The 57,671-nt window shown below is 37.7% G+C and carries 45 protein-coding genes (1 of these 45 running past the window's edge); 13 read left to right on the top strand and 32 right to left on the bottom strand.

Annotation, left to right across the window (positions count from 1 at the left end; genetic code table 11):
• Both H6G59_RS12570 and H6G59_RS12565 read left to right on the top strand, forming a co-directional pair.
• Window positions 1-433: the 3' portion of a Crp/Fnr family transcriptional regulator gene (locus H6G59_RS12570; RefSeq protein WP_127055558.1), read on the top strand. It extends 155 nt beyond the left edge of the window; 433 of the gene's 588 nt are visible here — the last part of the coding sequence; its start codon lies off the left edge, out of view; it ends in the stop codon at window positions 431-433.
• Window positions 434-499: 66 nt separating this feature from the next.
• A complete protein-coding gene (locus H6G59_RS12565; RefSeq protein ID WP_127055557.1) occupies window positions 500-916 on the top strand; it encodes an ester cyclase in 417 nt (138 codons plus the stop codon).
• Here H6G59_RS12565 and H6G59_RS12560 read toward each other — a convergent pair.
• Window positions 906-1,262, bottom strand: coding sequence for a hypothetical protein (locus H6G59_RS12560; RefSeq protein WP_127055556.1), 357 nt, complete (start codon window positions 1,260-1,262; stop codon window positions 906-908). The two genes, H6G59_RS12565 and H6G59_RS12560, sit on opposite strands and share 11 nt — an antisense overlap.
• A 462-nt stretch (window positions 1,263-1,724) precedes the next feature.
• Between H6G59_RS12560 and H6G59_RS12555 the strand changes: the two genes are divergently transcribed.
• Window positions 1,725-5,735 carry a hypothetical protein gene (locus tag H6G59_RS12555; RefSeq protein WP_190714904.1) on the top strand — a complete coding sequence of 1,337 codons (4,011 nt, stop codon included), beginning with the start codon at window positions 1,725-1,727 and terminating at the stop codon, window positions 5,733-5,735.
• Window positions 5,736-6,319: 584 nt separating this feature from the next.
• Window positions 6,320-6,982, top strand: a complete 663-nt coding sequence (locus H6G59_RS12550) for a Uma2 family endonuclease (protein WP_190714902.1) — start codon at window positions 6,320-6,322, stop codon at window positions 6,980-6,982.
• Between the two features lie 59 nt (window positions 6,983-7,041).
• Here the strand turns inward: H6G59_RS12550 and H6G59_RS12545 are convergent, their stop codons facing one another.
• Both H6G59_RS12545 and H6G59_RS12540 read right to left on the bottom strand, forming a co-directional pair.
• Entirely contained in the window at window positions 7,042-7,824 is a 783-nt protein-coding gene (locus tag H6G59_RS12545) for a hypothetical protein (RefSeq protein WP_190714901.1), read from the bottom strand.
• 44 nt (window positions 7,825-7,868) lie between these two features.
• A complete protein-coding gene (locus tag H6G59_RS12540; protein ID WP_190714899.1) occupies window positions 7,869-14,399 on the bottom strand; it encodes a hypothetical protein in 6,531 nt (2,176 codons plus the stop codon).
• 51 nt (window positions 14,400-14,450) lie between these two features.
• Here H6G59_RS12540 and H6G59_RS12535 point away from each other — a divergent pair, with 51 nt between their 5' ends.
• Window positions 14,451-14,981 (top strand): hypothetical protein, encoded by a 531-nt coding sequence (locus H6G59_RS12535; protein ID WP_190714896.1) that lies wholly within the window; start codon window positions 14,451-14,453, stop codon window positions 14,979-14,981.
• 180 nt (window positions 14,982-15,161) lie between these two features.
• Here the strand turns inward: H6G59_RS12535 and H6G59_RS12530 are convergent, their stop codons facing one another.
• The gene (locus H6G59_RS12530) at window positions 15,162-16,643 is read right to left on the bottom strand and encodes a relaxase/mobilization nuclease domain-containing protein (RefSeq protein ID WP_339327957.1); all 1,482 of its coding nucleotides are present in this window, start codon (window positions 16,641-16,643) and stop codon (window positions 15,162-15,164) included.
• Window positions 16,644-16,806: 163 nt separating this feature from the next.
• Entirely contained in the window at window positions 16,807-17,211 is a 405-nt protein-coding gene (locus H6G59_RS12525; RefSeq protein ID WP_190714894.1) for a plasmid mobilization protein, read from the bottom strand.
• Window positions 17,212-17,904: 693 nt separating this feature from the next.
• Between H6G59_RS12525 and H6G59_RS12520 the strand changes: the two genes are divergently transcribed.
• On the top strand, window positions 17,905-18,429 hold the full coding sequence (locus H6G59_RS12520) for a hypothetical protein (protein ID WP_190714892.1): 525 nt from the start codon (window positions 17,905-17,907) through the stop codon (window positions 18,427-18,429).
• A 102-nt stretch (window positions 18,430-18,531) separates the two neighbouring features.
• Window positions 18,532-19,761, top strand: a complete 1,230-nt coding sequence (locus H6G59_RS12515; protein WP_190714890.1) for a ParM/StbA family protein — start codon at window positions 18,532-18,534, stop codon at window positions 19,759-19,761.
• 100 nt (window positions 19,762-19,861) lie between these two features.
• Here the strand turns inward: H6G59_RS12515 and H6G59_RS12510 are convergent, their stop codons facing one another.
• From H6G59_RS12510 to H6G59_RS12495, 4 genes are all read right to left on the bottom strand, one after another.
• Window positions 19,862-20,284, bottom strand: a complete 423-nt coding sequence (locus H6G59_RS12510; RefSeq protein ID WP_190714888.1) for a hypothetical protein — start codon at window positions 20,282-20,284, stop codon at window positions 19,862-19,864.
• Between the two features lie 433 nt (window positions 20,285-20,717).
• Complete coding sequence (locus tag H6G59_RS12505) at window positions 20,718-21,125, bottom strand: DNA-binding protein (RefSeq protein WP_190714886.1); 408 nt, start codon at window positions 21,123-21,125, stop codon at window positions 20,718-20,720.
• Between the two features lie 422 nt (window positions 21,126-21,547).
• Window positions 21,548-26,665, bottom strand: coding sequence for a DEAD/DEAH box helicase family protein (locus H6G59_RS12500; protein WP_190714884.1), 5,118 nt, complete (start codon window positions 26,663-26,665; stop codon window positions 21,548-21,550).
• A gap of 230 nt (window positions 26,666-26,895) precedes the next feature.
• The gene (locus H6G59_RS12495) at window positions 26,896-27,444 is read right to left on the bottom strand and encodes a WGR domain-containing protein (RefSeq protein ID WP_190714882.1); all 549 of its coding nucleotides are present in this window, start codon (window positions 27,442-27,444) and stop codon (window positions 26,896-26,898) included.
• A 188-nt stretch (window positions 27,445-27,632) separates the two neighbouring features.
• On the opposite strand from H6G59_RS12495, the gene H6G59_RS12490 reads away from it, so the two are divergent.
• Window positions 27,633-28,061 carry a helix-turn-helix domain-containing protein gene (locus tag H6G59_RS12490; protein ID WP_190714880.1) on the top strand — a complete coding sequence of 143 codons (429 nt, stop codon included), beginning with the start codon at window positions 27,633-27,635 and terminating at the stop codon, window positions 28,059-28,061.
• 436 nt (window positions 28,062-28,497) lie between these two features.
• Here the strand turns inward: H6G59_RS12490 and H6G59_RS12485 are convergent, their stop codons facing one another.
• From H6G59_RS12485 to H6G59_RS12450, 8 genes are all read right to left on the bottom strand, one after another.
• Window positions 28,498-30,114: an AAA family ATPase gene (locus H6G59_RS12485; RefSeq protein WP_190714878.1), complete on the bottom strand. Its 1,617-nt coding sequence runs from the start codon at window positions 30,112-30,114 to the stop codon at window positions 28,498-28,500.
• Between the two features lie 146 nt (window positions 30,115-30,260).
• Complete coding sequence (locus H6G59_RS12480; RefSeq protein ID WP_016953813.1) at window positions 30,261-30,485, bottom strand: DUF2997 domain-containing protein; 225 nt, start codon at window positions 30,483-30,485, stop codon at window positions 30,261-30,263.
• A 3-nt stretch (window positions 30,486-30,488) separates the two neighbouring features.
• A complete protein-coding gene (locus tag H6G59_RS12475; RefSeq protein ID WP_190714876.1) occupies window positions 30,489-30,935 on the bottom strand; it encodes a DUF1257 domain-containing protein in 447 nt (148 codons plus the stop codon).
• Window positions 30,936-31,109: 174 nt separating this feature from the next.
• Window positions 31,110-32,186 carry a hypothetical protein gene (locus tag H6G59_RS12470; protein WP_190714873.1) on the bottom strand — a complete coding sequence of 359 codons (1,077 nt, stop codon included), beginning with the start codon at window positions 32,184-32,186 and terminating at the stop codon, window positions 31,110-31,112.
• 343 nt (window positions 32,187-32,529) lie between these two features.
• Entirely contained in the window at window positions 32,530-32,913 is a 384-nt protein-coding gene (locus tag H6G59_RS12465) for a hypothetical protein (RefSeq protein WP_190714871.1), read from the bottom strand.
• Window positions 32,914-33,283: 370 nt separating this feature from the next.
• The gene (locus tag H6G59_RS12460; RefSeq protein ID WP_190714868.1) at window positions 33,284-33,967 is read right to left on the bottom strand and encodes a tetratricopeptide repeat protein; all 684 of its coding nucleotides are present in this window, start codon (window positions 33,965-33,967) and stop codon (window positions 33,284-33,286) included.
• Window positions 33,968-34,044: 77 nt separating this feature from the next.
• Window positions 34,045-35,367, bottom strand: coding sequence for an Nramp family divalent metal transporter (locus H6G59_RS12455; protein ID WP_190714866.1), 1,323 nt, complete (start codon window positions 35,365-35,367; stop codon window positions 34,045-34,047).
• An 86-nt stretch (window positions 35,368-35,453) separates the two neighbouring features.
• Window positions 35,454-35,858 (bottom strand): ArsR/SmtB family transcription factor, encoded by a 405-nt coding sequence (locus tag H6G59_RS12450; RefSeq protein WP_190714864.1) that lies wholly within the window; start codon window positions 35,856-35,858, stop codon window positions 35,454-35,456.
• A gap of 139 nt (window positions 35,859-35,997) precedes the next feature.
• Between H6G59_RS12450 and H6G59_RS12445 the strand changes: the two genes are divergently transcribed.
• Window positions 35,998-38,499 carry a heavy metal translocating P-type ATPase gene (locus H6G59_RS12445; protein ID WP_190714862.1) on the top strand — a complete coding sequence of 834 codons (2,502 nt, stop codon included), beginning with the start codon at window positions 35,998-36,000 and terminating at the stop codon, window positions 38,497-38,499.
• A gap of 186 nt (window positions 38,500-38,685) precedes the next feature.
• On the opposite strand, the gene H6G59_RS12440 is transcribed toward H6G59_RS12445, so the two are convergent.
• The 7 genes from H6G59_RS12440 to holA form a co-directional block, all read right to left on the bottom strand.
• Window positions 38,686-39,843: a ParB/RepB/Spo0J family partition protein gene (locus tag H6G59_RS12440; protein ID WP_190714860.1), complete on the bottom strand. Its 1,158-nt coding sequence runs from the start codon at window positions 39,841-39,843 to the stop codon at window positions 38,686-38,688.
• A 310-nt stretch (window positions 39,844-40,153) separates the two neighbouring features.
• A complete protein-coding gene (locus tag H6G59_RS12435; protein WP_127055531.1) occupies window positions 40,154-40,966 on the bottom strand; it encodes a ParA family protein in 813 nt (270 codons plus the stop codon).
• Window positions 40,967-41,288: 322 nt separating this feature from the next.
• A complete protein-coding gene (locus tag H6G59_RS12430) occupies window positions 41,289-41,735 on the bottom strand; it encodes a hypothetical protein (protein WP_127055530.1) in 447 nt (148 codons plus the stop codon).
• 107 nt (window positions 41,736-41,842) lie between these two features.
• Complete coding sequence (gene ssb, locus H6G59_RS12425; RefSeq protein WP_127055529.1) at window positions 41,843-42,226, bottom strand: single-stranded DNA-binding protein; 384 nt, start codon at window positions 42,224-42,226, stop codon at window positions 41,843-41,845.
• A gap of 221 nt (window positions 42,227-42,447) precedes the next feature.
• A complete protein-coding gene (locus H6G59_RS12420; RefSeq protein WP_190714858.1) occupies window positions 42,448-43,344 on the bottom strand; it encodes a hypothetical protein in 897 nt (298 codons plus the stop codon).
• Between the two features lie 119 nt (window positions 43,345-43,463).
• Entirely contained in the window at window positions 43,464-44,459 is a 996-nt protein-coding gene (locus H6G59_RS12415) for a DNA polymerase III subunit delta' (RefSeq protein ID WP_190714857.1), read from the bottom strand.
• A 117-nt stretch (window positions 44,460-44,576) separates the two neighbouring features.
• Entirely contained in the window at window positions 44,577-45,542 is a 966-nt protein-coding gene (gene holA, locus H6G59_RS12410; protein WP_190714855.1) for a DNA polymerase III subunit delta, read from the bottom strand.
• A gap of 143 nt (window positions 45,543-45,685) precedes the next feature.
• On the opposite strand from holA, the gene H6G59_RS12405 reads away from it, so the two are divergent.
• Genes H6G59_RS12405 through H6G59_RS12390 form a run of 4 tightly spaced genes read left to right on the top strand, consistent with a single transcriptional unit; the run spans window position 45,686 to window position 49,354 of the window.
• The gene (locus tag H6G59_RS12405; protein ID WP_190715043.1) at window positions 45,686-45,898 is read left to right on the top strand and encodes a hypothetical protein; all 213 of its coding nucleotides are present in this window, start codon (window positions 45,686-45,688) and stop codon (window positions 45,896-45,898) included.
• Window positions 45,898-47,028, top strand: coding sequence for a HesA/MoeB/ThiF family protein (locus tag H6G59_RS12400; protein WP_190714852.1), 1,131 nt, complete (start codon window positions 45,898-45,900; stop codon window positions 47,026-47,028). Before H6G59_RS12405 ends, H6G59_RS12400 begins: the two co-directional genes overlap by 1 nt.
• Window positions 47,018-48,133 carry a HesA/MoeB/ThiF family protein gene (locus H6G59_RS12395; protein WP_190714849.1) on the top strand — a complete coding sequence of 372 codons (1,116 nt, stop codon included), beginning with the start codon at window positions 47,018-47,020 and terminating at the stop codon, window positions 48,131-48,133. The genes H6G59_RS12400 and H6G59_RS12395 overlap by 11 nt, the downstream gene beginning before the upstream one ends.
• Window positions 48,134-48,139: 6 nt before the next feature.
• On the top strand, window positions 48,140-49,354 hold the full coding sequence (locus H6G59_RS12390; RefSeq protein WP_190714848.1) for an NERD domain-containing protein: 1,215 nt from the start codon (window positions 48,140-48,142) through the stop codon (window positions 49,352-49,354).
• A 123-nt stretch (window positions 49,355-49,477) separates the two neighbouring features.
• Here the strand turns inward: H6G59_RS12390 and H6G59_RS12385 are convergent, their stop codons facing one another.
• The 8 genes from H6G59_RS12385 to H6G59_RS12350 form a co-directional block, all read right to left on the bottom strand.
• Entirely contained in the window at window positions 49,478-51,283 is a 1,806-nt protein-coding gene (locus H6G59_RS12385; RefSeq protein WP_190714846.1) for a DNA polymerase domain-containing protein, read from the bottom strand.
• A gap of 12 nt (window positions 51,284-51,295) precedes the next feature.
• Window positions 51,296-51,634: a hypothetical protein gene (locus tag H6G59_RS12380; protein ID WP_190714844.1), complete on the bottom strand. Its 339-nt coding sequence runs from the start codon at window positions 51,632-51,634 to the stop codon at window positions 51,296-51,298.
• A gap of 476 nt (window positions 51,635-52,110) precedes the next feature.
• Window positions 52,111-53,415 (bottom strand): DNA polymerase III subunit gamma/tau, encoded by a 1,305-nt coding sequence (locus tag H6G59_RS12375; protein WP_190714841.1) that lies wholly within the window; start codon window positions 53,413-53,415, stop codon window positions 52,111-52,113.
• Between the two features lie 234 nt (window positions 53,416-53,649).
• Window positions 53,650-55,083 (bottom strand): DNA polymerase III subunit beta, encoded by a 1,434-nt coding sequence (gene dnaN / locus H6G59_RS12370; RefSeq protein WP_190714838.1) that lies wholly within the window; start codon window positions 55,081-55,083, stop codon window positions 53,650-53,652.
• 186 nt (window positions 55,084-55,269) lie between these two features.
• On the bottom strand, window positions 55,270-55,575 hold the full coding sequence (locus tag H6G59_RS12365) for a hypothetical protein (protein WP_190714836.1): 306 nt from the start codon (window positions 55,573-55,575) through the stop codon (window positions 55,270-55,272).
• A gap of 220 nt (window positions 55,576-55,795) precedes the next feature.
• Window positions 55,796-56,113 (bottom strand): hypothetical protein, encoded by a 318-nt coding sequence (locus H6G59_RS12360; protein WP_190714834.1) that lies wholly within the window; start codon window positions 56,111-56,113, stop codon window positions 55,796-55,798.
• A 148-nt stretch (window positions 56,114-56,261) separates the two neighbouring features.
• Window positions 56,262-57,140, bottom strand: coding sequence for a ThiF family adenylyltransferase (locus H6G59_RS12355; RefSeq protein WP_190714832.1), 879 nt, complete (start codon window positions 57,138-57,140; stop codon window positions 56,262-56,264).
• Between the two features lie 224 nt (window positions 57,141-57,364).
• On the bottom strand, window positions 57,365-57,634 hold the full coding sequence (locus H6G59_RS12350; RefSeq protein WP_242038860.1) for a hypothetical protein: 270 nt from the start codon (window positions 57,632-57,634) through the stop codon (window positions 57,365-57,367).
• Between the last annotated feature and the right edge of the window lie 37 nt (window positions 57,635-57,671).

Genomic DNA, 57,671 nt, shown 5'->3' with positions numbered 1-57,671 from the left:
GTCTGGTTGTCTGAGAACATTTTTCCTCAAAGACGCAAAAGAGCTTACTCTGTTCTTCCACGCTGAACATCAACCGCTAGGTGACTATGAAAGTTTCCGCAAGCAGCGACCCGCGTGTTTTTCCTGTCAGGCAATTGAGGACTCTGAGGTACTACTTGTTAATCATCAGGTAATTCACGCTTTTGAAGTAGCACCAGATGGTCAAAAATTTCTTCGACTCCATGCTGAAAGCCTTGCGTTTATGCTGCGCTCTAAATTGCTTTCTCTTTTCAGAGATACGCCTGAACAGCGTTATCTCAACCTGATTCAAACTGAACCTTCACTCTTGCAGCGCATTCCTCAATACTATCTAGCATCGTATCTTGGTATCGAGCCAGAATCCCTGAGTCGATTGAAACGCAGAGTCCATCGTGAAGAAGCTTTCTTAACTTAAGTCAATGCAGGCTAGGGGCTTATGAGGTAGATTCGCAACGAAACACTTCCAATACAAAAATCTGCAATGTCATTAGAACAAAATAAATCCATTGTCCTGCAAGCATACGAATCCTTTGATTTAGGAGACATCGAAAAAGGTAGAGCGTTTGTTGCCCCAGATATTACTGGCTGTGTGATGGGGAACAATAAACTCTTTGGGGCTGATGCCTTCTTTAAGTATACACTGATGATGCGTGCTGCTTTTCCAGATGGTCGCCACACGTTTTCCGATGTGATTGCTGAAAACGATCTAGTCGTCACCCGTGGGACGTTTAGTGGCACTTATTCTGGAGAAATTATGGGCATTCCCCCGACAGGAAAGCAAGTTACGTTTTCAGTTATTCATATTGATCGTGTAATGAATGGCAAAATTGTAGAGCATTGGGGACAAGGTGACACAATGGCATTAATGCAGCAGTTGGACGTAGTACCTAAATATTAATTGCTGGAATGTAGACCAAGTAATCCACAGGCGAATGATAAATTGCAAGTATGGTTTGCACCAAGATGCAATCGCTATAAGTCTGTTTGTGCCTCACCCGCAAGGGGCTTTTTTTCGGAATTGGTTTTGGTGGAGGATTGCCGCCTAATTTATCTTTTTTAGATGGTCGCAGCCCAAGGTGTTTATTCTTTTTGGGCTGTTGCTGAACTGTGGCTTTATCTTGTTTAGAGGCTTTGAGAAATTTAGGTGCAGTCTCAAGGGGTGGTGCGGTGAGTGCCGATGGCGGGCGATAAACATCTAGCTTATTGACAATAATAAAGCACAAAGTCTTTGATATTACGTTCAAAAATAATAACTACTCACCCTTATTGAGAATAAAAAAAGGGCAATTTTCGACTACTCACTAACTCCCCCTCAAGGAACTATCACCAACACCAAATTGAAAGGCGATCGCTAAATCCCCCATTTGTGATAAACATCCAGCTTATTGATAATAATAAAACTCAAAACTATTGATATTACGTTCAAGAATAAAAACTACTCACCCTTATTGAGAATTAAAAAGGGCAATTTTCGACTACTCACTAACTCCCCCCGTTGTGATAATTAACTCCCCCCCTTGTGATAATTGATTTTCATGAAACCCTTACCCAATAAAGCTTTAACCCCCTAACCACCAAAATCACCTAAAAATTGCACATTATATAGATATGGCCGAAAAAAAACTACTCAAAACCGGGTTGTATGCTAGTCAGAACATCTATTCCAGCCCTGCGGGGACTACTCACCTAGTTTTGAGTGCGCTGCCATGAAACGTCAATACACCACCAAACGCAATCCTTGTCCTGTCTGTGGCAACCGTCACGGTTGCGCTATTCGCCCAGATAATCTAATTGAGTGCCTACGGAGTTTCAGCCAACATGATGCCCCGGCTGGTTATCGCTTTATCAAGCCCCTGCGTAACGATATGGGCGGTTTATTTGTTCTAGATAACCAAAATTCCCAAAACCAGGATAAGCCTCTGTATTCGCCTCAAAAACGGGCTGACAGTAGACAAACAAACAAGGGGTTGAGTATTGAGGAGCGCGATCGCCAAAACCGATTACTTTTAAACTCCACAGTGAGTAGTTTGGGTACTCAACATTTCTCCCATCTCCAAGAACAACGACAGTTGACTACTCAAGAGATTAACTGGCTCAAAGACTTAGGCTGGGTGAGAAGCTGGGAACCTGGAGCTTATTCCCCTGCGGGTGTAACGTCGGCTCTTACGGGTATTTCACCTGAAGGTAAACTATTGGGGAGAGAAGGAATAGCGATCGCAGCCCTTGACCCCAATTTTCAAATCACAGGCTTTCAAATTGCCACCTTGCGAACTCAACCCAAATACATTTGGTTGAGTAGTGCCTACCAGGGGGGAAGCGGACCGCAATTACCAAATGGTGAACTACCTCTGTTTTGCTGGAAACATCCAAACGCCAAAAAGGTGAAAGTAGTAATTCTCTGCGAAGGCGCACTCAAATCTCTACTCACCGCCGTGTTTTTGTGGCGTTCTGGGCAAACTGATATTGCCGTCATTGGTACAGCAGTTGCCGCACGCTATGGTCACAAAACCCTCAAAGATTACCTCAAGCGGTTGCGTCCCCAAGAAATTCGCTTGATGCCTGATGCTGGTGCAATACTCAATCCCCACATTGCCAAAGCCAATGAAGATACTCTACAACAGTGCCGTAAATGGAGATATTCTCTATCTGTGGGTGACTGGGGACAACTGGAAACCAAAGAGCAATTAGACATTGACGAATTACTGTCCGTAGGTCGGCAAGATGAGATTAAACTAATTAGCACTGCTGCTTACCTGAATCGCCATCATATCCATCAGCAAATCAGAAAACTACTCAAACAAGGTTCATTCCAATTGGGGCAGGATAAGCTGATTACGCTAAAACCCGCTACCAACTCTACAGACAACATAGATTTAATTCACCAATATGCAAAAGGCGTTGAATACTGCCGTAAAGGTGGATATCAGGTGGTGGTGAGTTGGCATAATGAAACGATGCTTTCTCTTGAAAACGCTCCGCAAACGGTCAGCGCAACCATAACACCAGAAGAGTTTTTTGCTGGATGTTCAGAACAAGTACAAAAATCCCTGGCTCAGATAGACAGAGAATGGGGAATGCTCTACAAGCTGAAGCTGTGGGTTGGGCGAATGATGGAGCGTTATCGTCCCAAAAAAGGTTTTGGTCAACAAAATTCAGGAGTATCCGGTGGGTTAAATGCAGATCATGATGGTTTTAGCAGAACCACAAATAGGGGAACAGAGAATAGGGAAGACGGAAAAACAGAACTTTCCACAGATGGGGAAGTTATCAAGAATCAACCAGACTTAATACCACAAGAGGAAAGACAGCTACTTTCCCATGAGGGTGTTATCAAAAATCAATCGAACGTAATATCACAACCTGATAATAAACAACTGCTTTCGGAAGATGGGCAAAGTTTATCCTCACCCATTGCACCGTGCAAGGTGATTGAGTACAAACCTGGAAAGTTCCCCAAATATGGCACTTTACAACAACCACCGAAAATTATCTTCAAAAAAGGTCAGCGTTTGCAAGTTTACGCTGAAGCTATTGCAGCCGGGTGGAAACACATTTTAGATAAAAGTCCCACGGGTACATTTAAAAGCCATGATGCAGGAACAGCTTTACCAACCGCTTTGGGAGTAGAAAAATTATGGTATTTTACCAGTCATGCTCGCAATGTGAGTACAGAAACCATTGAGCGCAATTATGAATATCTGGATGTACGTAATTCAGGTATGGTTTGGGATACTACCCCAAACGGTAAACGTTACCTAAGATGGCCTAAGCAGGGAGAAACGCCAGATACAAAAGGTAATTGTCATCGCAGTCAAATTTTTAATGTTTTACGCAGCAAGAATTTAGACTCTATTGAAGGTGCAGAAAATCCTATTTGCGCTACTTGTCACTTACTAGAAGCTTGTCGTGGAGTTGCTGGAGCAGGTTTTGGACATCGGTATTTGAGAAAAGAGACTTTTAAGAGCGATCGCATTCGTTCCCATCCTGATAGCGCACCCCAACCAGAAGATTTCGACTGGTCAACTAGCGGTATTTTCTGGGATGAAGTTATGCAAACAGTACAACCAGTTAATACTATCACTGCCAATTTACGCGACATTGACCGAGTAATGGCAGAGTTAATGACTAATTCTCCTGAAATCAGTCTGCAATTACAACCAATGTGGGCAGTTTTAAGACAATGTATCACAGGAGATATTCAACAACCTTACTACGGTTGGAATGATGCTGGTGTCCGAGGAATGTTGGGTAAAGCACCAGAAAATTTAGATGAAATCATTACAGAAGTAATGCAGATTTTACAACCTGATTTATTACCGATTTTTAACTCTACCAGTAAGTATGGAGTAGATTTAAGTGATTTACCCAAAAAAGTACGAAAACAGTTTGGTAATCCCATCTCTGAATTAGTGGAGAAAATTCAAGTAGAGATAATAGTTAACTGGTTTATCCCGTTTTTACAAGTTTGGGGTAAACAGATTCCTGGTACAATTCACATTGAATATGGAAAGCTAAATATTACAACTCGTAACTCCCGTCATAGTACGATTAGTCAATCAACAAAATGGAATGTTTACTTAGACGCTACCACCAAACCTGAGTACATAGCTTGGTGGTTTGATATTAACCCAGAGGAAATTTTAACTGTAGAGCAAGAAATAACTAAAACTAACAATTTACAAATTATCCAAATCACCGGATTAGGACAAGTTTCTAAAAATCGTTCTTCCTACTGTCAAGAAAGAGTCAGCGCACTGCGACAAGAATTATTGTCTCGTCATAGTGATATCAAATTTATTGACTTTGTGAAATGCTGTGAAAATGAAGATGGTGGTTGGTTTAGAGACAGTCGCGGTTCTAACGATTTCCAGGAAATTACAGCTTTAGCAACTTTTGGAATTCCCTATCAGAATATCGGTCATTTAGAAACATTATATCTAACTTTAAAATCCAGTCAGGACAAAGATGATTATCAGTTAGATGATTTGGAAATAAATGCTAACAGTAGTAATAACTCGTTAGAACACTCAGAAATAAATCAAGAGTTACAAAATTTTATTGACTGGGTTACACAATCTGAAATTATCCAAGCTATCGGCAGATTAAGAGTAAATAATCGCCCAGAATCAGAACTTTATTTTTACTTCTGTGCCGATTACGATTTAAGCTTTTTAGAATATGAAGTCAAATGTGTACAAGCAGCAGAAATTACGATTGAAGCGGGTTGTAAGGATGAGAAATCTTGGTGGAAAATTGAAACCGCAGTTAAAGAACTTTGGTTACAGGGACAAAAGATTACTCAACCAGTTGTAGCCGCAGTTTCTGGTATTAGTCAGGGTTATATTTCCAAGTTAGCAACTGAGTTTAGAGGAGGTTGGAAACAATGGTTAAAAATATTCCTTTCTCTATTAAATAGTAATAATAGCAAAAGGAATAATTTGGATGATATAAGTGATTTTTTAAAAGAGGAATTGGAAATGACAGATATAGATTTTAGTCTGCAAGATTTGGAGACGAAATCTCATCAGGAAATAGTTAAAAAAGTATTTGCGATAGATAAAAATTTAGATGATGTTGATTGGCAGTATTTTTTAGATGAAATGCCAATTAAATCGCAGTCTAAAATTATCGCTGCTTTACTTTCAATCTTGCCTAAATGTTGGTTTCAGGAATTGATAGAAGTTGATTATTCGTTTTCTGGGGAGCATCCGAAATGAGTAAGTTTATTTTTATCGTAAGCATTCAACCGTCAGCCAATCGCTACGCCATTTACTGATTGCTGATAGCTAAATACTTGCATATAATTGAACCGCAAATAATGACCGCGCGTATCGCTAAAGCGTTCACGTAGTCTGCCGTAGGCATAAGCTCTGCTTTTCTTGTATGCCGCAGGCTTTACACGCAGCTTGATACAAGCTTTTGCCCATTGTTGTAAGCCTGCTGTTATGCATAGGGCTGTAGTAAACTAAGGCGAGAGAATTCCAGAGAGTTTTTGGTGTGGCTACGTTTATTTTTTCAAAATTGGGATGCTCCCGTTCTCTGTTTCCTAACCCAACAGATATAATAACTATATCTCTAACGAGTAGTGAAACTCATAAATAGAAATGATATCAGTCATTTTTTTAATTAAACGTCAACAGTTAAATATTTATAGGAATTCAGTTTGATTCCTGATAGTGTTCACGTTCGTGGAGTGTGGTGTAAGCCATAATTTTCGTGAAGACAGGAAACAAGGAATAGGGAACAGGAAAGAAGGAATCAAGATGTACCTAGTTTCGCCAAAATTAAATAGGAGTCCTATATGTTAAATTACAATACATTACATTGTTTACCTTCTTCAGCAGAATTACCAGATTCAGACGATACCCCAGTGGATAACGAACTACAAATTTTAATTCCCAACTTATTATTAGCCATCCTAGTTAATATTTGGCAAAAGCGAGATGACTGGTTTTTTGGTATTAATATGGGAGTTTATTATGCAGGAAGTAAACCTGCTATAGTCCCAGATGCGTTTTTAAGTTTGGGAGTAGAACGCTTTGTTGGTGAAAATGGACGTTCTAGTTATGTACTTTGGGAAGAAGATGGTATTCCCCCAATTTTAGCTTTAGAAATTGTTTCTCAAACTTACAATTACGAATATGAGCAAAAGAAATTAGACTATGCAGAATTAGGCATTTTATATTATGTCATTTATGCCCCTACACGCCTACGTCGGAAACGTAAACCTTTAGAAGGTTATCGCTTAGTCAATGGAGAATACATCCTTCAACCAGGGGATAAAATTTGGATGCCAGAGGTAGGTTTAGGTATTAGTAGGGAACAGGGAACTTATCAAGGTAGAACCAGGGAATGGTTATATTGGTATGACGAAAATGGTAACAGATATTCTACCCAAGAGGAAGAATTGCAAACTCTTCTAGCTAGATTACAAGCTAAGGGAATTGACCCAAATACATTGTAAGTTTTTGAAACTCTTTATTACTCAATGTTTCGGATTTATTGATTAAGTCATAAATTCTATTACTCTCCTAACTCTTGTTCCTTTTTAAGTAATTGATTACTTTGATTATACTCCATTAACGCTATCAGTTTAAACTTTTCTATTTCGGCTTTTGTTAATTGATTTGTGGTAGCTTGAAAATGAGCATAATTTGTTTTCCTAACAGCATTTAAAGCAACCTCGGTTTCATAATATAAATATTGTTTTCTTTTCAGGATTAAAATTTGCTCCTCTGTCGCTGTAACTTGTAGTGAAGCAGTAAATTCATCTGATTGATAAACCCTAATTTCTCCATGTTCACTATCTTCTACCAAACTTCCTTCGCTCATTAACCTTGCCATTATGAGAGGAATAACATATAACATAATGTCTTCCTCATATATTTCTGTTTTGTTTTCTTCTTGTTCATCTTCCAAAACTATAATCGAATCATAATTGATTTGATTTAAATTACCTTGTTCCTCCGTTATTTTATACACAGTTAAATCATCTACAAAAGTTATTGCTGATTCAGGAATAAATTCTGGATTTTCTAATTGGATATCATCTGGTTCAAATTCTATTAAAATAGATTCTTCTACTGTTCTTCCAGAATTAAGACTAGCAATAATAGATGCCAATGTTTTGATAGCATCGTTTTGTTCTTCAATACTCACTGTTTCTGTTACTGGAATAGATTCTAATTCATCGTAACCAACATATTCGAGAAGTTGGCTGAACATATAAGCAGTTTTAGCAGGGGAAATATCAGGGGATATTTTACTTGATTCTTCAGTGAGTATAGTTAAAGGATTAGTTGTCATAAATTTATGCCAATCAATTGAATAAAAACTAAATTGATTAAATATTAAACTTGAAGATACTGATTTTTGACAGATGCTAAAGATTGATTGATATTATTGTTAATTTCCTCAAATACATCAATAACTTCAGCCGATATTTGAGTCTGATTAATTTGTCCTAATTTAATATCGAGTAAAACACTTCCATCTTTTTTTATAATCGTTAAATCTTTATGAGAGTTATTGATTGAAATCAAGTATTCTTTACCTTGTACTATAAGTTCTCCGTTTTCTTGCCGACTGCCAAATACATCCCCCATTCGTTGAGAAATTTGGGTAAGACGATTGATAGAATGTAATTCTTGAAAATCATTATTCATTGCTAAAACTGCTTTCTCTGTTAATTCTACACCTGACTTAAATTGATTACCAACCTCTGCAATTCGCTGAATATATTCTGCTGACTTACCTAACTTTTGTGCAGTCAAATACCAAGTTCTTAATTTTTCTAATGTTGTTTCTTGATCCTGAATACTTTTATCAGCAACTACCTCCTTTTGAACAATGTTGGATGAGGAAATGGGTGTAGAGTTAGGCAACTTTAGCCCATGAGATGACATCACAGATGATGGCTGTGTAGGTACTGGGGAAGATACTTCTAAAGCCGATTGTGGTTGTTGGTTAGTAAGCGTAGTATCTTGTTCTAGCTTGACTGCGCGTGTGTACCCATCATTTACAGCTTCTAGCTTGTATCCCTGTGTCTCTAAATATTGTTTTACCAGTTGGTCAGTACCAGCAGCATTACCCACTACAAAGGAACTTTTGGAAGCGATCGCCTGATCAATCAGTGGTACATAATGTTTATTGAAAGTTTCCAAAATTTGTTGCTGAGTAACACCCCTCCAAGGACCAGAACCTGAAACCATAATTGTGTCATTGTCTGAGTAAACACCTGTATTTGCCCTTTCCCCCCAAGCTTGTTGATAATTACGGGTGCTAGAGGGTGTTTCAGGTGGTGCAGATGATATACCAATGAATTGAGTAGCTACTTCAGCCATTGCCACATCCTTTTGCATATGCGTTGCTACAGCAGCATTCAGGGGTTGGAGATTAGCAAGTGGGTTGGAACTTTTGGGGGAACTAATAATTTCTTGGCCAGAATCTTTGGCTTGAGGTGTGGATAAAGTCGTAGTCGTTGGTACAGGTTCTTTTGGTGGTACTTCTGACGATGCTTGGGTAATAGTCTGAGAATTTTCCAACACTTTAGAATATCCCTCAATCAAAGCGCGAATAAATGGAGATTCTTTACCCTTGCCTTCCCAGTAGTTATCTCTGGCAGAGGTGACATAGTGAGTACAGTTTTCCAGCCATTCCACACCTCCCCTTTGGGTAATAGCTGCAAACAACTTCGGGTGTTGTTCTAACTTAGCTTGAATGATTTCTGCCATTAACTGTATTCGTGGTTCTCCCAAAGGTACTGTAGTTTTGTAGTGTTGATAAGCTTGTTCAGCAGAGACAAAAGGGACTCCAGCAGGTTTATCTTGGGCATAAGTTTCTGGTCCATATTTACCGGCGGGTACTGCGGCGTTATCACGGAAAGATACAGGGTAATCCCCTTGGATTTTGCCTAACTCCTTGGCTTTAACAGTAGGATTAGTCATAGCCGCACCTAGAGGGTCAGAACTTCTCGAACCGATATTCACTGGAGAAGTAATGACAGATGCCAGGGGTATGGTTGTAGATAAAGGTGGTGGTATAGGAGGTGTAACTAATGACTGTTCAAGTTTTGCATTTGGGAAAGGTAGGATTTTACCGTTGACATAATCTCCCAGCGGTTCTGTATGCAGTCCCCACACTTCGGGTTTATCCCTAAAAGCGGACAGTTCTCGACTGCTGTGTTTTTCCATTGCTGCCCACTGTTGCTGATATGCTGGATCTGCAATCATTTCTGGGGTGATGCGGTATTGTTTGCCTACTTGAAAGGCAACTTGTTGAGAACTGGACACAGCGATCGCTATATCCCCCTCTTTAAACCCATAAGCTTTGTACGGTTCATAAGTCCTGGTTGTATGACATCTACCATATCCGCGCATAGCTTCAATAGTAGTGCTGACAGGTAAAGGATTGGGTTCACCGTGCATTTTCAGAGGAAATACCATTTGCACAGGTTTACCGGAAATCACAACATCCTTCTCTTCCAGTTTGGAGACAATGGTGCTATTAGCAGGTAATATCTCAGCTATTGCGGATATAGTTTGTAGATTTTCAGGAACTACAATTGTTTGCTGCGGTGGATTGTTATTTGATAAATTGGGTGTAACTATAACAGGTCTTGTGGTTGTAGCTAATTCCTGAACTTTAGCTAGTTTTTCCCCTATTATATGTGGTCTATTGGGAAGGGAATTAAGATATTCATTGTAAGCACTATTTTTTCCGTCAGCACTTAATGGTTCTCCAAACTTTGCCTTTAAAGCATCAAAGTCATCAGATGGAATTGTACTACTAACCAAGTAAATTACAGAAAGACCTTTTTTCGTTTCTAGTGGTACATCTTGTGGGGGTAAAACATTAAATTCAATATTTTTAGATTTAAACCAATTCTGAACTAATTCTGTTTTGTGGTTGTCCACTGCTATTCCTATTAATCCCAGTACCTTATCTTCCTGACTAGTAAACAATATTGTCGGACGTTCTTTGATCTTCTCCAGTAATAGTCCACTTTTTTCAACCATCACCTCTTGCTTTGTTACCGTATTTAATTGGGAACTATCTTGAAAAGCTTGAGATTCCTTTGTCCAAGTTTGCGGATATTGTACTGTATTGGGTTCAATATTAATAAAAGTGTGAGAAAAATTACTTTGTAATGTACAATTCACAGAACCTTGTTGACCATGTTTAAGCACTCCCAAATTTTGTAGTGCTTCCTTATCTTTTTTATAGTGAAGAACTCCTAATAATTCTCCATTGAGAAAAACAGCATCCCTATTTTTACTGGTTGGTACTTCTAAACTAACGCTTTTATATTCTTCTCCAGTAAAAACTTGACCTTTAAAATCATAAACATTAATCTTATTAATTTTTAATAAATTCCCATGAGGTGATTCAGCAATAATAAAACCACCTTCATGTTGACTATCACCAATAGATTTTAATTTAAGTTGTAGCGGATTACCATTAGCTAAATAATTTATTTTTCTTAATTCTTGAATTGAATCATTATCCAGTTCTCCTAATGTTTGACCAGCCAATTTAATTTTAGCTGTGTCAACAGGAACGGGTAAATTACCAATAGTGAGTGTAACTGGTTCACCATTAAAAGTCTTACCTGCATGAGAAAATTTGCTAATTTCTCTGATAGTAATGTTGATTGGTGGTTGCGATGGTAAATTAATAGTTGCCGTAGCTGTATAAGCTTCACCTGGTTTAATATATGCTTGTGCTTGAGTACCAATTGGTAACTGGCCTGTTCTTTGTTCCAAAACAGCAAATTCTTTGTATTCTTCATCATTATCTTTGACAAATACCAATCTAGAATTATGTCTTTCATGTCCTGGAGGATAGCGACTGGCTTGTATTTCTATCGAATATTTTTCTTGCGGATTCCATTCCCTACCAACAAAATTATCTCCTTCCTTACCAATTCCTAATACTTTGAGTTGTGAAAATTGTAACTCATCTAATCGGCTAACTATTTCCTTACCAAAAGTTGCAAATACAAAGTTAGAAACTTTCTTACGAGAGTTTAAACTTGAATTATCTCCTTGTTCTAATTCATCTTGTCGGGAAGCTGATATATTCCATGTTGCGGCTGCAACTGCTAATTTTTGGTCTTCAGGAATTAAATTATAGAAATTTTCAGCAACAGCATAAGCTTCTTGAAACAGTAACTTGATTTGACTTTCTCTCAGTTCAGGTTTAAGTTCAACTAATGTTGCTCCCTGAGTTATCATTCCTGGTTTAAGTTTATAGTCAATTACAGATTGTTGACTAACTGTTCCCAGTTTTGAATATTTAGGTTCTCCATTTTCCGTCTCTCCATCAATTTGTGCTATTGCTAATAAAGTATGGGGACGTTGCAAAGACCGATATTTTTCTGGAATTTCTTCTAAACGAATATTGAGTGTAGAACCTTTCCAAATTCCTGGATGTTCATAGCGAGTGAGATTAGTGATGGTAATTTCTGTACCATTGCTTGTTTTGACAACAGCATAAGGTCCTTGTTCAGTTTCTCGACGTTTATTTAATCTGGTGGCTACATTGAATTTATCATCAAATTCCTGTTTAGCTAAAATAGCCTGAAATTTTTGTTGAGGAATGAATTCTACACCTTTAAATAAATCTTGAAATTGGATAATAGGACGTGATTCTAAATGAGATGCTTCAAAGTATTTATTAACTTGGTTAATTAGTAACTCTACTGGTGAATAGCCAGTAGTAGTAATACCTTCATTTAAGTAAGCAGATGAAGATTTTTTATCTTTTATATAATTAACATCTCGATAAAGATAGCGTTTGTTTTCAGCTATTACCTCCATATCAGGTTTTTTGGCACTTTTAAATAAATCCACCGCAATTTGATTTTGAAAACAAGCTGCTTCAATCATTTGTCGGTACATATTGCGATTAATTGCCATTGCTTGTTCTATCACTTGAGAATTTCTATCTTGAACAGATACAAGGTTGAGAAATTCCTGCATCTGTTCTCTGTATTCTTCCCGTATGGCTTGAGGATGGTTTTGATTATTTTCTAAATTGACTAATTTTTTATAATGACTACCAACTTGGTCTAAATATTCTGTTTGTTGTTGAGAATTTCCATAAGTTATTAAAGTTTCAATTTCTGACTCTAAAGCTTCCAGTGCTGTCACATGATTATTGATAATACCAACGCTAATACCATCACTCATGTGAATAGCGATTTCTTCAAATTTAGGTTGTGTACCATCTTCTCTGTAAAAAGATTGCTTTTTCAGTTTGACTGTGGGAGCATAAGCATTTTCACGCAAGTTTCTGTATTCAGCTTCGGCGGTAAAATTTGGATATTTACTGGCTAATTCCACACCAATACAGTCACCATCAAAATCTCGACCTTGACGTTCTGATTCTGTTTCTATGGGGTCTAATTCTTCAGTTTCAATACCTTGTGCTTTTAGGGCTTCAATCCTAGCTTGAATGCGTTTATGGTCTTCATCGTTGACCACAATAATTCCTGCTAAGGGGTTGCCATCTGGGCCTAAGTAATCTTCAATGTGTTTGTTGATGGAAACACATAAACCATTAGCATTGAGGAAGGGGGAGCGAAAGTTAAGAATTTTTTCACCCTCAGCTATCCAAGGCACAGAAATCTCACCATTTTTGAGTTCTTTGGAGGGAATAATCATTCCCCGGTCAAAGGTGAGGACACGACCAAGGGCAATATCCCGCCATTCATTTTGTACAAATCGTGTAAGTTCTTGTTTAACTTTCTCAGTTTCTAATAGTTGGCTATGGCCAAGTAAGTCTGCTTTGATAATTTTGTACATTAACAAGTCATCTTGTTCAGATTCACTATCTTCTTGTAAATCATCTGGATATAAATTTTCATCTATCTTAGGGTTATCAGTAGATAATTCCACTGCTTTTTCTACAGCTTCATTTACTAATTGTTCAGTTTTTTGCTGTTCAATAAAAGTTTTGCGTTTTTCGTATTTTTCACAATATAACTGTCCTACTTTCCTTGGGTCTTTCTGGATTTCTGCAAGTTCTTGCGCTTGCTTTTCTAATTCTTCTGCAAAGTCTTTGATACCTTGGGGGAAAGAAGCTAGTAGTTGAGAAATGGCAGTTTTACCTTTTTGAGACTGTGATTTTTCACCTAACCAAATGGTTTGATTATATAAACCTGGTTTGATTTGGGGTTTTATGGGTGCAGATGGGTTATCTTTATCTGTTCCTTTGAAGCTAGATATGGGGATAATGAGGTCGATTTTTGATGTACCTTTGACCCACGGTAATTTTTCTAGTTTATAAGGACGAAGTGTACCTTTACCAAATCTGTATTTTGTGTCTTCTCCATCACTTTCTCTCCAACCAAAGCGGTGCTGTATTACAGCATAACTTTTCTCTTTTTGTTCATTTGTGTTGCTTATTTGGTTGTATAATTCACGGGAAATTTGTCCGTAGCAGTCACCTACTAATTTATATGCCACATCATTTGGTAATATGCTTCCATTTTCCCCAGTAGTATCATCAACCACTAGAATATTTAACTTTTCATGAATGGCATTTTTGCACGAACCTAGAAAAATAGAACCGTAAGCACCACGGTCTTTTCGATCTGGGCAGAGTTTTTCAATAACTTCTAAACATTCTACTGAACCGTAAAGTAGTCTAGTCTTGGATGACAACAGTAGAACATCACCATTTGGATGGTTTTTCAAGTTTTCTGCTGAGGTGTGTTCATCCATTTGACCAAAGGAAAAATCTCTCTCTGGTAAGAAGAATTCTAAGAGTGTATTATCTAGTTTTTCAGTTAAAATTGAGTTAGTATTTGTGGTATTGCCATCTACATAAATCCATTGATTTAGTCTAGTGTCAAAGTGTTTAAATTCTAATGTCATAATTTAATTTGATCATTGTTGATGATAAATGGTTTTTCAGAGGTATTTAATATGTCAAGGTTACAACGCTGGTTAAATATGTATTTTAAAAAAGTCAATTCAGACGGCTCTTTAAAAGCTGAATACATTGAGCAATTGTATTCTTATGGTTTTGACAATGATTATATTAATGAACATGGTCAAGGATTTAAATCTGAATATGAGCAACTTCAACAACTAGATAAAAAAGAACCTGAACCGTGGATAAATTACACTGCTTATGACTTTTTCACAGAAGAAGAGAAGCAGCAATTTAATGGTGATGGTTCACTGAAACCGGAGTATGTAAAATATGCTCATAGTATTGGTATTAGCGTTCAATCGCTGGAAGAAATGGAACGTCGTAAAAAAATTGAAGTTGACAATTACAATAAATTGTCTGCTCGATATGCTGAACAGGGCATCAATTTTGGTGAACAGCAGATGCAAGCAAGAATTACTGATAATAAAACCTATTTACAACGCAGGAAGCAGATGGAAATAGATTTGCGTAATTTTGAGGATGTTGATACTCTGCCCTTTGAGCAAGACACACGATATTGAAACAAAGCGAAATTAGTAACTTAGACATCACAGATAACTACTAATAGTTCCCTCAAATTAGATTCTAAAAGTTACTTCAGTGATGGTGATAGTGAAAAAAAGTAGAATTGGAGGTAGGTTTTATTTTGTGTTTTATATCATTTGATATAAATCTGAACCATTGCTGATAAAACCGTAAAATTACGCCAATTCTTTTTGATTTTCTGGTTCTTGCTGCTGATTGTGATTTAATAGCAACTCTTTGAGTCTCTCCAGTATTATTAAATCTTCGGATGTCAAACCTTTATCTTTGCTTTCAGCACCATCATGGAGGGGAATTTCTGCAATTTCTTCTCCACTTTTGCGTCGCAGTTTGAGAATATCTCTTTCTAGTTCAAGGTCGTAGTATTTTCCTGAATATGTTTCAGGTTGCCCTGCTTGCTGCCAAAACAGGCGGATAATGGGGCTGATGCTGTTAGCGTAGTTTTTTGGTTTATTACCCTGCTGGTGTGCGCTCAGGGATGGTATTACATCACCTACCCGACTGGAAGTTTGGCTATTCCCGTTTACAGAAATTGCACTGCTAGGTTCACTGTCAAGAGCATTTTTTGAAGACTTTTCTGAAGCGATTGCCTTTGGCCCTGCGCTCTGTGAAATTCCTGCGGGGCGCTTCGCTATCGCTTGATTAATGTCGTTGGTATTTGTATTAACTAATGCTATTTCGTCCTCTGGGGACAATGTTGCCATCATTGTTTTGACAGTAGTTTCTGGCATTTCAACCTGTTTTTTACCCCGACAGGAATGTATTGCAGGTAAGTCCCGTTCAGGGTTATAAGATACGCCTCGTTTTTTCTGAAGCCCTGGAAAGCTATATGCTGAACCTAATTTATAGCCACCAACTTTGACATCATTCAACTCGAAAGCGATCGCTTCTTTAAACAACCCCCCAGCATTAAATTGGGGATGAACCACAACACCTTGTTGCTGAAGTCTCTGTATCAATTGGGTAACAGTTGGTTGGTCTTTCGTAGCTGCATCAATGATGTCTGCTAACAGTTGGGTAATAGGTGGTTGATTAGAAGAGTGATGTTTCTGTTTTTGGGTTTGAGAATGGCGGTTACTAACAGTTGTTTCCACCCCACTCTCCTCTTGAACTCTTTGAGCTACTCTGTCACTGCTACAGGATACAGCCTCCAAACCATAGTCTTTCTCCAATTGTCGTAATATCACTTCACTGCGGCGATAATCCCAGGAATCTGGTACAACTGAGCCATTCATACGAATACGAGAAGCAATGATATGAATGTGTTCGTGGTTGGTGTCATGGTGACGGGCAACAATGTACTGGCTTTGATTTAATTCCTCTCCCAAGAATTTCATGGACTTGAGCCAATGCTGGGCAATTTCTGTGTATTGCTCATCCTCCAAATGTTCATGGTATTCCCCTTTGTCATGGGATACATCGCGGTGAGGAATAGAAAGAATGACATGAGCGCAAGCACGTTGGAGATTGGGGCGAAATCTTCTGGCCGCACCAAACTCTCTGGTTAGTTGTACGGGTGTAGTTCCACCCATATTGCTGTCAATCATGGTAGCTTTTTCCTTCCCCAGCACATATTCTAGGGTGGAGCGAAAGCTTTGATTCTTAAACTGCTTGCCAATCAATGGGACTCCTTTCAGCACTGTCTAAGACGGGTTGTACAGGGGAGGGGGTCACTGAATACTTTGTTGAGATAGTGATTTTGGAAAATGTGGTAATTTTTAGAGCGATTGCCTCCGGCAGTGCGCTCCGCGCAATCGCTTCCGGCGGGCGTTTCGCCATCGCCTTCATCATGTCTTTGACTAATCAAATAATCTCTTCTGGTTCATCAACTGTCACCCCACACTCTAGAAGTTGCATTTGTGTTTCCTTGATGGATGTACGCAGGGATTCTACTAAGTTTTGTAGCTGCTCAACATCAAAATTTACTGCTTTTCCTGTTTTCGATGCATTAGTTGCTGCTGTAGCTATCTGGTTAAGATTCACCCCAATAGCATTTAATTCTGTGTACAACTTCCAATTTAACTCAGGGGGAGGGGGTAATTCCACAACACGCCGTCGTAGTGCAGCGCGTCGAATAAATTCTGTAATACTGACTCTGGCTTCATTTGCTTTTTGTTTAAGTTGCTCATATTCATCAGCAGCAAAACGAATAGGAAACACAATTTTTTTAGCTACTCCATCAGTTCCCTTAGTTTTGTTGGACTTCATGACTATCTCCAAAAAACTTTATATTCAGAAAAAAGTTGTTGTGAGGCTATTTTTTAAGTATGGTACGCGTATAGAGCGTATAAACAAAACATGGCTTGCGTCTCATCGGGAATTTAGATTTTAAAACAGATGGTAGTATTTAATACTCAAGTTATAACTACCAAAACTCTTGTATAGCAGTCAATTCAGACGGATACTGATAAAATCAACAGAAAAAACAGAGTTGCCTACACTTGCCTACATTTGCCTATAATTTTTGACCAAAAAATCTGCTTTTAGTTGATTTGTACTAATATTTTGTCTGTAAATTGCCTACACTTGCCTAGCTTTGCCCACTTTTGCCTACACTTGCCCATATCCAGAAAATTGAGTAATTTTGTTGTTTGTTGTCATATATTTTATTACTTTTTGTAGTACGAGCTTGGTGAAGTGGTCTTGAAGAATTTGCTTTTATTAATTTACCCTGTTCAAGCATACTTTTACCATAATGCTTAGATTAGGTCTTACCAAAATAAAAATATATCAAAAATTATATCTCGCTTATACCATTTGTTGCTTTTCAATTTATTGCTAGTTATTGCAATCTAGTTATTATCCTTTATAAATTGGTGTCCCAATCAGCAACAAAACCTTTGTTGCTTGTACTGTTGGTTATGTAGATATTAATCCTTTATCAACAAACAGAAGCAATATATGGCAAGGCAGAAAATTTTAGATAAGAGACTGAGATTTCAATTTCGAGAAAATACCCCAGATGGAATATTGTTGAATTATTTGGCCAACCATTCCCATAAGAATATTGATGAATTAATATGGCAAGCAGTACGAATATGTTTTATGCCATTAGCTTATATCAATGTAGATGGAGTTGATAATAATTTATTAAAGGAAGTAACTTTATCATCATTGATAGATTGTTTAAATCATTGGGATTATATCCAAATAAAGTTAAATTTTAATTTACCCTTAGCTAAAATAATTCTTCAAGGGATGGACAGTTTTAGTACCGCTTTGATTACAAACGATTCTGCAATAAAACAGAATTATGCTAGTTATCAAAACCCAATAGAACAAATATTTACTAATAATACAACAGTTCCCCAATCTCCAGAAACTGAGCTACACGATGACTTTTGGGATGAAGATGTAGAGGTACAGATGGAATTAACCGATGAACAAAAGGCTATCAGAGAGGATATTCGTTCTTTATTTGGATAAACACTATAACTAAATAGTTTAGCTACTTCCTGAACTCATACTTAACGAAATTCAATCACAAAAAATATATTTTAGTTAATTGGTGGAAAAGTGAGTAATAAAATGACTAAAACTACAAATAGTGTAACCCCGGATTTAATGCTGGCTATAGATTTAGGTGGTTCTCAAACTAAAGCAATTGGAAGTGTATCTCATAAAAATGACTTTCCTACATTGCTGTGTATGGAACCAGAAATAGCAGATGTATCAGTTGCGTCAGTAGAAAACTATGAAAAAACTAAATCAGGTGAAACAGATCCAGAGAATACCTGCTGGGTGGGTATTGGTGACGAATATTATGCTATTGGTTTCCTAGCGAGAAAAAAATATGGTGGTAATTCCTTACTCAAGCAGTTGAAAGAAGAAAATGCAGTACAAAAAATCTGTGGTGTTTTGTGGGTGGTTAGTCAAAAATTGAAACTGATGAACAAATTCACAGTTTCACTTGCTGTTTTATTACCACCTTCAGAATATCAAGATAAGGAGCGTCTTGAATCTAAATTAAAACAGGCACTAAAACGTTTCAATACACCTACTGGTGAAATCAGGATCAAATTGGTAGACTTGAATGTTGTCCCCGAAGGAGTTGGTATTTATTTACATAGACGTACTATTTTGGGAACAAACATTAGGAATTGTAATCTTGCGGTAGTAATGTTGGGATATCGCAATGCTTCTGTACAGATATCTAATAAAGGTGCAGTAACTCCGGGGGTATCAAATACCTTTGGGATGTCATGGATGTTGGATGATTTTGTTAGACGCTGTAGTGGTTTATCGAAAGATGATCCACATCTGATAGCTGCGGTGGTAGCAGCAGGATCTGAATGTAAGTCGGAAGTTTTAGCTACCTTATCACGACGTAAAAGTGAAGCTGAGATTTTAGCAGAAGCCCAAGATATGTCTTTTGCTCTCAAACTTAGTCGGGATGAATATTTTCGGGCATTAGTGCGCTGGTTATTACAAGAGATACCCCGTGATATTAATGAGATGATTTTGTGTGGTGGGACTGCGGAATATCTTAAACCAGAACTAGAGGCACATTACAGCAATGTTAAATTGATCTGGAATGGTGGTATAGAGATTCCCCCAGTATTAGATAAAGTAGGAATGGGTGTGCGATTAGCAGATGTGTGGGCGCTGTATCAAGTGTTGTTTGGTGGTGGGAATTTAATTGCTAAAAATAGTAGTTCTGTGACTAATAATGCTAATTCTACTGTTTCTGGGAGCAAGGTTGTAAACCTGTCTTCACCAAAGCCAAAGGGCTTTTTGGAAATGCCAGATAGACTTTGAATTTGTTAATGAAATAAAGCTTTTTAAACTGGTAGTTAATTGTAATGATTAGTCATCATTGTATCAATGATTTTCAATAGCTTAACTATTTGTTCTTTTGTTAACCCTCGAAGATTGTTCCACAACGCTGGCACATAAAAGAATTATCCCACTTTTTATAAAGTCTAGGGTATTTACGTGAGTATAAAATGTTTTTTCTTAATGCCCAGAATAGATAGATTGGGAAAACTAAAAATATTAACAATTCAATCAAAACTAAGGCTTTAAAAATTGTGAATACTATAATACCTATCCAGGTAATAAAAATGGTTTTAAAAATTAATATAATATTTGATTTTGGTTTTTCTGGTGGTGCTGCTATCTTGCCTAGTGATGTAGTATTAGTTTGATTTTTATAAGCAGCAGCAGATTTTGAACCTATAGAACCTCTGACTGTGCTAGTGCTATGGGTGACATTTTCTTGATAAATTAGGGATAATTTACGAGAGTTATCACTTTGGCATTTAGGGCAAATAATTAGCATAGTTATCCAGATGATAGTTACACCAGTTTGTATTTTGAACAATTACATTTTCGATGATGGTTTCCCATCATTGAGTGGTATTAACCAGATTTGATAGTGCTATAAATTTATTCAAGCCGTATGATTTTATTCCTGGAGTGACTTTAATTTTTGAATACGCGAACCTAATATTTTCTAGTATAGACAAAACCAATACTATTTGTCAATTAAAACAGCTATTGCTGCTTGCTTAATTAGCTTGAAAGTATTTACTTATTGAGGGAAAGATTAAAGGTTAATTTTCTATTCTCCTTTCTTCCCCTGTAATAGTAAAACCTCTTTAGAATTGACACCTAAACCATAAATTAAGATTGAAAAATGCTATGATTTAGGTTTTTGGACTTTTTACATATTTTCCAAAGATGATTTAGAGTGAGTGATTATTTTTGTTTGTTCACGCAACAGCTTTTTGAGGTGATTTGCGTTTGCGTGTAGAAGTAGTTTTTGGAGTAGGAGTTGTATTATTCTTTTTTGGTCTTCCTCGGCGTTTTGGTTCTGATTTAATTTCTTTTGCAGGTGGTAAAAGTTTTAGTGTAGGAACAGGAAAAGGAAAAGGAAAAGGAATAGTTTGACTTTTCATTGTTTCGTTAGATAAAATATCACTTTCTAATTCCATTGTCCAAGGATCAGGTAATGGTTGAACAATAACTGGTTTATTGACTTTAGGAATTGATATGTTGTCTGGTGTAACTGATGGTGTAGCTTGTATTAATTGAAAAATCCCATTAACAAAATCTATAAACATCGCTACAAAGAAAGTAACAACGATAGCTTCAATTATTAAAGTAAGTACAGATTGCATAATTATTTCCTAAAACACAGTGATTTTTGGTTTTCATGATTCTCACAAATGTTTCGCGTAGCGATATATCAATATTTTCACTGTATTAAAGCAGTATTTATATGTCGTTAGCTGGGCTTTTTTGATGTATATGTAAAACTCAATCCTGTCCGGTTAATTTTTATAATGATTGTCTTGAATGTTAAGCAATGCCTGCGGCGGGCGTAGCGATCGCTACATGATTTCATTTTTTGAGATAAACTAATAAGTATTAATCTCAGACTCGATAAAAGTTGAGGTGAGATATAAATGAAAACGAAAATAATGATGTATGTAATGTTTTTGAAGTATTCATTATCTAACTTAAAAAATAAAAAATAGGTATTAGGGAACTACTTCCCCAATACCCAGTTTTGAAGTAATCAAAAACCCTAACAGTAATCTTAAAACAGAGTTAGTTGCACACCTGCTACCTTCTTTAGACTGCTAGGAAAATCATGAATTTTGCTAATTGTGCTAGATGTAGGAGGTTGGGAATTAATAGGTTTGATAGTCGTGATAACTTGAGAAATATCACTAATCCATTCAATATCTTCCGTGCTGCGATTAAACAACTTATCTACTATTCCTGGGTGAATATGGCATTCTTGAATACACCTTTCATCATTTAGCCAGAAATCATCATCACTGTCTTCACCATTTTCATCATTAGAAGATAATTCTGATGTATCTAAAGCAGCTTCATCTTCTTGTAACATAGCATCAATTTCCTGCAATCGTTTGGAGACATCATCAATCCTCTCTGAATGTGGAAAAGATTGTCCTACAAGAGATTCCAATCTTGCTTTTTCAACCTTTGCATTTTCAAATTCTTCCTGCAATCTTGGTAGATATTCCGGTAATGAATCTATCATAGTATCAAGACTGATTAAAGGATGAGAACGTTGAAACTCAATACTTCCTTTTTTGTTGTCAATAACCCAAGGGAAATAATACTCATTTCCACAACATTTGATGTAAACACCTAACTTATTATTACCAGGACGATAATAAGCATACACATCAAATCCTCGGTAATCAGCAACCTTTCTTGTCGAAGTATTTTGATCCTGGAAAATCTCTTTGCACTCCAGAGATATTCGTCTAGAAATTTGCGCTGCTTTTATTTCCTTAAAAACTGGCTTGATTATTTTCAAATCTTCCTGAAGCCAGTCAATCTTGCGTTCTAAATCTTGAATTTTGCGATTCCAGTTATCTATATTCCAACCCAAACTAAATTGTTGTCTTTGATGACTCCTTTGTTGAATGAGTAGAGAATTCAACTCACTACGCAAATTAGACTCCTCAATTAACAGAGAATTTCCTGTAGCCATTGACTTAATTTGAGCATAGGAATAAATCCCCTGATCACAATCTTCAACATTATCCAAATCCTCACCATTGAGGAATTTAGCAGTCATTTCCTGCTTCCATTGCAAAGTTTGCCACCTGAGAGCATCTAGACGTTCAGTAATATACCTAAATATCCAAACGAAAGGCAACGTAGAACCCATTAATTCCCCATTTCCCTGCCTGATACCTCTCCCCTCACGTTGAGTTAAATCGGAAGGTCGCCAAGGGGCATCTAGATGGTGTATAGCCCATAATCCGCGACGGTGGACATTGCAACCAGTACCTAATTTCTTCGTGCTTCCCAGTAGAATACGCACCTGACCAGAATCAATTAACTCAAATAGTTTAGTCCGTTTAGATTTATTAAAATCATGGACAAACGCAATTTGTGATTCTGGAATTCCTAATGCTATAAACAGCATTTTCAAATACAAATAGGTACTGTATTTATCTGGTTTAGGAATACTTGCATCACAGAATATTAATTGAGTTCCCTTGACAGTATTTGTCAACTTCCAAATTTGCCAACTATTCCAAACACACTCATGCAACTTACTGATATCTGCTTCTTTAGTTTCTCCCAATAAGCGCATAGTTAAAGCAGCTTTTGTGAGATCCGTTGTTACCTTCAGCATATTATCAATGCTGGGTGCAACTTGGCGAGTGTAAATTTTCTCAGACCTTTTGAGAGCCTCCCTAAGAAATTGTAACTGTGCTGGAGATGGATCTACAACAACATCAATAAACTTAGGTTTGGGACGTTTTAAAACATCACCAATGTTATCATTTGTGCGGAGGTCAACAAACTGATCCATCAGCCCTCGGAGAGCTTGGATATTGCAGAAACTCTTAAACCGAGTTACTACTTTATATTTACCACTAGCGGTAACTTCAGCCGAAGAAGTAGGTTCTGCAAATTGACTAGCCCATTCATCGAAAGTTTCTATTCCCAATTCTCGTAATTTAGGAAGTTGAAACATCCGCATCCAATTAAATAATTCTGCCATAGTATTGGACAGAATTGTACCCGTTGCACCAATTACTTTTCCTGTGAATTGGGAACAAGTTTCTGTGAGCATATCTCCCAGAATATGCAGAATCTTCATGTAGGTATCACTAGCACGTTGACTCCAACTTTTGGGAATACCTCTAATGTTGTACATCTTGGTAATAATCGAGAGATTCTTAAATTCATGAACCTCATCTATCACCAACATATCTGTCAAATTATCAAAGTCGATGTGATTGTCTTTTCTTGTTGATGCTGTTACCTTGTTGATTTTACTTTCTAGGCTTTTTAACGCCTTTTTCAATTGTTTAGTGGTGATTCTGTCATTTGACTCGTTTCTCAAGAAAGCTTGGAGAATTTCTTTTTCTTGATTGTGGAACGCTAATTGATAATCCTCCGATAATGCTAAACTAAAGAATTGGGAATGACTAATGATAGTGCAATCAAAATCCCCTGTTTGAATGGCAGCAGTGAAGATTTTTCTTCCTTCGGCATCTAGCTTTTCAGGAACTAATAAGTTTGCCATTGGATAGAGATATCTAAAACTCTCTTCAATTTGCTTTTCAGTGCCATTCAACACAACTAACATTGGCTTGTTAGCTAATCCCAATCTCCGACATTCCATGATAGATGCAATCATGGTATATGTTTTACCAAGTCCCACATCATGGGCTAGGAAGGTGGCATTTTCTTCAAGGATTCTAGAAACACCATCTAATTGCCAATAGTTCAATTGCACATGAGGATTACTCCCTGGAAGCTGGAGGTAATTACCATTATATTTTCGAGCAGAGAAAACATTAATTTGTGTGTTGTAATATGTATACAGTTCCACACATCTTTGTTGATTCTCCCAAATCCAATTTCTAAAAGCAGATTTGATGACTTCTAATTTAGCTCTGGCTTCTTCTGTTGCTTCATTAGATGCTAAAGTATTAATGGTATCCTTGCTTTCGTAGATAATGATTCTGGGGTCTTGACGATTTAATCCTTTTTCCAAAAGTTTGGCACTATCTATATAACTCGTACCGTATTCTGTAAGGTCGTCAGAATTCCCTCCTATTGTCCAAAAAGATGTACTAGATGAAGTAATGTGAGATATCGTTACTTTTATTTTCAATATCTCTTTCGCAAACTGCTGGTAAATTTCTGGTTTAATCCAGTTTGTACCCAACATTATGTGAATCTTCTTGTTCAAGATTTTATCTTTTTGGGAATCTGTGAGAGAATTCCAATCAATATTTGATGTTTCTAGACAAGCAAGTTTGATATCTTCTGTAGCATCTGGAAGCATTGGTAACGGTTGAACTGCTTTGAGTGCTTCTATGTTTTTTGCTAAATTAGCAGCAATCGCTTCTTGCAGTTTTCTGTAAACGTTACCAGATAAATATTGAGCCGCGAGTTCCCATTTCTGGTTAATTGGATTATAAAAGATGAGATTATCAGCATCGAGTTCTTGAATGATTTCCTCTTGACTCAGGTTGCTAATTTCTGAGATATAATCCAAATCTAAGCAACCTTTTATATTCAGCGAATGTGTTAAAGCATCTTGGGCTGAATTAACTTTTGTGGGAGCAGAATATGAACGACAGACTCGTTTAGAGAAAATATCAGCTAATTTGTAATTGCTCTTTTCTAGAGTTCTGACTAAATAATAGTTGGGGTCTTTTCCCAGGTGTATTAGGTTGTACTTGCTATTGATTCTGCCCCATTTGCGAATGAATGAATTATAGCTGTTTTTAAGTTCTTGTTGGAGTTGTGTTAATTCTTCATCATTTACTGTTTGTTGGGCATTGATGACTTTTATTAAACAGCTACGTAGTTGCCAAAAATCTTCAATTCGATTTCTCTCTACTGTTTCTACTAAAACTAAATGGCTTTTCGCTCTTTGATAAATTTGGTTTTCATGAATACAAAAAGCCATTTCTTTAATGTGTTGCAGTTCAGGTGGAACTAAGAGAAGTTCTTCAGTTTCTTTTCTAGGAGAGTAGTTAACATTTAGAGGTATTTTGCACAATGCTTCAGATAAATCTCTGCCGTCATCTAATAGAGCAAAACCTTCACCGTACAGTTTATTAATGCTTGGTGTACCTAGTAAGTGATGTACATGAGGATAAATTCTCTGTTGTAAATGTGTGTATTGGGGAGATTTTTGTAGTTGGTTTTGATAATATTTATTAAAACTTCTGCCTTGAAATTCACTTAGAAAATATTCGTTGAGATGAGCTTTAGTTTTGTCACCTTCATTACCCCAATCTTGAGGATTAATTTGTACTTCTTGAGTATTTATCCATTTTGATGTATTAGCATGACGAGGATTTTTTACTTTTTGAAAGATTAGCAGAATGGGGCTAACTTGAGTTCTAGCTATGGTGTTAAATACTCCACTAGGAAGTCTTACGGCTGTCACCAGTTCTAGTTTTTGTCCTAACCAAGCCCGGAACTTTTGAGAACTGGGAGCATCTAAAGTATAAGTAGAAGTAATGACTGCAATTAATCCTTCTTCTCTCACTAAGTCGGCAGATTTGGCTAGAAAATAGTTATGGATATTGACTCCGAGAAAGTTATATTTTGAGTCATTTACTCCATAGTCACCAAAGGGAAAATTCCCACATACCAAATCAAAATATCCTTCGGGGAAGCTGACTTTTTCAAATCCCTGATTATAGATTTGAGCTTCGGGATATAAATGTTTGGCTATGGTAGCGGGTGTTTTATCTAATTCAATTCCAAATAGTTTTGAGTTGTAGCGTATATCCTCTGGCATTAATCCAAAGAATAAACCAGTACCGCAAGCTGGTTCTAAGATTCTGCCTCCTGTAAATCCTATGCGTGATAGCATTTCCCAAATACTACGGATGATTTTGGGTTCTGTATAATGGGCATTTAATATGCTACTGGCAGCGTTATTAAATTCAGTTTGTTCCAGTAAAGTTAGCAATTCTTTTTGGGCTTTAGCAACCCATTTGCTTTGTGGATTTAAGCTAAATATTTCAGGTAAACAACCCCATCCATTGAATTTTGCTAATGTTTGTAGTTGTTCTTGGGTGGGAGTAGTGTTGAGATTTTGCAGGGTAATAATTGCCTGTTTGTTGTTTTCCCATCGTTGCTGGGGTGTGGCTTTTAATTCTGATTCTATTGTTGAATTGATTGTAAACATATTCCATTACCAAAAAATAGTTTTGGTAATGGGCGCATAGCGCAAATTTACGATTTAAATAGTTAATTTTTCCAATTTAATTGTTTTATGGTAAAAAGAAAAAAAATATAGCTTACTCATAAATGTAAGCTATTTTAATTATCAATTTTAAATATTGTGTGAATATTTCTTGTTGAAAATTTTCACGTTGACAAGGTTTAAAAGCCTGATAATGTAAAAATGAAGCAGTATTAGATATGCCTCCAGAAGTTTTTACTAATAGTTTTCAAGCTGATAACTTTCCTGTTGTTACCAAATTCTGATGTATTTTCACCTTGAACAGATTCATTTCTTAATAAAGAGTTCAGTAGTGATAGTTGGTGGTCTACGTCTCCTACATGACGGTATATTAAGGATGGGATTATTTTCATGCCCAAAGGTGTAGGGACAATTTTGAGATATTGGTTTAGTGTCTCTAAATAATTGCTATTTGCGAATTGTCTTTCAGCTACATAAGGGCGTAATATTTCTAGTAATTGGATAGCTCTTTTAATTTCCGAAGAATCAGAAGTATGATCAATTTGAGGCTGGCTTTCTCGGTAGCCTTTCATTTTCTTTTCAGCAACGAGATTATGAAATTTAGAAACTGCTTGTTGAAAATTACCAAAAGTGTGAACTTTCTGTTGAGATTTGTATCCTACTCGACCCCATTCAACAGTTAAATTTCCTTGCTCAACTTTAGCACTCCAGAACTTATTGCTATTCTGGGCAGCATCTACGAATACTAAATATATTTCCATAATTGGCCTAGTGATATTTTATGGTGTGGTTGCTCGTGACTTTCTTGCTCATGTAGAATATAGAAAAGATAACTGAAAAAATGATGAATGGTTTGATAGCTTACCTGAAATAAAACGTCATTATTGAAAACTAGGATTAATGTTTATTAGACTTAGTTTGATTAACCAAATAATCCCATAAACATGAAATGTTAAAAAACACTAGCTACATAGAATTAATTACGTCTTTTCCTCCTCGTACTATAAAATCTGAAGAAGATTTAGAAAAAACTCAAGTAGTGGTCGATAAACTTCTTGACAAAGGAGAATTAACCGAGGCAGAAGAAGATTATTTGGATCTGTTGGGAATTTTAATCCATGAATACGAGCAACAACAAGATTTAGTTCCTGATATTTATGGAGTATATCTGCTCAAAGTTCTGATTGCAGAATTAAATCTTAAACAAAAAGATTTAGTTCCTATTTTTAAAACCGAATCAATTGTTTCTGATGTATTCAATGGTAAACGTAAATTAACTGTTGAACATATCCAAAAACTTGCGGAGTTTTTTAAAGTTTCACCTGCTGTATTTTTCCCAGAAAATCCATTACAGCAAGATTTTTTAGAGGTTGCTTAAAGTTTCACTATCTAAGAGGATGTTTGAAAAGTCTAATTTATTACAGCCCTGGCGACTAGAAGTTGCAGGCTATACAAACTAAACCCGCGCAGGCGGGTTAAAAAGACCACCTTTTCATTAGTAGTAGCGTACAGCCTGCGGCATCGGAGCAATATTATATTCGCCCAAAACTTTTCAAACATCCTCTAAGCTTTTACCAGGTGAAATGGATATTTGCATCTTTGTTCGATTAAATAACTCAAAAACATTTCAGAAACAGAAACGCTCCTAATAGTAAACTAGGAGCATTTTTGTATGTGATTGATAGGTGAGTGAGTACAATGATTGACTACTCATCTACCAGAAGCATCGAGAGGGAAAGCATTACCAAAAGTGAACTGCTTGCAGCAGTGCTAGTTCCCTCCAGGATGCTCCGCGAAAGCTTTTGTTGTTTATATTAATTGGTACGGAATTTAGAAGTACGAAGACTTCTCTTGGAAACCTGCACAGGACTAGAAGCTGGCCGTGCCACCTTTGACCACGACTGCATCCGCTCAACAGCAGCAGCATCTTGAACAGCTAAAGGCGTAATATTTCGCTGGCAATTTTCTAAATCAGCTAGTGTCACCTGCTGTGGTCTTCCTTCATCAAAAGCCAGTAGTGCAGCTTCTGAGGCTAGAGTTTCCAATTCAGCACCACTAAACTTGCTGGTACTAGCAGCGATCGCTTCCAGATACTCTTCAGGAACTTTTATACCGTAGCGTCCCAGATGAATCCTGAGAATTTGACAACGCTCAATTTCTGTAGGTAGATCAACAAAGAAATTCTCATCAAACCGTCCTTTCCGCTTGAACTCAATCGGTAAAGCAGTCGGATCATTACAGGTTGCTACCACAAACACCCCTGCTGTACATTCAGACATGAAAGTGAGGATATTCCCTAAAATTCTTTGTGAAACCCCAGAAGTATCGCCATTAGCGGAAAGTGCCTTTTCTACCTCATCAATCCACAGGACACAGGGAGCGATCGCTTCAGCCGTACTGAGTGCGCGGCGGACATTACCTTCAGATTCTCCCACTAGGCTACCAAGCATTGAGGCAATGTCTAATTGCAACAATGGAAGATTGAGGATGGTGGCAATATTCTTCGCTACTATTGATTTACCTGTCCCTGGTGGTCCCGCTAGTAGCACTCCTTTAGGTTGGGGTAAATTGAGCGATCGCGCTTCTTGGGAAAACAACCGACTACGACGTTGCAGCCAGTCCCGCAGTAAATCCAGACCGCCAAAAGGTATTGTTGTGGGTTTACCCAGTTCGATACCCATTTGAGCCAATAGCCGGGTTTTGTATTCGACAACCAAGGAAATGACTGTTGCATCAATAACAATCCCTTGAGAAGTTAGGCGTTCTTTTACAGTCAACCGCAGAAAGTCGCTAATTTCTTCTAAAGTTAGTCCTAATGCTGCTCTTGCCAAGGTTTCTTTATCTTCAGTGGTCAGAGAAACTGTAAAATTTACCTCTTGTTCACTGGCAGATTCTTGCAAATAGAGCAAATATGATTCTAAGTGGTCTTGAATTTGTTCAATGCTAGGTAAAGGAACTTCACAGCAAGGAATGAGCCTCAATAAAGATTCATGCAGTTGAATATTTTGACCCAGAAGTACAATGCGCTTTTCAGTTGGTTTGAGACGATGATACAAGTTCTTGACTCTGGTAAGAACTTCCCAGCTTAATTGCAGGGAGTTTTTGCCCAGGAAAGGGTGAACATCTCCCAGGATGAAAACCCCATTCCCTTCAAAATTGCTGATGTACTCGAATACATATATTAAAGGGTCAGTATGGGGAGGCTTTTTATAAGTATCGACTGATTTGAATACCAGTCCACCGTCGTCGGCAATTAGACATTGCTCCAAGCTGGATACTCCCAAATTCCAGAAATACACAGGACTGTTGAGTTTGTTCATGACTTCGGTAGTTAACCATTGAATGATAGTGGCTTCTTCAGGAGATAGAACCTCTAAAGCCACAATGGGTATTTGAGAGTCAATGGTGGTAATTAAGTTTGATAGTTTCATTGTTGTTAATTTTGCTCAGGTATTTCCTTTGATAAATACTGGTTGTCGCGCTCCTTTTGAGGGGTAAATACGGAGCATGGGATAATCTTCAGGTAGTTCGGCTCATAGTAAAGATGGGGGAATTTTGTTTATTCCCCGGTGAAAATTTATTGATGTAGTCGGTGTTGATGGGTATTAGTGCTACGAAGCTGTTGGTGGGATTCGGGTTTGTAAGTGCGTAGTTCACCGCCGTAGGCATCGCTCTCTACTATCCCCAAAGCTTCCTCAAAAGGTTGAGTTGCTTCTAGACAGGACAATCCCTCAAATCCTTCAGCTTCTATTTTTACTTCACCTGTAGCAGTGTCAAAATGTATTAATATTGCCCTTTCCATAAACTATCTCCGTACTTGCTGTGTTTGTTGATGTGCTGAGAATGCAAGACGTAAGGTATGTACTTGACCCTTGGTTTCTTCTGTGATGGTGCATTCTCCTAGCTGTTCTTGTAACTGTGCTGCTTTAGCGCGAACCATGTTTTTACCGTAGGCTTGCATGAGAGTATGAGAAAAGAAGTTTTCTCCCAGTCGGGGTACGGTTTCATAGGCATCGTGGATGATTTGATAGATCCTCGCTTCTTGATCCCACAGAAAACCAATATCTGCGCGGGCATTTAAAGTAGAACCAGGGACAACAATCTCTGCACTTTTTCCTTCAGAGTCGTCGTAATAACCTTTGAGCAATTGTGGTTTCTCATAAACTTGCACGGTAAGCTGCAAATCTTGTAGAGCATCAACTAAACATTCACGATTAGTTAATTTTGTGGTGACAGTTGAGAAATGTGACATCTATTACCTCTGATTACTGGGAATTGGTAAATTAATACGGTTTATAGTGATGAACAAAAGAGCTAAAATTCCTCTCACGTCCCCTCTTGATTGCGTAGCAAAAAGGGGAGGTGTATTGTTTCCATCTACACCTCACACCTCGCGTTTGTTCAAAGATGATACAGACAGGTTTTTCTACCGAAGTTTGAGAGACATGGCTGTAGCTTTGCTTAACCCCATACCTTCATCACTTGCTAATCTTTGAAGATGACGTTGTTCATCCAGCAGCTTGGCGTAAATTTCATCCATTTTTCCCTCTAATTGAGAACGCCCCTGTGAATCAAGCCTTTTGGCATCTACAGAAGCGTTTTCGAGAATGTCTTCTAGATGAGTCATCATTTGTTCCAGACTGCTACCTGCTTCAAAACTGGCGTTACCCAAAAGCATTTGCACTTTCTTAAAATGACGTTCCATCTTTTTCTTGAAGTTAACCGGCTTGCGTCCTGGTTCCCAGTTGCTCAAATCTTCGAGTAATTGTGCTGCTAGTTGTTCACCACCTGCGATCGCAGATTCTCTGAGTGTTTGTTCTAAATTTGTGTCATACTGCTCGATAAACCGAGTTATTTGCTGCAAACATTCAGCTTGTTGTTCTGACAATTGCTCGCTAATAGCAGGAATAATCACAGGACGACCAATTATTACTTGTAAATAGTCTTCTAGTTCCTCTAAACAGGGAAAAGCTTTTACTAAGTTTTGCTTAACTTCTTGTTGTTGTTCTACAGATAACTGCCAAGCATTCAGTGAGAGAAATTTATCAATCCGTTCTTGATAATCTGTGTAACCCTCATCATATTCTTCTCTCAATTGGGTGCGTAAAGTAGGGGCAATATTATCTCGAATTTCGATTAATTGACTCCAGACTATGGGTGCTAAATCTATGGAACAAATCCAATCACCATTGTCATAATTCATCCATTCTTGGACTGAAGCAACTTCTTGTCTTAATTTGTTTGCGGCTTCATCTAAAGCTTTGAAAACTTTGATGCCCTTTAAACCAACTTCTGAAGTTGTAACTTTTACTAAGTCTGATTCTTGCTCATTTTGAGACGTTTTAAGAACATCTGCCCATTTCGGAGCATTGCTTTTAGTTGTTTTCTTTAATTGAATCTTAAAACGGATGCGTGTTTTGTTTAATTTGGAGAAGTTGTATCTTTCAACAACAGCGTTTTGGAGGAAGGTTTCGTTTGAGTTGGGAATGACTGCTTGTAGCATATTGTTTTGGGAATCATATTATTTGCTCACTCCCAGATAAGCGTTAGCTTGCAACTGATAGCTACACGAATTTGTTCCCAAAATGTGATTTCAAGTTTGAAATTGCCGCAACGGCAAGGGGATGGTTGAAAATAGCAACGGCAAGATGATGATTGAAAAATAGATGCAATTAAATTTTTAGCTCAACAATCATTCAAGCTGGGTGAAACAGAAAAATTAGATTGTGCTTGCTGTACTTTACCCCTTTTAAATTTACCTTATAGATAGCCTCTCAACAAACTTCTAAAAACTAAAGAGAAATTTATGTGGAAGTGGCAATAATGACAGCTAATACCCATAAAGTTTAGTAAACCAAGTTACCAGTACCGCGTAACTGTCGCAAAGAATTGAGACAAAACGGACAGTCACACTTAAATATCCTAATTGCAGCATCGCTTTCCTCCTCCGTAAAATTCAGTTCTGCAATTTTGCTATCAGATGGCTGTGCTGAGAGTACCATAGACTTAGGCGCAGGTGAAGCCTTGGGATCTCTCTCAGAATCTCGAATACACACGAAATCTTTCAGACCGTGAGGATTAGTAATACAAGTACGACCGTCACTAGTGTGCATTAATCGCTGATTTAGATTAACACTAGCGTGGGCAGGATTAATGATACCCAGTGTAGACATTAATGATGTAAAAATTGAGGAACTGGCAAGTAAATTTAGTATGAGCTTTTTATTCATAAACTTCCTAAAAAAAGATAACTGACCATCTACGTTATTCGATTCACCATCAAAAATCAAGTGAATTTTTGGAACAACTAATTTGATAATGCCGTTCAGAGAAAGTTCCTGATCCAGTTAGGCTAAATTTAAGAGTAAGCTTTTCTTGTTCACCTTGAAAATAAACTTATTAAAAACGATTTATACTTAATTTCGGTTCTTTTTATGGAAAACCCGGTTCAAAACCATTGAAAGCCTTATTGTGTAGGCATTTCATTAAAAATATGGTCATAATTGTTTATAACCCTTGCCCCGTAAGGTTTTTGTTATAATCCATCCTCCATCACCATAAAAGTAACGCAAGAGCCTTAATTTCTAGCTTTAATATTACTTACTGCTGAATTTGCTGAAGCAATGTTTGTGTTTGCTGATACCTCTGGGTATCTCCTTGTTGTTGAAACAAACTTGCAGCTTGCTGTAAATCGGTAATAGCACTTTTGCGATCGCCTAAAGCATATTTAGCCAGTCCTCTGTTACCATAGGCATCAGCTAAGTTGGGGTTGATTTTTAGTGCTTGGTTAAAATCTGAAATCGCCATCTGGTGATTTCCCTGTCTATAATTTAAAAAGCCTCTATTGTAGTAAGCATCTACAGACTGCGGATCAATTTTGAGTATCTGATTAAAGTCGGTAATAGCAGCTTGAAGATTTCCCAGTTCTGCATGAGCCATTCCACGACCATTGTAACCATCTGTATGGCTGGAATTTAGTTGCAATACTTGATTAAAGTCGATAACGGCGGCTTGAAAATCTCCTAACTGAGACTTGGCTAAACCCCTCAAGCAGAAACCTTCGTAGTATCGAGGATTTAACTTTACTACCCGACTAAAATCTTCTATTGCACCGTTGAAATTGCCTTGCTCCAGCTTTTGCACCCCCTGATTATAGTATTCCTGAAAATTCATCTTTGGGATGGGTGTTGGTGATTCTGGGGCAGCATAGACAGCAGCAGGTATACCACTCAGTACGCTAGTTGTTATTCCCAGGATAGTAACAACTTTGTGAATGTAGTTCATGACTTGATTTTCTCCATCTTAAAACACATCAAGACAACACAATATTTTTGGCAACTAAATCCATCCTAAGCGATTTATTAATTGAAATTCAACCAACCCAAAATACTTTGTAATAGCAACCAAACATTTAGTCCAACAATAACAATAGCAACCAGCCAAGCTAAAGATTTAAGCCATAACGGATTGACAAACTCACCCATTAAGCGGCGATTACTCGTAAATATCACCAAAGGAATCACTGCAAAAGGTAACTGTAAACTGAGGATAACTTGACTTAAAACTATGAGCCGGCTAGTGCTATGTTCCCCAAAGACAATAATTGTGATCAATGCTGGAATGATAGCAAGCAGACGGGTAACTAAACGCCGTAACCAGGACGGAAGACGAAATTCTAAAAAGCCTTCCATGACTATTTGTCCAGCCAATGTTGCAGTCAGCGTTGAACTTTGACCGGAAGCAAGTAAAGCGATCCCAAAAATAGCACTAGCAGCACTAACTCCTAACAATGGTGAAAGTAGTTTGTAAGCATCTTGAATTTCTGCTACATTCTGATTTCCAGAAAAATGAAATGTGGCAGCAGATACAATTAAAATTGCTGAGTTAATAAACAGTGCTAAGGATAAAGCGAAAGTTGAATCAATTGTGCCAAACTTAATCGCTTCCCATCTTTTTTCAGAAGTTAGTTGCCAATCGCGTGTTTGCACAATGGAAGAGTGTAAATATAAGTTATGAGGCATGACTGTTGCCCCTAAAATACCTATAGCAATGTAGAGCATTTCTGGGTTTTGTAAAATTTCTTTTCTGGGTAAATATCCCCATAAAATCCCCCCCATATCAGGTCGAGAGAAAAGAAGTTCTGCTGCAAAACAGATGCCTACAGTTGTTACTAGCATTGTTACCAAAGCTTCTGTATAGCGAAAGCCTTTATGTTGTAAAATTAGTAATACCAGGACATCCAGCGCAGTGATACACACACCCCATAATAAGGGAATACCGAATAATAGTTGTAGGGCGATCGCACTTCCTAATAATTCTGCCAAATCACAAGCTGCGATCGCAATCTCACATAATAACCACAAGCAAAAGCTCACTTTTGGACTAAAATAGTCCCGACAAGCCTGTGCCAAATCCTGCCCCGTAGCCACACCCAAACGCACACACAGCGATTGCAGCAAGATCGCCATCAGATTCGACAACAGAATGACTGTCAACAAGGTGTACCCAAATTTAGAACCCCCAGCAATATCTGTTGCCCAGTTTCCGGGGTCTATGTATCCTACCGAAACCAGATACCCTGGACCCGCATAAGCCAGCATCTTGCGCCAAAAGCTTTGGGTGTTGGGAATTTTAATACTGCGGTGAACTTCAGGTAGGCTGGGTTTATTCTCTGGAATAGTCATTAATATACTGTGAGAGGTATTTTCATAATCTTCTCATAATCTTAGAAAATCTGGCAGAAATATCAATACACCCGATAATCTAGTACCTAAAGATTTGATTCCTCTAAATGTTCTTCCACAGAACGGTACAAGTTAATAATGTAACTATCAACCAAACTGTAATAGACATTTTTACCTTCCCGGCGATAGTTCACCAACCGCATCGCTTTAAACAATCGCAGTTGGTGGCAAACGGCTGATTCCGTCATTTTTGTTAATGCGGCTAAATCACAAACACACAACTCTTGAGAAGCCAACGCTGATAGCAGACGTAGACGGTTAGGATCTGCAAGTATCCCAAATACTTCTGCTATCTGTTTAGCCTTGGAAGTTGCGAGAATTTCCGCTTGAGTTGAGCGCACATTATCTAAATGCACTACATGAGCGTCACAATTTGGGGTATCAGAATGTTGAAAATGCTCGAAGTCTGGCTTTTCCTGACTCTTGTTCATAGTTTTGTGCGTAAGCAGTAAGCAATGGTTATTAATTTCATAGTATCTAAAATGATAACCATTGTACAGTTGAATAGTTGTTCAATTGTTGTATTAGAATATTGGCAGTTAACTTTATAGTTTTTTCTGTAAAACTGTCATGACTCAAACCCCCTCCCTCAAAACCCAGTTTTTGCAAGTTGATGGTATGGACTGCGGAAGTTGTGCCAAGACGATAGAAGCCAGTTTGCAACAGCTTGGCGGTGTAATGGAAGCTTCCGTGAGCTTTGCAACTGCGAAAGTTAAAGTTTTTTATGACACAGACATCCTGAACGAAGCTGAAATTATCAATCGCATCACTGCGTTGGGTTATACGGTTAAACAAAATAGTGAGGTCAAGCCCCATAATCATGACCATTGCTGTAATAGTGACCATGATCACACTCACTCCCATGACAGCAAACATGAGCATTTTGAAGTAGCTTCTACTCAAAAACTACAAGCAAAAATTGGTGGGATGGATTGTGGCAGTTGTGCCAAAACAGTTGAGGTTGGCTTACAGCAAATAGCAGGCGTTCTTCAGGTATCAGTCAGCTTTGCAACTGAAAAAATGCAAGTATCTTACGACCCGCAACAGGTCAATGAAGAGACAATCTATAATCGAGTTCGCAGTTTGGGTTATACAGTTGAACTCACTCATGAATTAAGCTGTAATCACGACCAGCATCATCATCAAGACGATTCAGCCTCAAAACAAATCCAAAAACGCGACTCAGCAAACTGGAAATTTTGGGTGAACAATCGCCGGGGACAAAGCGTAATTTTAGCGGGAATAGGGTTAGTTTTGGGCTTAGTTGCTCAATACTTAGCATTACCAATTTGGATAACACGAGCTTTTTATGGCATTGGGATAGTAATTGCAGGTTATCCTATTGCACGGGCTGGTTTATTTGAGTTACGCTTGCGCCGTGCCGATATGAATCTGCTGATGACGATTTCAGTTATCGGGGCTTTAATTTTGGGAGACTGGTTTGAAGCAGCATTAGTCCTGTTTCTGTTTTCTTTGGGTACAACCCTGCAAGTTTTCACTTTTGGTCGCACACGCAATGCTATCAGCGCCCTCATGGATTTAACGCCACCGACTGCTACTGTGAAGCGGGGGAATAAAGAAGTTACAGTTCCTGTGGAAAGTGTCCAAGTGGGTGAAATTTTGACAATTCGACCAGGACAACGCGTGGCGTTAGATGGTGTTGTTGTTTCTGGGATAAGTGCTATTGACCAATCACCAATTACGGGAGAATCAATCCCAGAAGATAAAGAAGTTGGAGATACTGTCTTTGCGGGAACGTTGAATCAGTCGGGCTTTTTGGAAGTTAAAGTAACTCATACTGTTAGTGATACGACTGTTGCTAAAATTATACATTTAGTAGAAGCAGCCCAAGGCAGCCGCGCTCCTTCTCAGCAGTGGGTGGATCGGTTTGCAGAAGTTTACACCCCAATTGTAATTTTGATTGCGATCGCTATTACTCTGATTCCGCCTTTGGCATTTGCTCAACCTTTTAATGTTTGGTTCTATCGAGCGCTGGTAATGTTGGTGATTGCTTGTCCTTGTGCTTTGGTGATTTCTACCCCAGTTTCCATTGTTAGCGCCATTGGTGCTGCAACTCGCCACGGCGTTTTGTTCAAGGGGGGTAATGCACTGGAGACAGCCGGACACCTGACAACTCTGGCTTTTGATAAAACTGGTACGATTACCCAAGGGTTGCCCATTGTGCAGAAGGTTTATGACTTTGGCAAGGTAAGTGCAAACATGGTGTTACAAATTGCCGCTTCACTGGAGCAACAGTCAGAACATCCGCTCTCTAAGGCAATTGTAGCCAAGGCGCAAGAACAAAAGATGGAGTTAGAAACACCTATGAACTTCATGGCATTACCAGGTAAAGGAATTCAGGCAAACTTCGGTGAGATATTGTACTTAGTTGGTAATCGGCGGTTGTTTTCAGACCAAGGGATTCTTTTGTCTGATGAGGCTGAATCTTTGTTGGCTGAAATTGAACAACTTGGTCAAATTCCGGTACTTGTAGGGGCAAAGGAAGGGTTATTAGGAGCGATCTCACTTTCTGATGGTATTCGATTAGAAGCAACCGAAGCCGTGCGACAATTGAAGCGGCTGGGGCTAAAGCGGTTGGTAATGCTGACAGGCGATCGCACCCGTGTTGCAGGGCAAATTGCTCAACAAGTGGGAATTACAGAGTATCGGGCTGAACTGCTACCAGAAGATAAACTCCAAGAAATTCAATACTTGCGTCGTGATGGAGTGGTAGGGATGGTTGGAGATGGGATCAACGATGCCCCAGCCCTGGCTGCTGCGGATATTAGTTTTGCGGTGGGTGGCATAGATATTGCTTTGGAGACAGCAGATGTAGTCATAGTGGGAAATGACCTCAGACGACTGGCTTATGCAGTAGAATTGAGTCGTCGCACTGTATCTGTGATCCAACAGAATGTTATTTTTTCTTTAGTAACAAAGGCTTTATTTCTGCTATTGGGAACGTTTGGGTTTGTTGGGTTAGCTGTAGCCGTCTTAGCAGATACAGGGACTTCTTTGTTAGTGACTGCGAATGGAATGCGGTTATTCAAAACTAGGACTTTTGATGATTAGATAATGGTGTATGATAGCAGTCATAAGTTGTTTTATCGATTAGAATTTTTGCGTATTTAAGTGATTGCTAAGATAAAATCGGCGGACACGCTTTGGCTTATGTAACCTCACAAGCAGTATGTAGGGCGTTTCAAACATAAATCATTAGCTGACATTTGTAGCCCTACTTTTAAATTTGATTGCATACTAAACTTTATTATCGTTGACAGCTTTTTCCTGGATTACTTCTTCAATCTCCGCCAGTTTCTTGCGAAGGACTTCCTGAAACTCCATTAATTGCGAAACCTCAACTTTCTTCAACGCTTCCCCAGAAACTTTATATAAAGAGCGTGTTGCTGTTGCTACTGGTTTAACTTGTTTTTCGATTTTCTCAGCGTCGGTACTTTGTGAAGCGATCGCCTCAGTGACTAATTGCCGGGTTTTTTGTACAGATAATTTTTCTGCTAATACCTTTTGGGTGATGTTGATTCTAATTTCTTCTGCTTCTGATTCTGGTAGTCCCAAATTTTTCGCAGAGAGTTTTTGTAATGCCATTGCGTGAACACCTTTAAGTCCAGAAGACCTAATAGCAGCTTTTAAGTCTTCAGCTAAAGAAAGCATGGGAAAAATATTGGCATCAATAGAAGCGGGATTAAGTTGTAAATCTAAAAGTATAGTCAACACTGCCACTTCTCGCTCATCTAAGTCCAAAGTAGCTAAACCTTGTTGCTGTTCCTCTGGCGTTACCGTGAGCAGTTCAACAACAGAGTTCATTCGTTTTTGTGCATTCAACCGTCGCACTACTGTTGAGAGAATCCGGGGAATATCCTGGGGTTCTAAACCAGTATTAGTTGCCAATTCCCGGACAATAGCTTCAGCTTTATCAAGAGGATTGAGGTCTTCCCGGTGTAATGAAGTGATTAAAGCTTTGCGGTGTAGAGCATCAGGTTCAGGAATAATGACAGCTTGCAGATTTTGCCAACCCAAGTTTTTAGCACTACGCCAACGCCGTTCACCATCAAATATAACTAAGTGTTCCCGTTGAATTAAAATAATTGGCTCTAGTTGTCCATCTGATACCAGAGAACGAGACATAGACTCAATACTTTCTGATAAAAATGTCTGTCTCGGTTGTTCTGGGTTGGCTTGAATTTTGTCTAAAGGAATATGTTGGATACCTGATTGTGACTGAAGTTGCGCCCTAAGTGTTTGTAGCTGTGCTTCTAACTCACTCGACCCTTGAGAGCGAAGTTCTTCTATTTCGGCTTTGAGACGCTGAATTTCTGCCTCAGCTTCTGATAACTGTTGGGATTGCTTTGCGCCTGAAAAATAATTGGTGAGGTCAGGAGATTTACGGGTGGTCATAAGTTAGCACAGTTTTAATTTGTTTATTGAAACAGCGATCGCGCAGTACCAATAGCGCAGCGTGGCCTAAGCCATCATGCGATAGCGAAGCGCTGCTGCAAGCAGTTCGCATTAGGTAAGTGGTTATGCAAAATTATTGACACATCAAGAGTTTGATTAACAAGTATTTCAAGCACTTTGATGAGGCATTAATTTCAATGAGCTACTGAATAAAGGAGTATTTTCCAGCTATTGCTAAAAAATAAAAATGCGTAATTTTTACAACAGCTTGGTTAAATTGAGAGTTTTTTTACTCCTGCCATCAACTTGGTTAAGCCGTGACTTTCTCTTTACTCTTACTGCCAATCAAAGCGGCTAATTTTGAGGCAATTTCTTTAAAATCATCTTTTGCTGGATGACTAGGACGGTGAATAGGTAATGGTAATCCTTGTCCACTGGCGTTAACAAATTCAGCACTATCCCGAATTTCTGGAAAAGCATGGATATTCATCTGCTCTAACTGAGATGGTAATGCAGCTAACATTTGTCTATGGGCTGCACGTCGAGCATCGTATTGGTTGGGAACAAAGCCAAGAATTTCTGGTGTGGGTTTTAAGCGTAAGTGTTTGCAGTGGTAGTAATACCATTCCAGTAAATGAGCCGCTCCTTGAATTGATTTTGGTTCTAGCTGGACAGGAATAATTATGTGTGTACTAGCTGTCAGTGCCATTAAAGGTAAGGGACCAAGGGTCGCTGGACAATCAAAAATGATTAAATCATGTTCTAGAGGATAGTCAGTTAGGCGATCGCCTAATAAGTAAGCTCCTCGTTTGTGTAAAACTAATTCATCTGCTGTTTGGGTCAGAACCATACCACCCTGACAAATGACTACTTTATCAGTGTGTTCACTCCAGCAGGGTGTCAACGGCCAGTTACCATCAAAATTCTCTTTGAGGACAGCAGCTAAAGTATGTTCTGGTTCTGGTTGATTTAAACCACAAAACAGTGTCAGTGACCCTTGCGGGTCAAGGTCAAACAGTGCTACCTTATACCTGCGTTTTGCCAGAGCATGAGCTAAATGGACAGAAAGGGTTGTCTTACCACTTCCTCCGGCATTACTTATTACAGCTAATCTAATTTGCATGACTATTTTTTTTGATATTAGGGAGTATCATATATTGAGTTCTCCACCTCATATATCAATATCTGATGTTTTGATGTGGAAGTATCATAATATCGAATACTGACTTTTCCACGTCATATATCAATATCTGATGTTTTGATGTGGAAGTATCATATATCGAATTTTTTAAATCATATATCAATATCTGAGGAATCAGACAATCTGGAGGAGGTATTTTTTTGGTGAAAATTCAAGCTGAAGTCATAGCCTTGCCCCAACAAGTGAAAACAACTATCTGCCCACAGAAAAAAATACCTCTGGCAAAAAGCCAGAAGTAAGAAGATTAAAAGGGAATGTGAGAAATATCAGTATTGCGAGAATGTCCGTTTTGAGAAGCTGTAGCTACACCAGCACCAACTAGCTGTTGAGTATTTTCCTGTGGTGTGGGTGGTTGAACAACAGGAGTAACAGTTGGTGTATAAGTGCGATTACCAGCAGTAGTGCAGATGAAGTTGCGAATAACTAAGGCAGTTTTCTTTTCTTTATATCCCTTACCGCTATCCACTACGTTAAGATCCAGATAGCCGATAGCGATACCAGTGGCATTAATTCCAGATTCAGCAATGGAAACTGCTGCTGCTCCCTTGGTTCTGTAAGGAATTGTGTCTTCCACTACGCCATCTTTTGAATAGTAGGAGAAAGTACATTCACCATAGACAATCTTTACACCTTGACTGTCAAAAGCTTCATCAATAGTCAGTAGTTGGATGGTTTGGGTTGAGTTAATCATGGTTTATCCTTGTGATGAAATTGTCAATTGTTCATAAAAATTGCGCTTTGCGCTTTTTAACCAAAACATCCCACAGACAGAAGTGATGCTGCGGGATGATTGACTGGCTAGAAATTGGCGTTAATTATGGAGTCTTGGTCTTCACCAATTTCATTTGAGTCTTTGCGTTGAGCAGAACTGATGAGTTCCAAATTGTTGACACGAATGATCGGTTTTTGTCTGGGTTCGTTGGTGTTTTTGTCTATCCATCTATCAAAGACTATTTCACCGGTGATCCCAATAGTTGAACCTTTTTGAACCCAGTCTGCTGCAACTTGAGCAATATTTCCCCAAAGTTCTAAATCAAACCAAAGGGGAGTTTCACTTCTGTAGGGAGGTTTAACAGCAAGGGTCAAGGATGTTTTCATTGCACCTGATTCAAAATAGCGTATCTCAGGTGTTTGACCAACGCGACCAACTAAATCAACTTTATTGATGTATTGCTGAGTCATAATATTTTCCTTGGGTAATCAAATTTTTCACTGTATTAGCGCGACAGCGCATTCTCGGTTATGCAGCAAAATGAATGATTTGGTGCTAATTTGGTGCTGGTATTGGATACAGCCCAGTATCAAACTTGATTGCGCCTAGCGCATTGATTACTGGTTGTATTGGGGAAAAACTGCGTAAAAAAATAACCCCAAATCTGCTAGAGATTTGAGGCTGATGACTATTACACAATTTTTTCTTTGGTTGCTAAACCATGCAATTTGGTTACTAACTTTTCCTCTTTCATGCGAGAGAAACCAGGGACTTTGTGCAATTTGGCTAACTCCCTCAGTCTTTTTAAAGTTAGTGTTTGTAAATCTTCCAAACTTGCTAAATCTGGGGAATCGGGAATATTTGTTACTTTTGAGGAAGAGTTATCAGGTGTAGGAGAATCGGTTGAATCGGTGATAATTTCTGCTGTGTTTTCAGAAATAATAACTTTACTGTCATCAGTATGACTTTCGTCTGGTGAGGAAGTAGATTCAGATAATGTTGCTGGGGCGATCACTTCAACTACTGAGCTATCCTCAATCTCTTCGTTTATGGTAGGTACTGTATTAGCACTATCTTCACCAGGAGTATCATCTGTTGAGGAAGTAAATTCAGGTGATGTTTGAGCGATCGCATCCACTACTGAGTTATCCTCAATATCTTCGTTTAAGGTAGACACTGTATTAGCACCATCTTCACTAGGAGTATCATCTGTTGAGGAATTAGATTCAGATGATGTTGGTAAAGCGATCGCTTCCAGCAGTGTGCTTTCCTCAATTTCTTCGTTTACGGTAAGTAATGTATTACTACCAGCTTCACTAAAAGCATCATCTGGTGACGGAGTGCTTTCAGAGGGTGAAGCAATTGCATCATTACTGCTGAGGTTAGGCGTTTCTGTATCCCTGCTTGTGTCACCAAGAATTTGCTCAATAGTGGTTACACTGGGTTCTTTCAAAACGGTAATTCTGTGGAAATTTCCCACTTTTCTCACAGAAATTCTTGCCCCAGCCGTGCGGAGTTTTGTTGTCAAGTCATTGAGTAGGAGAAAAGCTACATCCAATTGACGGTAATTATTGATAATGGCACTCATGGTTTTTTGTTTGATTTAGTTCACCACAAGAGCGCATAGCGCAATCCTTTTATCTAAAAACGTTTTTGGTATCTTTGATGAGGTTTAGATAGATTGCGTTGAAAATGTAGTTTTTGGTATTAGTCAGGAAATAGTAAAACTTCCCATACCAAGCGGGGAGAGGCCATTTTTAACAGAGAGTTTTTTGCATCTTCCAGTTTTAACAGCCAATTTTGATCACTGAGAAATTCCTTCCAGCAATATTGCAGGTAATCTATCAGCCATAGTTGTTGATGAAAATCTAATTGCACTTCAATATCTTTGGAAATACTTAACGCTGTTAACACATTGCTAGGTGGTTGAATTAGTTGTTGCAAAATTGATTGTGGGATAGATTGGAGTTGATCATGGTAAGCGATCGCTACCCCTGGAGAACCACCAGCAAACTGTATAACATTTGGGTGATTGACAATTTCAGAACGTCCCACATTTTCTAAAACTGTGGTCATTTGGGCGTTGTTTAGTCGCTGGAAAGGAATCAGTTGGCAACGGCTGGTAATTGTAGCAAGTAACCGTTGGGGTTGGGATGAAATGAGGATAATTGTGCCGGATATTGGCTCTTCCAAAGTTTTCAGGAGTGCATTAGCAGCAGTGGGTGGCATTCTTTCCGCATTTTCTACCACGACAATTTTGTAAGGTGCAATTAGAGGGGAGGTAGCCAGAAATTGGGTGATTTCTCGAATCTGCTCAATTCTAATTTGGGATGGAGTTTTTCGCAGTACCCCAGAAGCTGCTATTTCACTTTCACTTAATAACTGTTTTTGGTGTAGGTATGTTGGTTCAACCCATAAAACATCAGGACAGTTAGCTAGGTTTTGGATGTTGAAAATTTCAGCGATAAAGCATTTAGCAGCTAAAGATTTTCCTACTCCGTCTGCTCCAGCAAACAAATAAGCAGGGACAATTCGGTTGTGTGTAATTGCACCTTTGAGTAAAGATACTGCTAAATTTTGTCCAATGATTTTTGATAACTGCCAGTTTTCTGCAATTGGCTGTGTAGATTCGGAATCTATACTTTGAGAAGGTTCAAAAACAGAAAGGTCTGTTGTGAGATGAAGTAGATCAAGTTGCTTCATTTTTTGAGTTTTGGAAATTGTTGATTAGACATCTCCAGAAATTTAATATCCCTCCAACAACCGCAGCATTTTAGGTTAAATTTCCGAGGTGTCTATTGCATTTGAAAGAAGTAGTACCTACGAGCAAAGTTTGATAATTTGAGTTTGCAAGGCGAGTTTTTCATCTACACCAGATTTCAGCATTAGCTCTAGTTCCAATAGTATTTTCAAACCATTTTTCAGCTTGTTTACACAACAATTAGCAACCTCTTGGCGGATGTAATACAAGCGTTTGGGATTTTTCACGTCTGCGAGTTGGGTGATCGCATTGTCGTCTTGACACCCGGTGATGATCATCTGTTTGACTGTTAGCCAAGTGCGAAAGGTTGTAGTCAGGGTAGCGGTAATCTTTAAAGCTGGTTCATTACAGTTAATTAAGCGATCGCCAAATTCCAATGCTTGAGCAATGTTACCCAAGCGAATGGCGTTGGCTAGTTGTAAGCTATTAGCAGCACTTTCTGACACTAATTCTTTCACCATATCCCCATTGACTGTTTTACCCAAAGCATAGGTTTTGAGCTTTTCTAGTTCGGTGAATATCAGTCGTGTATGATTGCCTGTGTAATCAATCAATACTTTGTAGGCATCGGTAGTGAGTGTTACACCTACTTCGTCAGCTAAAGTACGAGCTTGCTGTATTAATGCTTGGGTTTGCCATTGGGGAATGAGAGGAAATTCCTGTACCTGTGCGTATTCAAGTAGGAGTTTGACTGATTTATTTCTCGCGTCAGGTTTGTGAGTGTTGGTGATCAGGAGGGTATTTGTTGAGGGAATTTTGGGGAGAATGGACTCTAACTGCAACAAAATTTCTTTTGAACAAACTCCCAGTAATGTGCTGTTGGGCAAATGTACTAATCTTCCTCCACTCCCAACTGGTGGTGTCATGATATCGGATAATGCTTGAGGAATGGTTTCTTTAGATTCTGGGGGGTATTCTGTATAGTTAAAGTCTGCCCATTGTTGATCTAGAGTGTGGGTTTTTAGTTGTTTGATGGTGCGAGTTAGGAAGAATTCGTTTTCACCAAAGTATAAGTATGTTGGCATGGTAGTACGGCAATTGTATTGTCGTACATGAGCGTTAGCTCTCAACCCACTATTGAAATTTTATAAAGATCAAAGAAACATATAGCTATTTTTTTTTAACCATGCTAAAATTTTTTTTCTGAATGCTAAATATTTAAAAAACAATGAGTAATATACAAAAAAATCTTGAGCAGTATGGATTTGCTGAAATTACTGTTGAAGATGGAATGACACAAGGCAAAGCATATACAAAGCAGTGTTCGGGATCTCGTTCGGAATGTTGTACGCGGACTTGCTCAAGGGATGAAAACTTTGTAGGGAGTGCAGATGAATGGGAACAGTTTCTTAATGTTGAGGGTGGACAGGTTCAATACTGATGAATGAAATATCAAATAAGTATAAACCCCGTCTTCGAGATGGGGTTGATATTTATCTAGAGTCTGAGAATGATGTTACTTTTGTTTATTTAGCTTCTCGAAAAAGAATAAAATTTCGATGTCACCCTTTGCTGATAAAAAGTCTTTCTTGGTTAACAGGAGAGTTCTCTATTGAAGAGTTGAACTGTCGTTTAATTAACTTGTCATGTGAAGATTTTTTAGTAAATAATGGATTTTCAGAATTTATTAAAAATTTATATAAAAAAGGAATTCTTATATCTGAACATTGGATTGAAGAAATTTCTTTACCATGTTTCTATAAGAAAAGGTTAGAACGCCAACTAAATTTCTTACTTGATATTACTGATAGCTCTAATGAAGTTGCTAGAATCCAATCCAAAATTTATCAAGCTAAAATAGCAATATTTGGTGTTGGTAGTGTTGGTAGTTGGTTATGTCGAGAACTTGTGATGATGGGATTTCACAATTTCTTGTTAGTTGATTACGGTATTGTTTCCGAATTTGATATATCTAGACATGGATTTTTTGAACAAAAAGCAATAGGGTTTCAAAAAACTGAAGTAGCCAAACAAATGATTCTTGATATTGATCAAGAGGCTTGTGTACAAGTTCTTGATCATGCCTTAACAATAGATTCTGATTTAGAAACTTTATTGCTAGGCATTGATTTTATTATTGATACAGCTGATGAACCTTATATCGGTTATACAGGTTTAAAACTGTCTCGTTATTGTGTTAAACATAAAAAGCCACTAATGATTGCTGGTGGTTTTGATGCACACTTAGGCTCTTTGGGTGAGTTAATAATACCAGGTGATACTCCTTGTGCAGATTGCTATAATACTTTTTTTAAAGAATCTTTAAAAGATTGGAAGCCTATTAGTCATCCTGTCAAGGATAGAAGAAGCTCTTTTGGAGGTTTAGTATCTTTGTCGGTTCTTGCAGCTTCAACATCTGCGATGACTATTCTTCGTTATTTTATTAATCCTACAGCTACATTTGAAGGCGAACGAGGAGAATTGCTCTTCGATGATTACGACTTATCAGTATTTCCTGTTCCAAAAAATCCGACCTGTTCTGTATGCAGCAATTTAGATAATGAAAGATAAAAATTTTCGTCTTAGACCATCTGTTAGCTTTGTTCCTATTGATGTAAATAATGAAAAAAATCAGCGTTTTGACTTCTTTTTATCTAATACGCGTCGGATAGTTCCAGTAGTATTCTCTCAACCTATATTAACTGAGATTATATCTAATTTAGATGGAACTAAATCTGTCTCTTCTATTATAGAAGAATTTGGCAATAATCATGAAATATCTATATGTTCTCTCTTCAATTTTCTTGCTTCTAAATGTCTTATTGAAGATATAGAAACCGCAGACAAAATTGCCAAAAGCTCTTATCGAAGAGTATTAAATTTTCTTGGAGATTATGTTTCTTATAATTCAATTTTTGAAGTGTGGAATCAAGTCAAAAATCATCATGTTGTTATAGTAGGATTGGGTGCAATTGGAAGTTGGGTATCTGTTCTTTTAGTTCAAAGTGGAATACAGAAATTAACCCTTATTGACAATGACGTAGTACAAGAAAATAATTTAAATCGTTCGCTCTTTACATATAAAGATTTAGGTTTAAAAAAAACTACGGCAGTATCCAATAGACTAAAGTCTATTGATTCGGATGTCAAAGTTAGTGAAATAACAAAAATTATTCTGCAATCAAATGATATATTAGAAATATTAAATGATCTAAAAAAAGATTATGAAAATATTTTATTAGTTAACTGTGCAGATTTTCCAAATGTTGATGTTACATCAAAGCTAATTCATGAAGCTTGTATGCAAAGCAAAATTCCCTATATTATATCAGGAGGTTATAATCTTCATTTAAGTTTAATTGGTCCCACAATTATTCCTTATGAAACAGCTTGTTTTGAGTGCATGGCTCTGACGCTTGAAGACATAAACGCACCAGAATTAAAAAATATTAGAAAACTTCCTCGAACACAGCGTAATATAGGAAATCTTGCTCCATTAACTGGAATATCATCATCGTTTGTAGTTAATGAAGTAATACGTATTGCTTCAAAAACGCCTGAGTTAAAACCTGCAATGGTAAATAGAAGAGGAGAATATAATTTTTTAACCAATAAAATTAATTTCATTGATTTACCAAGACGACCTGATTGTCCGTGTTGTGGAAATAAAAAATAATTTGATATGCAAAACAATCAACCTGTTAATGATTCAGAAGAATTTGTTTACCAAGTTTGTCATAAATCCTTCCTTTCTCTCTGGAGTTATGCAAATCCTAAAGGCAAGAATTCCAAAGAGCTATGTGACATCCTTATTGTTTGCGAGCCAGATGTTATTATTATCAGTGTTAAGGATATTAAGCTCACTGATAGTGGAAATATTAAAGTAGATTGGCAAAGATGGCTTAGTAAAGCTATTGAAGGTTCGGCAAATCAAATCTATGGGGCTGAAAGATGGATCAAATCAGCTTCAAATGTGATCCGAAGCGATGGAAGCCAAGGCTTACCCTTTCCATCATCAGACGTGCGGCGTATCCATCGTGTTGCTGTTGCTTTGGGTGGAGATGATAAAGTTCCAATTCAATTTGGTGATTTTGGCAAGGGATTTGTTCATGTATTCGATAAAATTTCCTTTGAAATAATACTAAAAGAACTTGATACAATAACGGATTTTGTGCAATACCTTATTGATAAGGAAGATTTATATGATTCTGGCAAGCTAACCGTCTTTGAGGGATCTGAAGAAGACCTTTTAGGTTACTACATATACAATGGACGTTTTTACCCACAGGATTTCGATGTCATTGTTGTGGGAAGCAACATTTGGGATGAGATAATTAAGAAACCAGAATATAAGGCGAAAAAAGAAGCTGACAAAGACAGTTATATGTGGGATAGACTAATTGAACATCTAAGTCAGGATGCCCTGAACAATAATTTAGAATTTGGACCAGATTTAAATGAATCTGAACTTGTGTTTCGTGCAATGGCAAGAGAAAACCGATTTCAACGCCGAATGCTAGGAAAATCTTTTAGGGATTTCATGGATTTGGCTGCTCAACGTATGATCGAGTCAAGAACCTTAATATCACCGCAATCCAGTATAGCTTATGTATTTTTAGCAAAGCCGCACGGAGAAGAAAGACAACACCGTATCACTGAGTTAGAAGGAAGATGTTTTGTAGTGCGAGGGTTGCAACAGGATTATAAAACTGTCATTGGTATTGCAACTGAGCGGTACGAACCTGGTAAGGGGTTTTCCTTCGATATAGTTTATCTGCATAAAGAAACCTGGACAGCCGAAGACCAGAAACAACTAGAGTATGCCCAGAGGGAATTTGGCTGGTTTGCAAGTCCACAACAAAAATTAGTTCATGAGGATGAATATCCAACTAATTAATATTGTGCAATACCACTCTATCCCCAACAGTTATTATGTTGCCAATTCTACTCGCACTTTACACTGAGCGATCGCCCTTTCCATTACCATAGACGATCGCTCATAATTAGTATAATCCCTAACTCAAAACAGACTCAACTGCTTCCCCACATCACCTTGAGGCTCAACAACCGAAAGTAACTCATCTCGTTTTTTAGCCATCAACTCCAAATAATACCCACTGGAATAGGCTTCAGAATTAGTCAACCCCTTAATTCCTTGATAAAACGTCACAACATCCCCAGTATTACCCAGAACCAAAAGAGCCTTTTCACCCTTCTTAATTTTCCGAGTAACCTGTAACTGTTCCACAGGAAAATCACCAGAACGAATAACTTTGGTTAATTCCTGGTAATATTGTTCTGCCTTAGCTTTTGACAGAAGATATTGTGTCAGGTAGTTCAAAGGAAACTCCTTTTCTAAACGAGAGCGATCGCGTTTCCGCCATGAACCCTTAGTAGTAATTTTACCATCTTCATGCCAGATAATATAATTCTTAGCTCCTCTAGAGGGAACAAACATCGCTTGAGCAAGAATTTCCAACTCTATATTGATACCAGTAGGTAAAGCATTTTGCAGCTTTTCAAATATCAGCAGAGGTTCAGAGTGGGAGAAGAACACACCATCAGTATCACTTTCAACCTGGATACCTCCCGCTTTTTCAATCACATCAATCATGAATCGTAGAATCCGTCTACCATAAGCTGTAACCAGTGCAGCAGCTTCCATATCGTTAAAACCAACACCAGAAGTCCCATAAAAGCCAAACAACGAGTTGATTAACACTTTGAGAGCAGCTTCAGCTTGTTTAGCAGCTAAATCTCCAGCTTTTCCTAATTCCTTGAGTCTGAGTCGTTCCCTGGTGAGATAATCGAGAATACTTAACCCCACTCGTTGCGTATCCTTGCGGGAGCAAATCCCATATTTAAGCATAATGCTGGGATACAGACTGGAAACATCAATTTTGGCAATGTGTTTGTGTAAACCTGGTACAGAAATTACCAGTCCTCCCTCAAATTTCAACTTCAGATCAGCAGTTGGTTTGTAACCTGAATATTGTCTTTCTAAAACGCGCTGCCATTTAGTACCATTACCAGTGAGCGATAGTTGTTGTAAATTCATACCTGGTACTATCAGCGATTCATAGTAATAGGAAGGAACTAATTTATCAGCAATTAATTTCGTATCTTCCAAGTCATAAATTAGGTATTTTCTGATTTTTTCCCATCCTTGAGAACCTGCACCTTCACCCCAACAATGTTGAATTTCTTGGGGTGTTAAAACCAACCTAGCAGATTCTCGCAATCCCATTTCTATCACTGCACTTTTTAGGGAATGTTGATATAAAGCTTTATTGACAAAATCCCATCTCAAGACACAAATGTAAACATCAATATGTTGGCTGTTGCTGATGAATATTTCGGAGATATTCATAGGCTTGCCAAATACCTGTGCTGTCTTGATAATTCTCGATTGCTGAGAAATAGTAAATGGATGAGATATGTTATTGATTAGGCATCTAATAATGATAAATGGAAAATCAAAATCTGTACCGTTGTATGTGAGAACTACATCAGGAGATATAGACTGAAAATAGGAAATAAATTGGCAGAGTAATTTTGATTCATTTTCATCCATAAATACAAAATACTCGCCCAATTCATTCATACAACCAATAGCGAAAATTCTATCTTGACTAGGAATCAGCCCTGAAGTTTCAATGTCAATAACCATTTGCTTCAGGGCATTGTAAGGTTTAATAGTCTGTAAAGGTTGCCAGGAGCGATAAACTGTATTATCTGCGTAGAAGATGTTTAATTTATCTTCGGCAACAGTAATTTGATTATCGCTTTTGGTGATAAAATGGCGATGATTGTAATTAATATTCATTTTTGGTGTTGGTTACTTACCAATAGTTCCTATCTTTTGCATTTTGAAAAGTGCAGAATTGATTTCCAGTAAATATTGTGGTGACGGATACTGAGATAAGAAATAGTGAAAGTCGTCTAAATGTGTAATCGTCAGTTCTTGAGGTAAGATTTTTCCTTGAACATTCAGGAGAATTTTCGGATGTTCACGCCATTCACAGGTTGTTATTTTAAATAATTGGTAAATCACAGAATTAATGTGGAAATTGTAAGAGGATACCGGGTGATTTTTGACAAATTCACATAATTCCTCTAAAGTATTTAAACTTTGTGTGCAGGATTCTCCACTTTTAGATTGACAAGATATTTGCATGATTATTACTCCAATGGTAACAAATAATTTGAAATAGATAGACTGAGCTATTACGAATGACTAATTACTCTCTTTCTTTTAGAAAATATTGATTAAACCACGAAGACGCGAAGAACACGAAGGAAGAAGAGAAAACAAGAGAAGAAAACAAAAGAAAAGGAAGGAGATAGGTAAACTGATACCAATTCTTTATGAAGATGCGCGAAATTAAGATTAACGTTCGCGAAGCGTGGCGTTAGCCATACCGCAGAGACACAGAGAGAAAATCAAAAAATTTGGCGCAGTCTCACGAAGAAATGGTATGACAGTAAAAAGGAAGTGGTAATTACAGCAGATTCAAGGTTTATGAGATACAGTAACGATTGAATTTCGAGTTTTAAATCTACTTCCTAAAATTGGTGTACCTCATTTACTCTAAAAGTGCTGTATTTAGTTGAATAGCTACTGTTGAATTTTTAATTTTCATTGATAATCTTTTATCGAAAAGATGCTAATTGTTGTACCGTTTCTACCCAAATAGGAGCTTTCTTACCATTGACTGGAATCAAAGAATTCCAATGTTCTTGCAGGGATTCAAGACTCATATTTGGTAGTTTCTGTTGCCCCCAAGCGATCGCATCAGCAGGTGTTTTCCAATTCGTCCAAGGTGGATTTTCAGCAATGGGAATAAATTGACTCGAATTTGTAGAATTAGCAGCAGGTAGTAAACCTAAAATAGCAACTTCTAACCATAACTGTGGTTGAGTAGATAATTTTACTTGCACTTCACATTGTCTCAAGTGCTGCTGTCCTGCCAAAATAGTTGTAGTCTCCCAATCTTTAGCTATTTGACACAATTGTTGCCAAGTATCTTCAGTTAGCATCACCATTTCCTTACTGCTAGGAGAAGTTTTAGCAATCAACATATCTCGATAAAAGCTAGTGAGGTTTTGCATAATTATTAAAGGTTCTTTACCCCATTCCAACAAATTCCGAATGATGGTAATGATTGAATTACTATCATTTTCAGCGATTCTTTCCACCATTGTTAGCAACTCATACTCAGGCACATTCCCCACCATTTCCCATACCCAATTTTGGTCAATGGTGATATTTAGTAAACTCAATTGATCCAGTAAACATTGACTATCCCGCAAACAACCAGAAGAGATTTGTGCTACCAGACGTAATGCTTGTGGAGTAATATCAATTAATTCCTCATTCACAATTTGGTTGAGGTGTTGTATCATATCCTCAACACCAATTCTTTTAAAATCGAACCTTTGACAACGAGAAATTATTGTTGCAGGAACTTTGTGAATTTCTGTGGTGCAGAGGATAAACACTACATTTTTTGGTGGTTCTTCCAAGGTTTTGAGTAAAGCTTGAAATCCTTGTGAACTGAGGCTATGCACTTCATCTAAAACAAACACCTTGTAGCGACTATTGACAGGTATAATGTGAGTACGGTCAATAATTTGTCTGATATTTTCAACACCAGAGTTACTAGCAGCATCTATTTCCACCACATCCAGAGATAAACCTTTGGAAATGCTGGTACAGGAATTGCACAGGCCGCAGGGTGTAGGAGTAGGAAAATCACCATGTTGACAATTGAGAGATTTAGCAAATATGCGTGCGCTGGAAGTTTTACCTGTACCTCTAGGTCCAGTGAAGAGGTACGCCGGGGCAATTCGTTGGGATGTGATAGCATTGGTGAGAGTAGTTGCGATCGCTCTTTGACCAACAAGTTCAGCAAAAGACTGGGGACGATATTTCAGGTGAAGTGGTTGGTATGTCATGTTTTTTCAAAAGTAGATAAGTTGAATTTCCCCAAGCTCATGTATTAGTAATAAACTTGGGGTGTGAGTAATTTTTGGTGTGGTTGTTAAAACAGATTTGATGTAACGAACCACAGAGACACAGAGTACACAGAGGAATTAGGGTTGAAGAGAAATTTTGCGTTACTTTTGACTGACAAGTATTGAGGTTTGGTTTGATAAATCTAAACTACTGCAATTTTTTATTCAGTCATTCTATGCAGCAGCGACTTTCTTTTTCCTTCCTCTAGGTTTAGGAGTAGAATTGGCAGAAGTTCGAGAATTAGTTCTAGTTTCTGCTGTAGTTTTCTGTGGAGAAGAATCTGTTTTTATCACATCATTTTTATCCTTGATATCTTCTTCTATTTCCACCGCTTCAGCCGCTACATTTATTCCCTCATTTACTTCAGTTACTGACGAAATATTTTCTGTAACGATAACTTCCTCGTTATCATCTGAAGCATCTTCTTCTATTGCTGTGCTGTTATTATTAATAAGTTGAACTGGCATTACCAAAATTAATTGATTGAGAATGCCATCAACAGGAGTAATAACCACAGGAGTTGTAGTTTGGTTGATATTAATTAATACCTCATTTGTAGGTAGAAATTTGAGAGCCTGTTCCATATATTTGATATTAAACCCCATGACTAATTGTTGCTGATAATCATCTTGTGGTTTAATATTCAAAGATTCCACAGCACCACCTATATCTGAAGATTCAGTAGATAAAGTTGCTTGTTGATGCTGGTAGTCACAGATAATTTTGACAATCTTATTCTTTTGGTCAGCGACAATTCCCACTCGTTTTAGAGCATTATCAAATAATTTTCTATCAACAATAAATTGATGTTGAAATTGTTGGGGAATTAGAGATGAATATTTCGGATAATCTCCTTCTAATAATCTCGTGGTAATTTGGATATTGGGTAATGTAAATACCGCAATTCCATTGTCAATGTTAATAGTACATTCGCTGTTATCTCCTACACTACCTAAAATCTTTTGTAATTCTATTAGTGTAGGTTGAGGAATTGTGACTTCTACTGTATTTGAATCAGCTTCAATTTGTGCATGTTCTGTCAATTGCTCATCTGTTTCTATCGTTCCAGAAACAACTGCTAATCGATGTCCATCTGTTGCTGCTGCTTCCCAACTACTATTAGTAAATTGGAAATGAACTCCAGCTAAAACTTGTTTATTTTCATCATGACTAGCAGCAAATAATGTTCCTTCTAATGCTTGTAACAACTTAATTGCTGGTAATATAATATTCTTCCCTTCAATTTCTGGCAAAGATGGAAACTCTTGAGGACTAACTGTTTGAATTCGACATTTACCACAGGAGTGAGTAATAATGGCAGCATTATCTACAATTTCCAAAATAATATCTTGTTTGGGAAGACTAGAAATTACTTGGGTGAATAATTTAGCAGGTAAAGCAATTTTACCTTCTAGTTCTATTCTAGATTTGCATTGAACTCGAATTCCTAAACTCAAATCAAAAGCAGTCACTAAAATTTCTTGTTCGTGCTTATCCGCAACCAACAATATATTGTTGAGAATAGGATGGTGAGGTTTGTTAGGTACAGCATAACTAACCACAGCGAGGGTATCAGCCAGTTCCTTTTGAGAAATTGTAAATTTCATAATTGTGGGTTCTTTAATGTCAATGAAGTAATGAAATAAGAGGTGCTTAGTTTGCTACTAAACACCTTTATTTACCCTGTAGTTTGTATGCAGATTAGTTATTTTCTGGAATTCATGTTTGGTAAATTCTAATCAATCGCTAAACACCATTAAGATAAAAAAGACTACAGAAACGAAGATGTATGTTTATGAACTGATTTCTACTGCGTGACATTTACCGTTATTACTTGGAGAAAGTGACATGAGATAATGATGAGTCAACTGTTCAAGTTCATTGGTAAGTTGTTGTTGTCGTTGTTGAGAAAGAGATTGATAAATATGTTGAAGGGCTTTGATAGTTTCTCGTACTTGGTGAAGACAATCAGTATTGAAATTTATTGTTACTGTTTCTCCATCAGCAAAAAATGAACAGGATTGATGATTATTATTGCTGTATGAACTGACATGGGTGTCTTTGGTAATATTGGCTGTAAATGAATGAGATATTTTCATGTTTAGATAGAGATTGTACAATTTTTGGCAAGAAAGTATGATTATCTGATTGACAATGAAAGCGTTGACTGTATACAGTATTTCTATCTGTATACACCTCTTGAAAATTAGAAAACCTATCTAAAAAAAGAGATTGCGCCTTCTGATTAAAATCATCAAATACTTGGCGCGTAGCGCATAATAAATTATTTGTTTTCGTGTCAAATACCTATTATTTAAACTAATTCTGTTGATTTTGAAACTGGGTTTGTTGGTTGATATCAAGTTTGGCGATTTGAATAATTAACTCTGTTGGTACATTCCAAGATTTACATTCCCAATTTTGACTTAACCTCTCTGCTTTTCTTACATAAGTAGAGGAATTAGTGGTATTTTCAATTAGCCATTGTTTAAATTGAATTGCTTTTTCTTGAGTTTCAAAACCGAAATATGTGACTTTTCTTTGTCCCAAAGGACTGGTGATAGTAGCAACTCTGGGTGAAAGGATATTGAGAGTCCATCCACTAGCACTAAGTTGTACTCTAGTAATGTTGAGCATTGGTTTTATCTCTGTGGTTAGTTACAAAGACCTAAAATACATAAAAAATAAGAGTTTCAAGGATTTTTGTAAGTGTTATAAATAATCTTCTCCCTTGAATTTCTCCAAGGAAGAAGCGCGTCAGCGAAAGTGATTTAATCCTGTAGTGCTAAACTAAAATTGAACGACTTGGTGAAATTATTTCCTCATCTGTAAACTTTTGCAGAGAATCCATGCAAGTGTACAGTGAACGACAAGAACCTGTAGTATTATGGAAATAGGTTGCAAATTTTCTCAAACTTCTAGTTAGTGTTAATGCCAGCAAATACTCCGCAGCAATAACAGCTACCTGTTGATTAACAAATAAGCTTTGGCGGTTTCGTGCTTGAATTTCAGCACATGATAAACTTGTTGAATTTGATTCTTCAGGTAATGGGGTTAGCAGTTCTGGATGTTGTCTAGAAGGACTGGGAAGATTAAAACAAAAATTGGGTTTTTGAAGATTATCAAAAGCATCTGCTAAGGTAAATTGGTTAGTAGAACCAAGCACTACTTGTCCAGAACTAGAATTAGTATGATTACCGCAATCTAACCACCAAATTTGTGGTAGAGAACCTGAGTAAGTTTGGTCTAAGCAATTGCTAATTTCAGCACGCGCAGCAGCATTATCTACGCAACCGATAATAACTGTTAACTTGCGCCATTTGGTTGATACAATCTTTTTTGTGAATGGTTTAGCGATCGCCCTAATTACAACTCCCAATCCTAAACTGTATCTAGCTGCTAAAACTTCCGCTTTGTGTAACCCAATTTCTGACTGTTGAAAATTCTGTCGGGGGATGTTTTTGGGTTCAATGATATCTGGATCTACAACTATACAAGAAGTGGTTTTATTGCTGTTTGCTTCAATTTCCAGCATCAGTCTAGCAACCGACGGAATCAAAAAACCCCCTGTCCCACCAGCACCCACAATTATAAACTCAACGTGATTATGTGCAGGTAGCATAAGCGGGACAGAGTGAGCAAAAGATAGGTCTAATTTCATCATGGTGTAATATCTGTGATATCAAATCCGTTTTGTAGCGGTATCATTCCTTGAATCCCCATCTCTGCGTTCTCTGTGTCTCTGTGGTTATTTACAACAGTTTTCAACTATTTAAACCACACTCTTATTTTTTTTCATCCTTTCTTACTTTGCGTCTTTGCGCCTTTGCGTGAGATTTAAAAATGTGGTTTATTTACCTGTAATTGCTGTAATCATTTAGATACTACTTAATTGGATGTGATACAGCTTGGTAACTCAAATACCCAGTTAGCAGGGATGTACCAAAAGTGGCTGTATGTACCCAACCGCACGCAGATATGGGGATTAGTGAAAATCTCACCTAAAACAGCGAAGATTCTAAACTTTCCAGATTCTTCCTCGTCGTCAGTAGTAGAAAATTGTGCGCTCATACTGTGGTGACTGTGTACCTCAAGGGAGCAACGCGATTTTGTGAGGTGGGGCAAAAAAAGTGCGATCGCCAAGTTAAAAACAGGCATCGCTAAAATATTTTTCTGAAATTAATGTTAAATAAAT

Origin of the sequence: Anabaena lutea FACHB-196 (assembly GCF_014698305.1) — a bacterium.
GTDB lineage: Bacteria > Cyanobacteriota > Cyanobacteriia > Cyanobacteriales > Nostocaceae > Anabaena > Anabaena lutea.
Note: the sequence above shows the minus strand (reverse complement) of the source record. Positions and strands in the feature narration are given on the sequence as shown.

Bases quoted from the DNA above. Each gene is read 5' to 3' on its own strand.
- H6G59_RS12565 (WP_127055557.1), top strand. From the start codon at position 500: ATGTCATTAGAACAAAATAAATCCATTGTCCTGCAAGCATACGAATCC.
- H6G59_RS12555 (WP_190714904.1), top strand. From the start codon at position 1,725: ATGAAACGTCAATACACCACCAAACGCAATCCTTGTCCTGTCTGTGGC.
- H6G59_RS12550 (WP_190714902.1), top strand. From the start codon at position 6,320: ATGTTAAATTACAATACATTACATTGTTTACCTTCTTCAGCAGAATTA.
- H6G59_RS12545 (WP_190714901.1), bottom strand. From the start codon at position 7,824: ATGACAACTAATCCTTTAACTATACTCACTGAAGAATCAAGTAAAATA.
- H6G59_RS12540 (WP_190714899.1), bottom strand. From the start codon at position 14,399: ATGACATTAGAATTTAAACACTTTGACACTAGACTAAATCAATGGATT.
- H6G59_RS12535 (WP_190714896.1), top strand. From the start codon at position 14,451: ATGTCAAGGTTACAACGCTGGTTAAATATGTATTTTAAAAAAGTCAAT.
- H6G59_RS12525 (WP_190714894.1), bottom strand. From the start codon at position 17,211: ATGAAGTCCAACAAAACTAAGGGAACTGATGGAGTAGCTAAAAAAATT.
- H6G59_RS12520 (WP_190714892.1), top strand. From the start codon at position 17,905: ATGGCAAGGCAGAAAATTTTAGATAAGAGACTGAGATTTCAATTTCGA.
- H6G59_RS12515 (WP_190714890.1), top strand. From the start codon at position 18,532: ATGACTAAAACTACAAATAGTGTAACCCCGGATTTAATGCTGGCTATA.
- H6G59_RS12510 (WP_190714888.1), bottom strand. From the start codon at position 20,284: ATGCTAATTATTTGCCCTAAATGCCAAAGTGATAACTCTCGTAAATTA.
- H6G59_RS12505 (WP_190714886.1), bottom strand. From the start codon at position 21,125: ATGCAATCTGTACTTACTTTAATAATTGAAGCTATCGTTGTTACTTTC.
- H6G59_RS12500 (WP_190714884.1), bottom strand. From the start codon at position 26,665: ATGTTTACAATCAATTCAACAATAGAATCAGAATTAAAAGCCACACCC.
- H6G59_RS12495 (WP_190714882.1), bottom strand. From the start codon at position 27,444: ATGGAAATATATTTAGTATTCGTAGATGCTGCCCAGAATAGCAATAAG.
- H6G59_RS12490 (WP_190714880.1), top strand. From the start codon at position 27,633: ATGTTAAAAAACACTAGCTACATAGAATTAATTACGTCTTTTCCTCCT.
- H6G59_RS12485 (WP_190714878.1), bottom strand. From the start codon at position 30,114: ATGAAACTATCAAACTTAATTACCACCATTGACTCTCAAATACCCATT.
- H6G59_RS12480 (WP_016953813.1), bottom strand. From the start codon at position 30,485: ATGGAAAGGGCAATATTAATACATTTTGACACTGCTACAGGTGAAGTA.
- H6G59_RS12475 (WP_190714876.1), bottom strand. From the start codon at position 30,935: ATGTCACATTTCTCAACTGTCACCACAAAATTAACTAATCGTGAATGT.
- H6G59_RS12470 (WP_190714873.1), bottom strand. From the start codon at position 32,186: ATGCTACAAGCAGTCATTCCCAACTCAAACGAAACCTTCCTCCAAAAC.
- H6G59_RS12465 (WP_190714871.1), bottom strand. From the start codon at position 32,913: ATGAATAAAAAGCTCATACTAAATTTACTTGCCAGTTCCTCAATTTTT.
- H6G59_RS12460 (WP_190714868.1), bottom strand. From the start codon at position 33,967: ATGAACTACATTCACAAAGTTGTTACTATCCTGGGAATAACAACTAGC.
- H6G59_RS12455 (WP_190714866.1), bottom strand. From the start codon at position 35,367: ATGACTATTCCAGAGAATAAACCCAGCCTACCTGAAGTTCACCGCAGT.
- H6G59_RS12450 (WP_190714864.1), bottom strand. From the start codon at position 35,858: ATGAACAAGAGTCAGGAAAAGCCAGACTTCGAGCATTTTCAACATTCT.
- H6G59_RS12445 (WP_190714862.1), top strand. From the start codon at position 35,998: ATGACTCAAACCCCCTCCCTCAAAACCCAGTTTTTGCAAGTTGATGGT.
- H6G59_RS12440 (WP_190714860.1), bottom strand. From the start codon at position 39,843: ATGACCACCCGTAAATCTCCTGACCTCACCAATTATTTTTCAGGCGCA.
- H6G59_RS12435 (WP_127055531.1), bottom strand. From the start codon at position 40,966: ATGCAAATTAGATTAGCTGTAATAAGTAATGCCGGAGGAAGTGGTAAG.
- H6G59_RS12430 (WP_127055530.1), bottom strand. From the start codon at position 41,735: ATGATTAACTCAACCCAAACCATCCAACTACTGACTATTGATGAAGCT.
- ssb (WP_127055529.1), bottom strand. From the start codon at position 42,226: ATGACTCAGCAATACATCAATAAAGTTGATTTAGTTGGTCGCGTTGGT.
- H6G59_RS12420 (WP_190714858.1), bottom strand. From the start codon at position 43,344: ATGAGTGCCATTATCAATAATTACCGTCAATTGGATGTAGCTTTTCTC.
- H6G59_RS12415 (WP_190714857.1), bottom strand. From the start codon at position 44,459: ATGAAGCAACTTGATCTACTTCATCTCACAACAGACCTTTCTGTTTTT.
- holA (WP_190714855.1), bottom strand. From the start codon at position 45,542: ATGCCAACATACTTATACTTTGGTGAAAACGAATTCTTCCTAACTCGC.
- H6G59_RS12405 (WP_190715043.1), top strand. From the start codon at position 45,686: ATGAGTAATATACAAAAAAATCTTGAGCAGTATGGATTTGCTGAAATT.
- H6G59_RS12400 (WP_190714852.1), top strand. From the start codon at position 45,898: ATGAATGAAATATCAAATAAGTATAAACCCCGTCTTCGAGATGGGGTT.
- H6G59_RS12395 (WP_190714849.1), top strand. From the start codon at position 47,018: ATGAAAGATAAAAATTTTCGTCTTAGACCATCTGTTAGCTTTGTTCCT.
- H6G59_RS12390 (WP_190714848.1), top strand. From the start codon at position 48,140: ATGCAAAACAATCAACCTGTTAATGATTCAGAAGAATTTGTTTACCAA.
- H6G59_RS12385 (WP_190714846.1), bottom strand. From the start codon at position 51,283: ATGAATATTAATTACAATCATCGCCATTTTATCACCAAAAGCGATAAT.
- H6G59_RS12380 (WP_190714844.1), bottom strand. From the start codon at position 51,634: ATGCAAATATCTTGTCAATCTAAAAGTGGAGAATCCTGCACACAAAGT.
- H6G59_RS12375 (WP_190714841.1), bottom strand. From the start codon at position 53,415: ATGACATACCAACCACTTCACCTGAAATATCGTCCCCAGTCTTTTGCT.
- dnaN (WP_190714838.1), bottom strand. From the start codon at position 55,083: ATGAAATTTACAATTTCTCAAAAGGAACTGGCTGATACCCTCGCTGTG.
- H6G59_RS12365 (WP_190714836.1), bottom strand. From the start codon at position 55,575: ATGAAAATATCTCATTCATTTACAGCCAATATTACCAAAGACACCCAT.
- H6G59_RS12360 (WP_190714834.1), bottom strand. From the start codon at position 56,113: ATGCTCAACATTACTAGAGTACAACTTAGTGCTAGTGGATGGACTCTC.
- H6G59_RS12355 (WP_190714832.1), bottom strand. From the start codon at position 57,140: ATGATGAAATTAGACCTATCTTTTGCTCACTCTGTCCCGCTTATGCTA.
- H6G59_RS12350 (WP_242038860.1), bottom strand. From the start codon at position 57,634: ATGCCTGTTTTTAACTTGGCGATCGCACTTTTTTTGCCCCACCTCACA.